Annotated in this window: 68 protein-coding genes and 1 tRNA gene (2 of these 69 only partly in view); 10 read left to right on the forward strand and 59 right to left on the reverse strand. The window is 51.4% G+C overall.

What is annotated here, in order from left to right; translation table 11 throughout:
- The 13 genes from ACR8BF_RS11885 to ACR8BF_RS11945 form a co-directional block, all read right to left on the reverse strand.
- Window positions 1–90, reverse strand: the 5' end (the start) of a protein-coding gene (locus ACR8BF_RS11885) for a glycosyltransferase family 2 protein (RefSeq protein WP_434744999.1). The gene continues 1,620 nt to the left of window position 1, outside the view; 90 of the gene's 1,710 nt are visible here — the first part of the coding sequence; its start codon is at window positions 88–90; its stop codon lies beyond the left edge, outside the window.
- Window positions 84–431 carry a 3-hydroxyacyl-ACP dehydratase FabZ family protein gene (locus ACR8BF_RS11890; RefSeq protein ID WP_434745000.1) on the reverse strand — a complete coding sequence of 116 codons (348 nt, stop codon included), beginning with the start codon at window positions 429–431 and terminating at the stop codon, window positions 84–86. Before ACR8BF_RS11890 ends, ACR8BF_RS11885 begins: the two co-directional genes overlap by 7 nt.
- Window positions 418–1,737, reverse strand: coding sequence for an AMP-binding protein (locus tag ACR8BF_RS11895; protein ID WP_434745940.1), 1,320 nt, complete (start codon window positions 1,735–1,737; stop codon window positions 418–420). Before ACR8BF_RS11895 ends, ACR8BF_RS11890 begins: the two co-directional genes overlap by 14 nt.
- On the reverse strand, window positions 1,734–2,297 hold the full coding sequence (locus tag ACR8BF_RS11900; protein ID WP_434745001.1) for a hypothetical protein: 564 nt from the start codon (window positions 2,295–2,297) through the stop codon (window positions 1,734–1,736). Before ACR8BF_RS11900 ends, ACR8BF_RS11895 begins: the two co-directional genes overlap by 4 nt.
- A 6-nt stretch (window positions 2,298–2,303) precedes the next feature.
- The gene (locus ACR8BF_RS11905) at window positions 2,304–2,558 is read right to left on the reverse strand and encodes an acyl carrier protein (RefSeq protein ID WP_136198985.1); all 255 of its coding nucleotides are present in this window, start codon (window positions 2,556–2,558) and stop codon (window positions 2,304–2,306) included.
- A 16-nt stretch (window positions 2,559–2,574) separates the two neighbouring features.
- Window positions 2,575–2,832 carry a phosphopantetheine-binding protein gene (locus ACR8BF_RS11910; protein ID WP_434745002.1) on the reverse strand — a complete coding sequence of 86 codons (258 nt, stop codon included), beginning with the start codon at window positions 2,830–2,832 and terminating at the stop codon, window positions 2,575–2,577.
- 13 nt (window positions 2,833–2,845) lie between these two features.
- On the reverse strand, window positions 2,846–3,646 hold the full coding sequence (locus ACR8BF_RS11915) for a lysophospholipid acyltransferase family protein (protein ID WP_434745003.1): 801 nt from the start codon (window positions 3,644–3,646) through the stop codon (window positions 2,846–2,848).
- Entirely contained in the window at window positions 3,639–4,370 is a 732-nt protein-coding gene (locus ACR8BF_RS11920) for a beta-ketoacyl synthase chain length factor (RefSeq protein WP_434745004.1), read from the reverse strand. Before ACR8BF_RS11920 ends, ACR8BF_RS11915 begins: the two co-directional genes overlap by 8 nt.
- A gap of 229 nt (window positions 4,371–4,599) precedes the next feature.
- Window positions 4,600–4,986, reverse strand: coding sequence for a hypothetical protein (locus ACR8BF_RS11925; RefSeq protein WP_292990818.1), 387 nt, complete (start codon window positions 4,984–4,986; stop codon window positions 4,600–4,602).
- A 269-nt stretch (window positions 4,987–5,255) separates the two neighbouring features.
- Window positions 5,256–6,638 carry an efflux transporter outer membrane subunit gene (locus tag ACR8BF_RS11930; RefSeq protein ID WP_434745941.1) on the reverse strand — a complete coding sequence of 461 codons (1,383 nt, stop codon included), beginning with the start codon at window positions 6,636–6,638 and terminating at the stop codon, window positions 5,256–5,258.
- Window positions 6,638–7,732, reverse strand: a complete 1,095-nt coding sequence (locus ACR8BF_RS11935) for an HlyD family secretion protein (RefSeq protein ID WP_292990815.1) — start codon at window positions 7,730–7,732, stop codon at window positions 6,638–6,640. The genes ACR8BF_RS11930 and ACR8BF_RS11935 overlap by 1 nt, the downstream gene beginning before the upstream one ends.
- The gene (locus tag ACR8BF_RS11940) at window positions 7,729–9,414 is read right to left on the reverse strand and encodes an MFS transporter (RefSeq protein WP_292990812.1); all 1,686 of its coding nucleotides are present in this window, start codon (window positions 9,412–9,414) and stop codon (window positions 7,729–7,731) included. The genes ACR8BF_RS11935 and ACR8BF_RS11940 overlap by 4 nt, the downstream gene beginning before the upstream one ends.
- Window positions 9,415–9,416: 2 nt before the next feature.
- The gene (locus ACR8BF_RS11945; RefSeq protein ID WP_179896122.1) at window positions 9,417–9,848 is read right to left on the reverse strand and encodes a MarR family winged helix-turn-helix transcriptional regulator; all 432 of its coding nucleotides are present in this window, start codon (window positions 9,846–9,848) and stop codon (window positions 9,417–9,419) included.
- A 145-nt stretch (window positions 9,849–9,993) separates the two neighbouring features.
- Here ACR8BF_RS11945 and ACR8BF_RS11950 point away from each other — a divergent pair, with 145 nt between their 5' ends.
- From ACR8BF_RS11950 to ACR8BF_RS11965, 4 genes are all read left to right on the forward strand, one after another.
- Entirely contained in the window at window positions 9,994–10,842 is an 849-nt protein-coding gene (locus ACR8BF_RS11950; protein WP_434745005.1) for an AraC family transcriptional regulator, read from the forward strand.
- A gap of 41 nt (window positions 10,843–10,883) precedes the next feature.
- The gene (locus ACR8BF_RS11955; RefSeq protein ID WP_434745006.1) at window positions 10,884–11,291 is read left to right on the forward strand and encodes a DUF2000 family protein; all 408 of its coding nucleotides are present in this window, start codon (window positions 10,884–10,886) and stop codon (window positions 11,289–11,291) included.
- 393 nt (window positions 11,292–11,684) lie between these two features.
- Window positions 11,685–11,945 carry a biofilm/acid-resistance regulator YmgB/AriR gene (locus ACR8BF_RS11960; RefSeq protein WP_179896126.1) on the forward strand — a complete coding sequence of 87 codons (261 nt, stop codon included), beginning with the start codon at window positions 11,685–11,687 and terminating at the stop codon, window positions 11,943–11,945.
- Window positions 11,946–12,080: 135 nt separating this feature from the next.
- On the forward strand, window positions 12,081–13,586 hold the full coding sequence (locus ACR8BF_RS11965; protein WP_179896127.1) for a SulP family inorganic anion transporter: 1,506 nt from the start codon (window positions 12,081–12,083) through the stop codon (window positions 13,584–13,586).
- A gap of 35 nt (window positions 13,587–13,621) precedes the next feature.
- Here ACR8BF_RS11965 and ACR8BF_RS11970 read toward each other — a convergent pair whose 3' ends face one another.
- The gene (locus ACR8BF_RS11970; protein ID WP_003849972.1) at window positions 13,622–13,822 is read right to left on the reverse strand and encodes a DUF6404 family protein; all 201 of its coding nucleotides are present in this window, start codon (window positions 13,820–13,822) and stop codon (window positions 13,622–13,624) included.
- A 193-nt stretch (window positions 13,823–14,015) separates the two neighbouring features.
- Between ACR8BF_RS11970 and ACR8BF_RS11975 the strand changes: the two genes are divergently transcribed.
- A complete protein-coding gene (locus ACR8BF_RS11975; protein ID WP_179896128.1) occupies window positions 14,016–14,207 on the forward strand; it encodes a hypothetical protein in 192 nt (63 codons plus the stop codon).
- A gap of 31 nt (window positions 14,208–14,238) precedes the next feature.
- Here the strand turns inward: ACR8BF_RS11975 and ACR8BF_RS11980 are convergent, their stop codons facing one another.
- Together ACR8BF_RS11980 and ACR8BF_RS11985 are read right to left on the reverse strand one after the other, a co-directional pair.
- A complete protein-coding gene (locus tag ACR8BF_RS11980) occupies window positions 14,239–15,084 on the reverse strand; it encodes a substrate-binding domain-containing protein (RefSeq protein WP_434745007.1) in 846 nt (281 codons plus the stop codon).
- Window positions 15,085–15,263: 179 nt separating this feature from the next.
- Window positions 15,264–15,339: transfer RNA gene (locus ACR8BF_RS11985), tRNA-OTHER, on the reverse strand.
- A 233-nt stretch (window positions 15,340–15,572) separates the two neighbouring features.
- On the opposite strand from ACR8BF_RS11985, the gene ACR8BF_RS11990 reads away from it, so the two are divergent.
- Window positions 15,573–15,809 carry a hypothetical protein gene (locus ACR8BF_RS11990; RefSeq protein ID WP_313701826.1) on the forward strand — a complete coding sequence of 79 codons (237 nt, stop codon included), beginning with the start codon at window positions 15,573–15,575 and terminating at the stop codon, window positions 15,807–15,809.
- Window positions 15,810–16,115: 306 nt separating this feature from the next.
- On the opposite strand, the gene ACR8BF_RS11995 is transcribed toward ACR8BF_RS11990, so the two are convergent.
- The 5 genes from ACR8BF_RS11995 to ACR8BF_RS12015 form a co-directional block, all read right to left on the reverse strand.
- Window positions 16,116–16,439, reverse strand: a complete 324-nt coding sequence (locus ACR8BF_RS11995) for a phage repressor protein (protein ID WP_434745008.1) — start codon at window positions 16,437–16,439, stop codon at window positions 16,116–16,118.
- A 1-nt stretch (window position 16,440) separates the two neighbouring features.
- Window positions 16,441–16,680: a DNA polymerase V gene (locus ACR8BF_RS12000; RefSeq protein WP_434745009.1), complete on the reverse strand. Its 240-nt coding sequence runs from the start codon at window positions 16,678–16,680 to the stop codon at window positions 16,441–16,443.
- Between the two features lie 944 nt (window positions 16,681–17,624).
- Complete coding sequence (locus ACR8BF_RS12005; RefSeq protein WP_434745010.1) at window positions 17,625–18,521, reverse strand: macro domain-containing protein; 897 nt, start codon at window positions 18,519–18,521, stop codon at window positions 17,625–17,627.
- Between the two features lie 82 nt (window positions 18,522–18,603).
- On the reverse strand, window positions 18,604–19,185 hold the full coding sequence (locus ACR8BF_RS12010; RefSeq protein ID WP_434745011.1) for a DarT ssDNA thymidine ADP-ribosyltransferase family protein: 582 nt from the start codon (window positions 19,183–19,185) through the stop codon (window positions 18,604–18,606).
- Between the two features lie 610 nt (window positions 19,186–19,795).
- On the reverse strand, window positions 19,796–19,939 hold the full coding sequence (locus ACR8BF_RS12015) for a hypothetical protein (protein ID WP_434745012.1): 144 nt from the start codon (window positions 19,937–19,939) through the stop codon (window positions 19,796–19,798).
- Window positions 19,940–20,125: 186 nt separating this feature from the next.
- Here ACR8BF_RS12015 and ACR8BF_RS12020 point away from each other — a divergent pair, with 186 nt between their 5' ends.
- Window positions 20,126–21,256 (forward strand): acyltransferase family protein, encoded by a 1,131-nt coding sequence (locus tag ACR8BF_RS12020; RefSeq protein ID WP_434745013.1) that lies wholly within the window; start codon window positions 20,126–20,128, stop codon window positions 21,254–21,256.
- A gap of 36 nt (window positions 21,257–21,292) precedes the next feature.
- Here ACR8BF_RS12020 and ACR8BF_RS12025 read toward each other — a convergent pair whose 3' ends face one another.
- From ACR8BF_RS12025 to ACR8BF_RS12170, 30 genes are all read right to left on the reverse strand, one after another.
- A complete protein-coding gene (locus ACR8BF_RS12025; protein ID WP_434745014.1) occupies window positions 21,293–21,730 on the reverse strand; it encodes a tail fiber assembly protein in 438 nt (145 codons plus the stop codon).
- A gap of 3 nt (window positions 21,731–21,733) precedes the next feature.
- Window positions 21,734–23,149 (reverse strand): phage tail protein, encoded by a 1,416-nt coding sequence (locus ACR8BF_RS12030; protein WP_434745015.1) that lies wholly within the window; start codon window positions 23,147–23,149, stop codon window positions 21,734–21,736.
- Between the two features lie 2 nt (window positions 23,150–23,151).
- Window positions 23,152–23,706, reverse strand: a complete 555-nt coding sequence (locus tag ACR8BF_RS12035; protein ID WP_434745016.1) for a phage tail protein I — start codon at window positions 23,704–23,706, stop codon at window positions 23,152–23,154.
- Window positions 23,699–24,613: a baseplate assembly protein gene (locus tag ACR8BF_RS12040; protein ID WP_434745017.1), complete on the reverse strand. Its 915-nt coding sequence runs from the start codon at window positions 24,611–24,613 to the stop codon at window positions 23,699–23,701. Before ACR8BF_RS12040 ends, ACR8BF_RS12035 begins: the two co-directional genes overlap by 8 nt.
- A complete protein-coding gene (locus ACR8BF_RS12045) occupies window positions 24,603–24,950 on the reverse strand; it encodes a GPW/gp25 family protein (RefSeq protein ID WP_434745018.1) in 348 nt (115 codons plus the stop codon). The genes ACR8BF_RS12040 and ACR8BF_RS12045 overlap by 11 nt, the downstream gene beginning before the upstream one ends.
- 34 nt (window positions 24,951–24,984) lie before the next feature.
- Complete coding sequence (locus tag ACR8BF_RS12050; RefSeq protein ID WP_434745019.1) at window positions 24,985–26,100, reverse strand: contractile injection system protein, VgrG/Pvc8 family; 1,116 nt, start codon at window positions 26,098–26,100, stop codon at window positions 24,985–24,987.
- Window position 26,101: 1 nt separating this feature from the next.
- Window positions 26,102–26,317 (reverse strand): tail protein X, encoded by a 216-nt coding sequence (locus tag ACR8BF_RS12055; RefSeq protein ID WP_163657268.1) that lies wholly within the window; start codon window positions 26,315–26,317, stop codon window positions 26,102–26,104.
- A complete protein-coding gene (locus ACR8BF_RS12060) occupies window positions 26,292–26,762 on the reverse strand; it encodes a phage tail protein (RefSeq protein WP_242634072.1) in 471 nt (156 codons plus the stop codon). The genes ACR8BF_RS12055 and ACR8BF_RS12060 overlap by 26 nt, the downstream gene beginning before the upstream one ends.
- Entirely contained in the window at window positions 26,759–28,435 is a 1,677-nt protein-coding gene (locus ACR8BF_RS12065) for a hypothetical protein (protein ID WP_434745020.1), read from the reverse strand. The genes ACR8BF_RS12060 and ACR8BF_RS12065 overlap by 4 nt, the downstream gene beginning before the upstream one ends.
- A 114-nt stretch (window positions 28,436–28,549) precedes the next feature.
- Window positions 28,550–28,837, reverse strand: coding sequence for a phage tail assembly protein (locus ACR8BF_RS12070; protein WP_083068442.1), 288 nt, complete (start codon window positions 28,835–28,837; stop codon window positions 28,550–28,552).
- A 64-nt stretch (window positions 28,838–28,901) separates the two neighbouring features.
- Complete coding sequence (locus tag ACR8BF_RS12075) at window positions 28,902–29,408, reverse strand: phage major tail tube protein (protein ID WP_083068444.1); 507 nt, start codon at window positions 29,406–29,408, stop codon at window positions 28,902–28,904.
- Window positions 29,405–30,874 carry a phage tail sheath C-terminal domain-containing protein gene (locus ACR8BF_RS12080; RefSeq protein ID WP_434745021.1) on the reverse strand — a complete coding sequence of 490 codons (1,470 nt, stop codon included), beginning with the start codon at window positions 30,872–30,874 and terminating at the stop codon, window positions 29,405–29,407. Before ACR8BF_RS12080 ends, ACR8BF_RS12075 begins: the two co-directional genes overlap by 4 nt.
- Before the next feature lie 38 nt (window positions 30,875–30,912).
- Window positions 30,913–31,512 carry a phage baseplate assembly protein V gene (locus ACR8BF_RS12085; RefSeq protein ID WP_083068448.1) on the reverse strand — a complete coding sequence of 200 codons (600 nt, stop codon included), beginning with the start codon at window positions 31,510–31,512 and terminating at the stop codon, window positions 30,913–30,915.
- Window positions 31,505–32,059 carry a hypothetical protein gene (locus tag ACR8BF_RS12090; protein ID WP_083068450.1) on the reverse strand — a complete coding sequence of 185 codons (555 nt, stop codon included), beginning with the start codon at window positions 32,057–32,059 and terminating at the stop codon, window positions 31,505–31,507. The genes ACR8BF_RS12085 and ACR8BF_RS12090 overlap by 8 nt, the downstream gene beginning before the upstream one ends.
- A gap of 8 nt (window positions 32,060–32,067) precedes the next feature.
- Window positions 32,068–32,730, reverse strand: coding sequence for a hypothetical protein (locus ACR8BF_RS12095; protein ID WP_434745022.1), 663 nt, complete (start codon window positions 32,728–32,730; stop codon window positions 32,068–32,070).
- A 1-nt stretch (window position 32,731) separates the two neighbouring features.
- Window positions 32,732–33,091 carry a head-tail joining protein gene (locus tag ACR8BF_RS12100; protein WP_187491675.1) on the reverse strand — a complete coding sequence of 120 codons (360 nt, stop codon included), beginning with the start codon at window positions 33,089–33,091 and terminating at the stop codon, window positions 32,732–32,734.
- On the reverse strand, window positions 33,091–33,426 hold the full coding sequence (locus ACR8BF_RS12105) for a capsid cement protein (RefSeq protein ID WP_136198157.1): 336 nt from the start codon (window positions 33,424–33,426) through the stop codon (window positions 33,091–33,093). The genes ACR8BF_RS12100 and ACR8BF_RS12105 overlap by 1 nt, the downstream gene beginning before the upstream one ends.
- Before the next feature lie 65 nt (window positions 33,427–33,491).
- Entirely contained in the window at window positions 33,492–35,579 is a 2,088-nt protein-coding gene (locus ACR8BF_RS12110; protein ID WP_434745023.1) for a ClpP-like prohead protease/major capsid protein fusion protein, read from the reverse strand.
- Window positions 35,539–37,047: a phage portal protein gene (locus tag ACR8BF_RS12115; protein WP_434745024.1), complete on the reverse strand. Its 1,509-nt coding sequence runs from the start codon at window positions 37,045–37,047 to the stop codon at window positions 35,539–35,541. The genes ACR8BF_RS12110 and ACR8BF_RS12115 overlap by 41 nt, the downstream gene beginning before the upstream one ends.
- A gap of 8 nt (window positions 37,048–37,055) precedes the next feature.
- Window positions 37,056–37,271, reverse strand: coding sequence for a hypothetical protein (locus ACR8BF_RS12120; RefSeq protein ID WP_191922088.1), 216 nt, complete (start codon window positions 37,269–37,271; stop codon window positions 37,056–37,058).
- Window positions 37,271–39,388, reverse strand: a complete 2,118-nt coding sequence (locus ACR8BF_RS12125) for a phage terminase large subunit family protein (protein ID WP_434745025.1) — start codon at window positions 39,386–39,388, stop codon at window positions 37,271–37,273. The genes ACR8BF_RS12120 and ACR8BF_RS12125 overlap by 1 nt, the downstream gene beginning before the upstream one ends.
- A 2-nt stretch (window positions 39,389–39,390) precedes the next feature.
- Window positions 39,391–39,894, reverse strand: coding sequence for a DUF1441 family protein (locus tag ACR8BF_RS12130; RefSeq protein WP_136198432.1), 504 nt, complete (start codon window positions 39,892–39,894; stop codon window positions 39,391–39,393).
- A 453-nt stretch (window positions 39,895–40,347) separates the two neighbouring features.
- Window positions 40,348–40,779 carry a hypothetical protein gene (locus ACR8BF_RS12135; protein WP_434745026.1) on the reverse strand — a complete coding sequence of 144 codons (432 nt, stop codon included), beginning with the start codon at window positions 40,777–40,779 and terminating at the stop codon, window positions 40,348–40,350.
- 33 nt (window positions 40,780–40,812) lie between these two features.
- A complete protein-coding gene (locus ACR8BF_RS12140; protein ID WP_434745027.1) occupies window positions 40,813–41,103 on the reverse strand; it encodes a hypothetical protein in 291 nt (96 codons plus the stop codon).
- Window positions 41,104–41,221: 118 nt separating this feature from the next.
- Window positions 41,222–41,416, reverse strand: coding sequence for a hypothetical protein (locus ACR8BF_RS12145; protein WP_434745028.1), 195 nt, complete (start codon window positions 41,414–41,416; stop codon window positions 41,222–41,224).
- A 176-nt stretch (window positions 41,417–41,592) separates the two neighbouring features.
- Window positions 41,593–41,847 carry a hypothetical protein gene (locus tag ACR8BF_RS12150; RefSeq protein WP_434745029.1) on the reverse strand — a complete coding sequence of 85 codons (255 nt, stop codon included), beginning with the start codon at window positions 41,845–41,847 and terminating at the stop codon, window positions 41,593–41,595.
- Complete coding sequence (locus tag ACR8BF_RS12155; RefSeq protein WP_434745030.1) at window positions 41,847–42,314, reverse strand: lysozyme; 468 nt, start codon at window positions 42,312–42,314, stop codon at window positions 41,847–41,849. Before ACR8BF_RS12155 ends, ACR8BF_RS12150 begins: the two co-directional genes overlap by 1 nt.
- On the reverse strand, window positions 42,307–42,606 hold the full coding sequence (locus tag ACR8BF_RS12160; RefSeq protein WP_434745031.1) for a phage holin family protein: 300 nt from the start codon (window positions 42,604–42,606) through the stop codon (window positions 42,307–42,309). Before ACR8BF_RS12160 ends, ACR8BF_RS12155 begins: the two co-directional genes overlap by 8 nt.
- Window positions 42,603–42,989 carry a putative holin gene (locus ACR8BF_RS12165; protein WP_434745032.1) on the reverse strand — a complete coding sequence of 129 codons (387 nt, stop codon included), beginning with the start codon at window positions 42,987–42,989 and terminating at the stop codon, window positions 42,603–42,605. Before ACR8BF_RS12165 ends, ACR8BF_RS12160 begins: the two co-directional genes overlap by 4 nt.
- A gap of 34 nt (window positions 42,990–43,023) precedes the next feature.
- Window positions 43,024–44,049: a DNA-methyltransferase gene (locus ACR8BF_RS12170; RefSeq protein ID WP_434745942.1), complete on the reverse strand. Its 1,026-nt coding sequence runs from the start codon at window positions 44,047–44,049 to the stop codon at window positions 43,024–43,026.
- A gap of 224 nt (window positions 44,050–44,273) precedes the next feature.
- On the opposite strand from ACR8BF_RS12170, the gene ACR8BF_RS12175 reads away from it, so the two are divergent.
- Both ACR8BF_RS12175 and ACR8BF_RS12180 read left to right on the forward strand, forming a co-directional pair.
- Entirely contained in the window at window positions 44,274–45,419 is a 1,146-nt protein-coding gene (locus tag ACR8BF_RS12175; RefSeq protein WP_434745033.1) for a nucleoid-associated protein, read from the forward strand.
- The gene (locus tag ACR8BF_RS12180) at window positions 45,397–46,632 is read left to right on the forward strand and encodes a hypothetical protein (RefSeq protein ID WP_434745034.1); all 1,236 of its coding nucleotides are present in this window, start codon (window positions 45,397–45,399) and stop codon (window positions 46,630–46,632) included. Before ACR8BF_RS12175 ends, ACR8BF_RS12180 begins: the two co-directional genes overlap by 23 nt.
- On the opposite strand, the gene ACR8BF_RS12185 is transcribed toward ACR8BF_RS12180, so the two are convergent.
- The 7 genes from ACR8BF_RS12185 to ACR8BF_RS12215 all read right to left on the reverse strand — a co-directional run bounded on the left by ACR8BF_RS12185 (window position 46,617) and on the right by ACR8BF_RS12215 (window position 51,633).
- Window positions 46,617–46,985, reverse strand: a complete 369-nt coding sequence (locus ACR8BF_RS12185; protein WP_434745035.1) for an antiterminator Q family protein — start codon at window positions 46,983–46,985, stop codon at window positions 46,617–46,619. The two genes, ACR8BF_RS12180 and ACR8BF_RS12185, sit on opposite strands and share 16 nt — an antisense overlap.
- Before the next feature lie 15 nt (window positions 46,986–47,000).
- The gene (locus ACR8BF_RS12190; protein WP_434745943.1) at window positions 47,001–48,017 is read right to left on the reverse strand and encodes a DUF968 domain-containing protein; all 1,017 of its coding nucleotides are present in this window, start codon (window positions 48,015–48,017) and stop codon (window positions 47,001–47,003) included.
- Between the two features lie 178 nt (window positions 48,018–48,195).
- Window positions 48,196–49,533: a ParB/RepB/Spo0J family partition protein gene (locus tag ACR8BF_RS12195; RefSeq protein WP_434745036.1), complete on the reverse strand. Its 1,338-nt coding sequence runs from the start codon at window positions 49,531–49,533 to the stop codon at window positions 48,196–48,198.
- A 12-nt stretch (window positions 49,534–49,545) separates the two neighbouring features.
- On the reverse strand, window positions 49,546–50,493 hold the full coding sequence (locus ACR8BF_RS12200) for a helix-turn-helix domain-containing protein (RefSeq protein ID WP_434745037.1): 948 nt from the start codon (window positions 50,491–50,493) through the stop codon (window positions 49,546–49,548).
- Window positions 50,490–50,678, reverse strand: a complete 189-nt coding sequence (locus ACR8BF_RS12205; RefSeq protein WP_083068488.1) for a DUF4222 domain-containing protein — start codon at window positions 50,676–50,678, stop codon at window positions 50,490–50,492. The genes ACR8BF_RS12200 and ACR8BF_RS12205 overlap by 4 nt, the downstream gene beginning before the upstream one ends.
- Before the next feature lie 249 nt (window positions 50,679–50,927).
- On the reverse strand, window positions 50,928–51,416 hold the full coding sequence (locus ACR8BF_RS12210; protein ID WP_434745038.1) for a YmfL family putative regulatory protein: 489 nt from the start codon (window positions 51,414–51,416) through the stop codon (window positions 50,928–50,930).
- A complete protein-coding gene (locus ACR8BF_RS12215; RefSeq protein ID WP_072044085.1) occupies window positions 51,409–51,633 on the reverse strand; it encodes a Cro/CI family transcriptional regulator in 225 nt (74 codons plus the stop codon). Before ACR8BF_RS12215 ends, ACR8BF_RS12210 begins: the two co-directional genes overlap by 8 nt.
- A gap of 86 nt (window positions 51,634–51,719) precedes the next feature.
- On the opposite strand from ACR8BF_RS12215, the gene ACR8BF_RS12220 reads away from it, so the two are divergent.
- Window positions 51,720–52,355, forward strand: coding sequence for a LexA family protein (locus ACR8BF_RS12220; RefSeq protein ID WP_434745039.1), 636 nt, complete (start codon window positions 51,720–51,722; stop codon window positions 52,353–52,355).
- A 380-nt stretch (window positions 52,356–52,735) separates the two neighbouring features.
- Here ACR8BF_RS12220 and ACR8BF_RS12225 read toward each other — a convergent pair whose 3' ends face one another.
- Window positions 52,736–52,882, reverse strand: partial view of a hypothetical protein gene (locus ACR8BF_RS12225; RefSeq protein ID WP_434745040.1) — the 3' portion only. Its footprint extends 108 nt past the window's final position; the window shows 147 of its 255 coding nt (coding positions 109–255); its start codon lies beyond the right edge, outside the window — the gene reads right to left on this strand; the stop codon is at window positions 52,736–52,738.

Below are 52,882 nucleotides of genomic sequence, written 5' to 3' on the forward strand. Positions count from 1 at the left end.
GGGTGCCAGCCGCGCCAGCACCGACGCCATCATCGCGCCGTGGTTGTAGCAGGGGATCACCACGCAGGGTGAGAACGCAGCATTTAACACAGCGTGATCTTCCCGCTGCTGGCATTCTGCTCGCCGTCGTCACTCAGCAGGCTATAGCGGAAATTCAGACGCGATTTTTCAGCGTCCCAGTCAATATGTAATTGTATTAGTGAGTCGGGTAACACCGGCTGCTGAAATTTGATGTTTTCAATGGCGACAAACTGTTTACCGGGCGCGAGCAGTGACACTCCGTAGTGCATCACCCAGTCGAGCTGCGCCACTCCGGGCAGAATCGGCAGCGCCGGAAAGTGCCCCTGGAACCAGAACAGTCCGGCCTCAACCTGCAGGATCAGCGTCACGCTGTCAGCCTGCCGTTCCCGGCTGTGTTCAATCGGCAACATGAAAAAGTTCCTCTATTAGCGGCCAGGCGCGTTTACTTTGAGTGGTGACCGGAATAGTGGCGACAATCCGCCAGTAGCGCGGCATCGCCAGCGGTTCGAGCCAGCGCTGTAGCTGGCGTTTCCACTGCTGCCTGCGCTGATGCAGAGCAGCCTCATCCAGTGTGCTGTTCAGTGATAGCACGACGCCAATCGCCTGACGATCATGACGCGTGACTATCAGCGCCACGGCATCTTCAATTTCTGGCAGATCGGTCAGACGGCGTTCAATCTCACTTAATGAGATGCGCTTATCACCGATTTTCACGATGCGGTCGTGACGTCCTGCCAGCTGAAATCCGCCGTCCGGTTGCATATTCAGCCGATCGTCCAGCGTCAGGCCATTGTTATCCCCAATCAGCGGTGACCAGACCTGCCAGCGATCGGGCGTCACCTGCTCCAGCCTGACTTCCGGGAAGCTGCGCCACGGCGCGTCGGGACGATCGCACCGACGCCAGGCCAGAATGCCGGTTTCGGTACTGCCATAAATTTCACTGACCTGACAGCCAAAGCGCTGCCTGACCTGTTCTGCATCTGACACGCGCAGTGTGCCACCGGCAGAGACAATCAGTTCACAGGCGGGCGCATCAAGCGTGCTGTCCAGCCGCGATAAAAAGGCCGGGCTGCTGATAAAAGCATAGTGACAGTCACGCGGAAGCTGAGCCAGTTGTTCACCGTAAAACAGTGGCTGGGCGGAAAACGGCAACCCGAGCGTCATCGGCAGGAAAAGTCGAAACGATAAACCATAAAGATGCTGATGGCTGACCGAGGCGATGACCCGGCATCCCCGCAGCGACTCACCCCACAGAGTGCTGAGCCAGCGGGTCTCCTGCTCCATCACCGCCAGCGGCTTTACCACCTGACGCGGCACGCCCGTCGATCCCGAGGTAAAGAGCACCAGCGCTGCACTCTCCGGCAGCGGCGGTAACTGCCCCTGCGCTTCTGCGTCGTCACACATCAGCAGCGGCAGACTGACCCCCAGCGGCATGTCGCACAGCACGCCATCCAGTTGCTCCTGCATCTCATCCAGCAGAGCTGCGCGGCTGTGACCCGGCATCACCGGCGTTTTACCGGCATACCAGCACGCCAGCAGCGCCACACAGAAACGGTAGCTGTCATCAAAACAGAGCGCCCAGTGTGTGCCAGGCTGCGCGGTTAAGCGATGCGTGAGCGCCAGCACCTGACGATGCATCCCGCTGAGCATCAGTGGTTGATCGCCTCGCCAGGCGACCTCGCGATCGTCTCCCGCCAGCCAGTCAGCGACCCTCATGCTTTTCGCCTCACGCGCTGGCGCACCAACCATTCTGCCCCCATCAGCACGCCGATGAGCAGGTAGCTGATGCCGCCGTTCCATAGCGTCCAGAGCCGCAGATCGCCATGCAGACAGGTATAGAGCGCCATGCTGCCGTTGCCGATAAAAAACAGGCACCAGATCTGGGTGACGCGTCGGGTGTAAGGCACAGCGGCGGCAGGGAGTTCCGGCTCACGTAGTCGGGCGATACGTTCCACCAGCGGCATCGCGCTCCAGAGTGAGGCACCAAACACCAGCAGCATCGCCAGATTGACCGCCACCGGATACCAGAGCAGCAGATGCTGAGCGCGAAGCAGCTGGCTGCTGATACAAAGCAGCGCGCCGAGCAGCGCCAGCCAGCCCATGACCGCACCCATGGCATTTTTCTGACGACGCAGTTGCAGCCAGCGCAGGCCAAATAGCAGCGCCAGCAGCCAGAAGAGTCCCTGCCAGTGCGGCTGGGTGAGTGCCAGCCAGACCAGCAGCGGCCAGACCAGCAGTGTCAGCAGATTGAGCAGGCGAAGAGTGGCAGCAGGCACGACAGATCAGGCGTCTTCGCGCATCAGTTGTTCCACGGCATCCACCACATCCTGCACGGTACGCACCGCGCGGAAAGTTTCCGGCTTAATTTTACGGCCGGTACGCTTTTGCAGATGAACCACCATATCAACGGCATCAATGCTGTCGAGCTCGAGATCTTCGTACAGACGTGCCTCGGGATGGATATCCTCAGGCGCAATTTCAAACAGGCTGGTGAGCAGCGAAGCCACTTCCTGATAAATCTCTTCTTTGTTCATCATAAGGTTGTCTCCGCTTTCAGCTGCGCTGTTGGTTGACGAACGCGGCCAGCGTCGCAACAGAAAAGAAGTGCGCTCGCAGGGTTTCACTCTCCGCAGAGAGCGCGACGCCGTAGCGATTTTTCACTGCCAGGCCCAGTTCCAGTGCATCAATTGAGTCCAGCCCCAGCCCGTCGCCAAACAGCGCAGCGTCGGTTTCAATATCATCGGGGCTAAGATCTTCAAGGTTCAGCGTGTCGATAATCATGTGTTTGATATCGTTAATTAATGAATCCATACCTGTTTTCGTCTTACCTGTTCTGGGGGACCAGCGCCTGCTCTAAATGGCGAGTCAGGCGACGCGCGGCCAGCGGCTGCGCATCGGGATTGCTTTCACAAAACGACTGACTGTCGATTCGCGCTTGTACTCGCACGGTAAATAGCGGTTTAACCGGCGGAATCTCATACCAGCGACTCTGTTTATCGAGCATACGCTGAGTGCAGGTGATGTGAACCACGCGCAGATCGCATCCGGCGCGCACCGCAATATTGGCGGCTCCACGCTGCAAAGTCAGCGGCTGACCGTAGCGGGTACGGGTGCCTTCCGGAAAGATCAATATATTGTCGCCGCGCGCCAGTCGCTGCTGACTGTCCGGCAGCAGCGTCTCCGCTTCACTGTTGATCAGATAGTCGGCGGCGCGGATCACTCCACGTATAAAAGGGTTCTTCTGCAGATCGGCTTTCACCAGGCAATCCATCTCCGGCAGTACCGAGGCGATCATCACGTAGTCGATCAGGGATGGATGATTGGCGACAATCAGGCATCCGCGATCCTGTTGCAGCAGCTCAGCGCCTTCAATACGGTAGTCATAGACGCCGAACATCCGGCAGAAACGCAGGAAGCAGCGGAAACTAAAGGCAATGGCACGTCGGGCCAGCAGGCGGCGACGCAGCGAATCGCGCTGTACCAGCAGCAGCATGTTGAAACCAACCAGTGATAACAGCAGCCCGCCAAGGCCAAACAGCGTAAAACTCACCGCCGTCATCACCAGCCGCCAGCAATAGTTAACGCGGCGCCCCGCGAACTGCGCTGGTTGCGAACAATCAGCCATGATTTCTCTCCCAGTGCCATGTCAGGCGTTCGCCTGCCAGGCTGAAGGTGGAGGACGCCGCCAGCCACTGCTGCAGAAAGCGCAAGCTCTGAGGCAGACGTGTTTCAGCCTTCTCCTCTCCGCCAGTGCGGCCAGTGCAGTGGAGCTGTTCACCCGCACGCAGCAGCAGCGCCACCGCATAGGAGAAATTCACGCGCTGTTCCGCCAGCCACGGTAAATAATAGTCAGGCACGATGCCGTCAAAATCGACCAGCAGCACCTGCTGATAGCCCGCCTGATGCAGGGCGCTGACTTCAATTAATCCCTGCTGAAAAGAATCAATGCCTGCCGCAATTGACGTGGAGACCAGCGGTGCTTTGGCCGCAATCGTCAGGCTGCCAACCGCCGAATTGTGAACCGACATGGCAAAATCTGTGGGTGACATCGACTGGTGATCCGCCAGCGTATGGAGAATTCGCAGATTACGCTCCAGCTCACCGTGACGGCTGGTAAAGACAATAGCGTCTGCCTGTTGCCGCGCCAGCAGCGCCAGCCCGCACTCAACCGCCGCACGACTGCCGCCGCTCAGACGACGCGCCGTCATCATCGGTAAAAATTGCGGCTTTGCCATCGCCTCTGTGGGGTCGATGGCAAAGCCCTTTTGCGCCCAGTCCTGCCAGGCCTCGCCGCCGTGTAATCCCGGAGCCAGAGCCTGCCAGTCGACCAGTGAGTAAGCGAGTTTCATCTCAACACTCTTTTCGTCATACGTGTGGAGCCGGCGTTCATCAGATCGTCACCCCTGCCCTCTGCAAAAAAAGTGCGTACCGGGAAACCTCTGCCGATCCGTATCGGGCGTTCACGGTAGTGGTTTCTTCAGTGATTCAGCAATAGCAGCTCATCTGATTTGTCGGCCGGATGCCGCAGATCTTTATGCTCAGATCGTCTGTCGGCAAATCATTGCGACAGCACACGCATTACTGAGCGGCAAGGGCCGACAGTCGTAACTGAATATCCTGGTCGAGATTGGTGATCCAGCGGTTGTAGTTATTATGAATCTCACCCTCTTCCGCTTTCAGGTTTTCACTGCTGACATAATCGATGCGGTAATTCTGGCTGGTATAGGTGATGCGGATATTCGCCACGAAATCACGCTGCGCAAGACGGCCATTGATTACACCAGGTGAAACGGGAGTCATTACCCATTTACGGCTGATACCTGCTTCAATGATTGCCAGTTTCATCTGGTTGTCGGTGTAGCGCTGGGTGAGGGTCTGATTCACGTTGTGAATCGGCGCAGTGCGCGCACAGCCGGTTAATAACGCCGCAACGATGGCCAGCGTGAAAATGGTCTTTTTATTCATGATGAATCCCTTCTTTTATGATTTATATCAGTGGATTAAGCGGATAACTCGCCTGGCAATTTTTTAACTTTATGTGCGCTTTTCCGTCTGACTGGTTTAAAACCCGCGCATGATACCATCGAATGTAAAGACAGGTAAGCAGAAGTATGAATGGGTTTTGAGGGGTTATTTGGGGAATTAAAGCGGGGCAATATGCGCAGTCGAAGCGACAGCGCAGAGGCCGATCCCGGCCGCAGAAACTCTGGTTGCGGCTGGATCGGCCCGGGCAATCAGGGTGCGGAAGCTGATGTCCAGCCACCGCCTAGCGCGCGGTAGAGATCGATCTGTGCCAGTAGCAGGTTATTTTTGACAGTCACCCGGTTCAGCTGGGTTGAAAACAGGGTTCGCTGCGCATCCAGTTCATCCAGATAGGAGGCGTAGCCGTTCTGATAGCGATTGCGGGCAATGCGCAGCGCTTCTTTCACATAATCTTCCTGCTTTTGCAGCTCCTGAAGCTGTGCCTCACGCTGCCGGATGGCGTCTATTGCATCGTTAACTTCCGAGAAAGCGTTGCGAACCACTTTTTCATAACCGTACAGCGCCTGATTGCGCGTTGCCATTGAGACATCAACCTGCGCCGTCAGCGCTTCACGGTTCAGCAGCGGCGCCAGGATGCTGCCACCCACGCTCCAGAGCCGGAACGGATCGTCCGCTAACTGGTGCAGCACCGAACTCTGCAGGGTGCCGGTGGCGGTGAGGTTCAGCCCCGGCAGCAGCTTAGCCCGCGATGAGGCCAGGCTGGCATCTGCAGCCAGTAATTGACGCTGAGCCTGCATAATATCCGGACGGCGATTAAGCAGTTCTGATGGCAACAGCGACGGCATCTGCTGCGGTAAAATCTGATCGAACTGCTGACGACGGGCAATGCTACGCGGGTTCATGCCCACCAGAATGCTCAGCGCATTTTCCTGCTGAGTGATCTGATGCTGCAACTGCGGCATCTGCGCTTTAGCCGATTGATATTCCGAGGCGGCCTGCATCCACTCCAGCCTCGAGGTGTAGCCCGTTTCGAACTGACGCTGTGCCAGCTTCAGAGAGTTGTTGCGGGTCGCCAGCGTCGCTTCCGTCACCCGCAGTTGCTCATCCAGTGCGCACAAATTGAGATAACCCGATGCTACTGAACTGGCGATGGTCAGCTCAGCGGCAGACGCGGCGGCCTGCTGTGCCGCTAAGCTCGCCTGCGATGCCGAGATGCTGCTGCTGCGCGCGCCCCAGAGATCAACCTCATAGTTCGCCTTTAATAAGCCCTGGAAAACATCGGTTTCATACGGCTGCCCGGTCACTGACGAGAGCGTACGTTCACGGGTCGCGGCAACGCCAGCGCTCAGCGCTGGAAAGTTATCGCCCTGTGCGGCGCGCAGCTGGGCGCGATACTGCTCAACCCGGGATCGCGCAGTGAGGATATCGGGATTATTACGCAGCGCCTGTGTTACCAGCCGATTGAGATATTCATCATGAAACGCGCGCCACCACTCCGCTTCCGGCGCAGCTGTTGGCCCGACACTCGTGCGCCAGGCCTCGGGGATCGGCAGAGAGGCCGGTGCCTTTTCAACCTGCGTGGCGCAGCCGGTCAGTGCCAGCGTGAGCGCGCTTACCAGTAAGCCGCGCCGCATCATCGCCCATCCTCACCATCCGGCTGGGCGGCGGTGTCGATATTGACTTCAACCGACATACCTGGACGCAGCTGATGCATATCCTGATCGTCGATGCGGATGCGAACAGGAATGCGCTGTGCAATTTTAACGAAGTTTCCGGTCGCGTTGTCGGGAGAGATGGCGCTGAACTCCGAGCCTGCAGCCGGAGAGATAAATTCCACCTGACCGTTAAAGCGTTTGCCATCCAGCGCATCAACCCGAATCGTCACCGGCAGGCCGGGACGGATGTGGGCCAGTTGGGTCTCTTTCAGGTTCGCGATGATCCATTTGTGATTCGGTACTACCGAGGTCAGGCGCGTACCGGCCGTGACATAGGCTCCGGTTCGAACCGACAGCTGACCGAGCTGACCATCGTCAGGCGCAGTGATCCGGGTATTAGCCAGATCGATCTCCGCCAGCTCCAGCGCGGCGCGGGCGCTCTCAACATCGCCCTCCAGCGCGTCACGGTTAACGATGACAGTCTGCAGATTCTGCTCGGCGACGGCGATTTGTGCGGCAGCCTGACGCACCTGCGCCTGCGCCTGTGCGTTGGCGGCACGGGCGGCATCACGCTCGCGCACAGACAGCGATCCGTCCGCGGTGAGATTTTCAACGCGTTTCAGATCGAAGCCACCTTTCAGCGCCTGGGCTTTGGCATTCTCCAGCGCCGCTTTATTGCTCTCGATGGTTGCCTGTGCGCTGCGCCGCTGCTGCAGGTTATTGTTCAGTGCCGCCTGCTTCATGGCCAGCTGCGCCTGCGCCTGATGGACCCGCTGGCGATAGATACGGTCGTCAATCGTCATCAGCAGCTGCCCTTTTTTCACCGGCTGCAGATCGATCACCTCTACCGAGGTGAGATAGCCATTGACCTGCGGGCTGATAAAGGTCACCTGGCCGCGCACATAGGCATTTTCGGTACTTTGTATTGCACTGGTAAACGGCCAGAGTTGCCAGGCATAGAGGATGACCAGTACGCCAATCACCACAATGCCGCTGCCTGCGGCGATAGAAAGAATACGGCGGCGATTTGCGCGTTCGCGTTCTGCCGCCTGAAGCTCATCCTGCTGACTCATTGTTTCTCCGTTGATTCCTGTAACGCGGCCAGCTGTTGCTGCTCACGCAGGTTAAATTGTGCCTGACGCCAGTCCAGGTAACGACGCCGGGTTAAACGCCACATCACCCACATCAATGTGACCAGTGCCAGCGCGGCGGTTAACAGATAGGTGTCGTTATAGGCGAGCACGTTGGCCTGCAGCGTGGCGACCGTCTGTAACTGGCTGGTGCTCTGCGCGCCGCGCAGAACGTCGTCACCGACCAGCGAATTAAACAGCGCATTGTACTGGCTGAGCCGTTCGGTGACGTTGGGATCGAGCAGGGAGAGTTGATCGCCCAGCAGACTGGAGTGATATTTTTCCCGCCAGACCTGAAACGTGCCAAGAATCGCCGAGCCGATCAGCCCGCCCAGGTTCTGACTCATGCCAAATAGCACCACAAAGCTCACCAGGTTTTTCGGCTGAGTCACCACGCTGCCAATGCCCATTAACATTGCAGGTGCCATGAAAAAGGCACTGCTGAAGCCCAGCAAAAACTGACTGAAATACATCTCGGGGCCGCGGGTCAGCGGACTGGATTGCGCATCCATCAGCGAGGCGATAATCATCACGACCAGCGAGGCGACAATCGGCCAGTTAAGGTGATTAGGCTTGATGGTCAGTGCACTGGCGGCGATGCCTGCGATAACCCCAGCCATGATCGCCAGCGCCAGGCCGCGCATTTGATCGTTCTGCAGGCCAATCTGCTGCAGAAAGCCAATTGCACCGGTATTCTGTTCCGCCAGTACGATACGGATCATGATCATCACAATGCCAAGCCGCAGCATCATGCCGCTGCTCAGCCAGCGAGTGTTGATCAGCGGATTGCGCCGGTTATGTTCGATGACGATCGCCGCGACAATCAGCGTCAGAGCAATCGCGGTACAAATACCCAACCACGGCGTGGTGAACCACCACTCAATACGGCCAAGCGTCAGCACGGCGCACAGCAATGCCATGCCGGGTGCCAGCAGGATAAAGGTAAGAAAATCCATTTTTTCAAAGGCTTTGAAGCGGTCGCCAGGCGGGAGTTTCAGCATCAGCACCCCACCGAGTGCAATCAGCGCCAGACCAAGTTCAAACAGATAGAGGCCACGCCACTCGTTGAGCTGCAACAATTCTGACGAGAATAAGCGCGCCAGTGGAATAGCCAGTTGCGACACTGTCAGGCCAATTACCAGCGCTTTCAGGCGATGTTTCGCAGGCCAGGCCTGAACCTGATAGAAGATACCCAGGGAGCTGAGTGCCGCAGCCACCATTCCGTGAGCGGTGCGCACAATGATCGCCGAACTGAGGTCGTTGGCGAACAGATGAAAGAACGCCACCAGTACATAGAGCACCAGAAAGGCCTCGGTAAAGACACGCAGGCCAAACTGCTGCCGAAACTTCACCAGCAGCAGGTTAATAGAGATGTTTCCCATCACGTAGACCGCAGGCAGCCACGCAATTTCATTCGACCAGGCCCCAAAGGTGCCCTGCAGGTTAACCAAATTCGCGGTGACCAGTGCGTTACTTAGCGCACCGGTTAGCGAAATAAGTAAACCGATCAGACCAAAGGCCACGCGTTTCGGCATCGAATGCAGCGGTGTCGAAGGCGAGCCCGGCATCATCGGTTTTTCGTGCGGCAACCACTCGCGTGCAGCGTAGGGATTTCGCTTTGCCACTGCTACATACTTCCCATGCGGCTCAGCAGTTGTTGCAGTACGCGCTCAGTTACGGCCAGATCCTGAGGATCAATATCGGCCAGCATTTCAGTACGAAGTGCATCAGCCTCGGTTTTTACTTTGGCGAACGCTTCGTTGCCTTTATCAGTCAATACCAGGTGACGTTTACGCCGATCTTCAGGCGGCTGTACCCGCGTAAGCAGTGACTGTTTCACCAGCCGATCCACCAGCGGCACCATGCTGGCATCTTCCAGCCCCAGCAGCTGCGCCAGCTCCGTCTGCGTCATGCGTTGCGGTTCACTGGCAATCAGCCCGATGGCCATCCAGCTGCTCATGCTTAAGCCGCTATCTTTAAGGTGGCGATCTACCGCCAGGCGCCAGGCATGTGCCGTCAGGTGCAGTAAGTGGGTAAAGGTACGCGTATGCTCAGACAAATGTTAGCAGCCTAATAGTAAGAGTTCTAATGGATTGGAAGCGTTATTATACGCAAAGCGAAACACGAATGAAAAGCGTCCGGCCTGTTAAAAATTAGTGGATCGCGGCAGAATGTCCAGAGGCCGCAACCGGGAGCCAGAGAACATGAAACAGGCAGCAACAAACTGGGTTGATCTGCGCCGTGATGCCGTCAGCGGTATCGAGGCCCTGCGCGCCCACTTTACCGGCCATGCTTATGATCCCCACTGGCACGACAGTTATCTGATTGGCGTAACCGAGCAAGGTGTACAGCAGTTTCATTCGCGGCGCAAACAGCATCAGAGCCGTCCCGGCACAGTTTTTATGCTGGAGCCGGAGGAGCTACATGATGGTGATGCTGTCAACGACAGCGGTTTCACCTACCGGATGCTCTATCTTTCACCGCAGCAGATTGCGCAGCACCTTGCCCCAGAACAGGCGAATGGACCCATACCACACGAGTTACGCTTTGCCGACACGCTGCGCGACGACCGCCCGCTGGCGTATGCCGTCTGGCACGCGTTTGATGCGCTGTGGCACAACCATCCTGCAATCATCAAAGAGGCGGCGATGGACCGGATGTTCGGTCAGCTTAATCCGCACCAGCAATGGTCACTGCCCGAGCAGCCTATGGATAAAGATGTCCGGCTGGCTTTGCAGGCGCGTGACTGGCTGATTGCCCATCATGCCGACAATCCCGGCCTGGTGCAGATGGCGCAGCAGCTGCAGGTGGATCGCTTCCGGTTATCACGCCTGTTCCAGACGCACTGGGGTTTACCGCCCCACGCCTGGCTGGTGCAATGGCGGCTGAGCCAGGCACGTCGTCAGCTGGCGCAGGGCCAGCCCGTCGCCGATGTCGCTGCCGCGCTGGGCTTCGCCGATCAGAGTCACCTTGGCCGCTGGTTTAAACGCGCCTGCCAGCTCTCTCCCGCACGTTATCAGCACGCCTGCACAAATCTTCCAGACCCGGATTAAGCCACTTGTCACAATGCGCTTTTCAAGTCAGGAGAAGCGCAATGCAAGACCCACGATGTGTGATGATACTGAATGCCACGCTGCCGCCAGGCAAAGCCACTAATGCCGCCGCCGTGATGGCCTTAACCCTGGGACAACGTCATCCCGCGCTGGTTGGCGACAACCTGGAGGATGCAGAGAGCCGCCCTTGTCCCGGTTTGATCACCACCGGTATTCCGGTGCTATCCGCAACCGACGAACAGCTCAGTGCATTGCGGGAACAGTGTGAACAGGCTGAATATGATCTGGTGCTGTTTCCGGAAGAGGGGCAGTCTACCACTGATTATCAGGCGCTTAGCGCCATGCTACGGCAACAGCCGCGTCAGCAGTGGCGCCTGCTGGGAATCGCCATCGTCGGTGATAAAAAAGCCCTGCGTAAGCTGACGGCAAAACTGGCGTTATTCAGCTGATTTGTTTGCTGGAAGCTGACCACGGCTTCCCGGCCTTCTCCACTCAGATCGCCCCCCGCGCAGCTTGTACAGGTTATTTGTACAATTTTTGCCTCGGAATAATCCTTATAACCTGCTGATAAGTGTAAAATAGCACAATTTGCCAATGATTCTGATTGTACAGATAGGCTTTCATTGTATAAGTTTACTGCCACGAGTTGTAATGCGACTCTGTAACGAATGATGCACTTGCGTCGCCTCTGAAGGTGTCAGTGGATTTCCACCTTCAGAGGTTATTTTTTGTTTGCTCAATTTGTGACACTGGTACCATCGCATCTGTCCATGCGGTGGTTTTTTTGATCGCTTTTGTCCTGACATCCGAACCGGAATCGGGCTGTTCTGAAGGGCTTACACATGCAATATATTCTTCCCCGGACCAATCAGGAAATTGCTGATTATTTTAACCCTGCGGCCAATAAGCCAGCCAGCGAGATGGAAATGCTGGGTATCCTTGTTGCAGAAATCCTGCAGTCAGGCATGCCAGTCAATAATAAAGCCATTATTTCTAAACTTATTCATCGTCTGGAACTGGAAAGTGACAGGGAGATGCTTGATAACTACCGACAGCTGCTCGAACTGGTGGTCCATAAAACCCCGGACGATTTCTCACTGTAAGTCGGACTCCATGGAGGGAGTCCCCCTTTTTCTGGCATCTTCGCCTGTCGCCCGGTACTATCTGCCCCTCACCATTATCAAAATCTACCCGCCCCTCGCGCGGGAGCAAAACAATCAAAGAGCCTGCAAACCTTTATGACCCAAACCAATGATGTTGCCGCAACCGACGTTGTGGCGGGCGATATCAGTGTGGGGCGCGTTCTGCGTTCACCTGCGCTATTGACCCGCGAATGCCTGGCCGGAGTAATTACCGCACTGGCATTAATCCCTGAAGTGATCTCCTTTTCCGTTATTGCCGGTGTCGACCCTAAAGTCAGTCTCGTCGCCTCGGTGGTGCTCTGCCTGACCCTGTCGATACTGGGCGGTCGTCCGGCGATGGTGACGGCGGCGGCGGGTTCCGTGGCACTGGTAATCGGGCCAATGGTTCATCTGCACGGCGTGGAATACATTCTGCCCGCGGTAGTAATGGGCGGGGTGATTCAGATTCTGTTTGGCGTGGCCGGTCTGGCTCGCATGATGCGCTACATCCCGCGCTCGGTAATGCTGGGATTTGTGAATGCGCTGGGCGTGCTGATTTTCTTTGCTCAGGTGCCGCACGTCTGGGGCCAGTCATCACTGGTGTGGATTTTCTTTGCCGTGACCCTGGCAATCGTGCTGCTGTTACCACGTCTGTTAAAAAGTGTTCCTTCCCCGCTGGTTGCCATTGTGGTGGTGACAGGCGTCGCGCTGTTAATGGGCTATCGCATGCCGAACGTGGGCGATGAGGGGCCGATGAGTCCCGGCCTGCCCGGTTTTAACAGTCTGCTGGTGCCGCTTAATCTGCAGACTCTGCAGATTATCTGGCCCACCGCGCTGAGTATCGCCTTTGTCGGGCTGATGGAGTCGCTGCTGACCGCCAAACTGGTCGATGATCTGACCGATACCCCTTCCAGTAAGCGTCGTGAATCCTGGGGCTTAGGCGTAGCAAATATTCTGGCGGGATTTTATGGTGGTATCGCCGGGTGCGCGATGATCGGTCAGACCATCGTGAATGTTGAGCTGGGCCGGGCACGCAGCCGCGTTTCAACCGTGGCCGCCGGTCTGGTACTGCTGTTACTGGTGACCGGACTGAGCCGGATTATGGCGCAAATCCCGATGGTGGTGCTGGCCGGGATCATGATGGTGGTGGCGGTTAAAACCGTTAACTGGCATAGCCTGCAGCCTGCGACACTGAAACGTATGCCGTGGTCAGAGACGCTGATTATGGTGCTGACGGTGGCAGTGACGGTCTGGACAGGAAATCTGGCACTGGGCGTGCTCGCTGGGGTGATCCTGGCGATGCTGCTGTTTGCCCGCCGTATTGCGCACGTGATACATGCGGAACGTCAGCTGAGTGAAGATGGTGAGTCGGTACGCTATGAGGTACGCGGTCCGCTGTTCTTTGCCAGCAGCAACGATCTGTTTGAGCATTTTGATTATGCTCACGATCCGAAAAAAGTGACTATCGACTTAACGCACGCGCAGATCTGGGATGCATCCAGCGTCGCAGCGCTGGATGGTATTGAATATCGCTATCAGCGTTATGGTACAGAAGTAACGATTGAGGGGCTGGATCCGCGCAGCACTGACTTCCATCAGCGCCTGACCGGTAATTTCGGCTAAACAACGCCGTTCTGCTGCCTCTCCGGCAGCAGACTTTACTCAGCCTGTTGCCGCCGCGCCCGATAGCGGCCAACCATAGTAATCAACGCCTGATAGATTAAACCGGCGTAGAGACTTGTCAGAATCGCCAGACCAGGCTCTTTGCCCTGCTGATGCCATGACATAAACCACATGAATACGCCCCACAGTACAGAGAACACCAGCCATCCGCGGACGAACTTCATAATGCCATTCATAACGACTCCTCTTAAATGAAGCGCTACTTTAGCCTGCTCCTGCCCTAAACGCATTGCCAGCATGCGCGAGTTGCGAGGCGTCTCATATAATCACCACTCATTTATTATTCTCACCGGGTGTTTAGCCTTATCCGGGCGATTTTGTGGTGATTCTCTATACTCAACCTTCCGCTTAACTGATCAGGGAATTACGATGAAACGTATTGCTTACCTGTTATCAACGCTGGCTGTCCTTGCCACACTTACCGCCTGTGCACCACCACCACCAGAAAGAGACGCCCCACCGCCGCCTCATCCAGGCAAAGCCGCTCCGCCGCCACCGAGTGGGCAGCAACCGGTTGGCGCACCGGGCGGGATGGGTCCGGCAGGACAACCACAAGCGTAACCTTATTCAGCCAGTCTGCGTGGCAGACTGGCTAATGCCGAAAGGCGCAGCCGCAGGCTGACATCTCACCGGGACGAATTTTACCAAAATGGGAGTGACGCCGCTGCAACTGCCCCTGCCCTCTGCTGATTTCTGCCGGTTGCCCCAGCCAGCGATTTATCGCATTGCTCAGAATCTGACTGATATCAGATGACCAGCTGGTAAGATGCCAGGTAGAGCTACGCGCCTCTTCACTGTCTCCAAATCCTGCCACCGCCAGATGGGCACCCTGACCAAAATCACGCATCGCCTGCATCGCGCCAAAGGCCAGCAAATCGCTTTCACAGAAAAGTGCCTGAATACGCTCCGCGGCTCGGGTCTTTTTCAGATAGTGCATCATCACCTGATAGGCGCCGTCACGATCGTCCCCCTCTGCAGTCAGCTCGACATTCAACGCCTTGCCCGCCGCCTGTAACGTGGTGCTGTAACCCTGCTTTTGCGCGCTTTCACCGGGCTGACTTTGCATAAAGCCAAACGTCTGGTGCCCCTGCGCGATCAGTAACTCTGCTGTCACCTCACCCGCTCGCAGCGCATCTGCCTGCAGTGCAGGCTCTGCCTTAATATCAAGTACCGGCAGATCACAGGCATCCGTTACCCTGTTACCGGGTAAGAGCAGTAAACCACGTAGCGCTAGCGGGGATGCCTGCCGGAGGAGTGCTGTCAGCGCCGTATCCGCTTCTGCATTCAGCAGAACAGTGATAACACCGTGCGCGTTAAGCTGGCGCGTGACCTCGTCCAGCACTTTCTGCTGATAGGGATTGAGCAACTGGCTGGCGACAACGCCGATAACCGGAGGAAGAGCCGATGGCGTTAAGTCAGGCGTAGAAGGTGTGAGCATGGGTGCGAAATTCTCTGCGACGACAAATAATGCCCACCACTTTACGGTAAACCGCCGTGTTTCAACAGGTTACAGTGTTCGACACAGGCCGCAAAAATGAGTGAAATCAGATGTAACTGGGCTTGTAGTGGCAGAACTGCAGGGATGAAACAGGCATTAACAGGACAGGAGACAGAAGATGGACCGGGCAGCAGGATTTGAACCCGCATCGTCAACCCATAAAGAGTCGCAGTAATACCTTTATACCATGCCCGAATAGCGTGCCTGGAAAAGTCACGCAGTGTGAACAAGAGTAGTCCCACACTCTAATCAGGCAAGCGCAAGCGGCAGCTATTTTTAGCAACCGTCGTATAAAACCAAAAAAGAGGTGCCTTCGCCTGTCGACATTGATTATTCAGCTAACCTTAAATTTCAGGTAGCCTGTTTTGGCCGGGACTTATGGCCAACATTACGCAGAGGTCAAGACTATGCCTTCAGGACAATTTTACGTGGTTGATCAACCCGAACTAAATTTTACCGCCAATTATCATATTGATACGGTCAGTGACAAACCCTATTCATCAAGGATGCTACTGGAGATTCGGAAGCAGTCACAGCCCACCGACGCCTTTGAAGCTATCAACATCGGACATGAAGTAACGTTTGTCTCCTCCAGTGGAGAGGCGCAGCGAATGGTTCTGGTCAGTGACACAGATGATGAACTGGTGTTCAGCTCTGTAGCGTGATGAAGGTAAAATGATTGAAGGGAGATCCAGTGCAGGTCATGCCGGATAGCAGGCACAAAAAAACCGCCTAGGGGCGGTTACGACATCACTGCATATTACTTTTTATTTTTTGTTTACGGCAGAAATATGGTGCCCGGGGCGGGACTTGAACCCGCACAGCCTTACAGCCGAGGGATTTTAAATCAGGCGCTACAATCATATAAATCAATCACATAAGATGATTTTTCATAATATAGTCCCAAAAATGGCCTCAATAGATTCAACAAGTTAGAGGCAGACATGGGACCATATTATGAAAAAATTTACTTAAATTATCGGTCTGACAGGCTCATACACGGATACTATTTCCGCCGTGACTTTACCCAGCACGATGATCCCTTCCATACCATCCCCGTCGATTGTTTCACCGTCCTGGGTGATTATGCCCGTTCTGAACAATTTCCCCAGTTGTGAATAATCTCCGAGCTGGAATGCCACTTTGTCGCCTGTCTGCCCCTGAATTGTCCTGTCGATGATAGCGAAGCCAACCGGCGTCTCAATCATCAGCATATGAGTCGGGTGAGGCATCAGGATTTTGTTCAGGTCAATGCGGCCCTCAACGTAGTCATTTGCCGGTGATGGAAATCCCATGTCATATTCCCCCGTTCGGGTTGAACTGCCGGTATGTCTTAGCCTCACCCTCCTGCGTCGATGCATCGCAGAACGTCACCGTGTTTGTCTTTATCCACTGGTTAGCCTCCCGCAGGCTGAAATGCCAGTTAAGCTTCTCCAACTGTTGGACAAACTCCTGAGTAGTGACGATGACTCCCAGTGACGGGTCTCTCTTAATAGCGTTCATGAATGCGTGTTTGATTTCATAGTCGCGCGGCATAATAAATCCTCCCCCGGCAAATACTGTATGGATAAACAGTAATATCAGACAGGGGGTTTAATCAAGGCGAGGCGGGTGACAAATTTGTAAAGAAATTGATGAGGCTGGGATTTTTAGTTGGTGTGGTCAGGCAGAGGTGACTAATCTCAAATCATACCCGCAGCCTGCACAGATCGGCGCAGTTTAAAAATCTGCCCCGTCGCCGGGGCTTTTTTTACAATGCTGCACAGGTCCGCTAAGAGCGAGGAGCGGAATTTGACTTAATTAAATTACAAGGGGGGTTAAAATGTTACTGGCGAGATTTTCTGGGATTCTTATAACTTGAGCCGCTTCACTTCATAGAATTACATGCCGCCAAACTTCTTGTGCCAGATGAAGAAAGTAGCGTCAAAGATAGAGTGTTTGCGGCAGAGTTACTAGTCACAAATTCAGGTGTTGGCCTAGCGAAGGAAGCTGATAATCTCTTAGTCGGAAAAATGCTTCTTTATGAGAAAGTCCTCACGTAGTTAAAGAAGGCATCATTAACATCGCGGTGTATTAAGGAACGTAGAGCAGGTCAAATCCAGTAATTCAGCATGATACCGTTTATAAAAGCCGCACCTGATAATTTGTTGCACCAGATTTAGGGTTGCCTTGTGCAATAACAGACGGTAAATAGGTCTTCAGCTAGCATAATGGCGCTTATGGAACGTGAATTTTCTTGTCGTCCAGCCAGAAAGTTATGGAGTCGGAACTGATAAGAGAATAGTTGTAAGAGTGCCAGCTGGCACTCTGAATTCTGATTAGCTAAGGGAGTACCTGCGTTGTCTGGAGCATGCGTGATCTGATCCTTCAATTCAGAGAAAGCTTGATTAATCAAACAATACTCCTGAAGGGATTTAAGCCGAAACTATAATACGTGAGGGAATTACCATGCTATTTTAGCAAAAAAATACAGAGTAGTACTACGCCCCCCCCTTTATTTTCAATTCGTTAAAGATATCTTCAATTATAAAGCCATTTTTAATTAAAATTTGTAAAATATTTTTATGTTCTTTGAAATCATCAATATATAAACCATGATCTTTTACTTTGGCAATTCTCGTAATCACATCTACGGTATCTGTATAATCGATCTTATTTTCAAGATCATTGAGCAAAATAATACTTGGATTTAGAGTTGAGATTAGCTTACCAAATTCTATTTGTAACTCTTTGGATTGATGAGTATTAATATAATCTTCAATAAAAGAATCAAAATCGCCCTGCAACTCCACTTTAAGGTTTGCAATATCCTTCATAACATTTTCTAACTCAGAAGAATATGGCCGCCCATGTTTAAATTCGAATAAGAAAAGATTTGCCTTCTCAATACACTCACAAATATAAAATACTGTATAAAGAGAGAATTTTTGCTTAACTTTTAATTTCTCATAGGCATAGTGCACCAGAAGATGTTTAGCATTAATAATATTTTTATTTTTTGAAAGTTGATTATTAGAAGCGGGCGGATAAATTACCACCTCAACATCTTCTAGAGTTTGAAAAGTTTTTAAAATAAGAGCCTCAACTTTATTCCAATCGAGACCCCCGTTACCACATCCTAAAGGTGGTATTGATATTGATGTGATTTTTTTTTCGACTATGCATTTTGCTAAAGATTCAAGACCTCGCGAGATAAAATCATATGTCGCTTTTTTTCTCCAGCTATCCTTAGTGGGAAAGTTGACGATTATCTTTCCCTTTTCCTCAACAAGTAAAACCTGTCCAATTTTCATTGCACCAGTGCCACAAGCTTTTTTATAAACTTTGAAATTATTAGGAAAACTTTCTTTGAAAGCTAAAGCAATACCCTTTCCCATAACTCCTTGGCAGTTTACAGCATTTACAAGAGCCTGCGATGTAGAAGTTAGAAGATTTCCGCTTGCATATTTAATCATAGATTTAAAACATATAAGAATTGGCTGTTACAAATATACTTAATCCTTGTTTTTTTATCAAGTCTTCAACGTGTTTTTTTTCGTCGTCATTTTTGACATAGATGCAGCAAAAATTCTCCGGTTCAACAGTTACACTTGATAAACATTCAGCCATACATACGGATTTGCATTCTGGATTTTTATAATCCCTTGTATTCATAAGCTCCCAGTTAATTTGTGCAATTCCTTGGTCATAATCTAAAAGGCTTACAACAGAACTGGAGGACAATGGGTGTTTAGGAATCACTTTCCAACCATTTTTATTGGCAAACGTTCTTCTAACTGCAATAATACAAAATGATTTTTTATCATGGTCTTTCAGGACTCTGCCATCAAAAGGATTTTTAGTAAAAAAATGGAAAGGAACCATTGTTTGCAAATTTAAAGCTTCGCGACCTGTTATTATCTCTCCGTCGGCAACATCAATAAACTTGCCTTTTACTGACGCACGAGATCTCAATCCTGTATCTAAAATATTAGGCAGATTATCCATACATGTTAAATGATAGAGAAGAGCCTGATCTTCGATTTTTTTCCTTTCACTCATTTCAGTTTATCCTTTTAAATTCGAAGATACATTTATAAATCTAATCATTATTGACAGTCAAGGAATTTAAGAATATTCGCATTGCAAATTTTCCAACAGCCTGATTTTTATCAATTTTACGTTGTATAACTTGGCATTATTGATGTATATGGTAGAACAATCGTAATGTGGTTTACTGACGCTGAGTGATTACGATAGCCAATTTGGGGAGGCAATGGTGCGTGCGCTGAACAAAATGAAAAGGCAGATATGTCTGGAAACCCGACCAGCTACAGAGATGTTCGCTAATAATTTGATTTAATTAATAAAGCTTCAGTCCAGTAGAAACGAGAATTTGGACAGCAAGGTTTTAATATCCTCAGTTCATACGGTCACACCTGCAAAGATTTTTGGGGTGATACGCGCTCTTAGCTGCTTTCATTGAACATCGTAAGGATATTCTAGTCTTCCCCATAAGTACGGATTTTCGTTGTATTGATGGGTGTAAACAATGTCCGCTTCTGGCACAAAGCGGACATTGATGGCTTTCAAGATTGAATCAGTATTGCCTGCCCCGCCTCCTTTTTACGCCTGTAAAAGCACCGACAATGCAATGCTGGTCGCCAGATCATCACGATGCTCTGAAAGAGCCAGAATTCTGCTGGCAATGTTCTCCGGCGTCACTGGCTCCCCCACCAGCAACCAGCTCCCAGACAGCCTCACCCATAGCCATACATGCTGCGTCGTGTGCCTGCGCCTCGAATCCCTTTTCCATAGAGCCTCCTGATTAAGTGAGGCTTCAGGATAGCTTTATTATTAATTAGCTGCATGCGGACATTGGATATTTGCGAGACGTGTTCCAGAGGTTTAACGGCTGGGTAGTTGGTAAAGAATTGCTCTTTAGTGAGATTATTTCCTTGTCGCAATGATCTAACTCAATTCTCGAGAATATCTGGAAGATATGATCAAAGACCTCATTGTGATTTCTAAAGGGATTTTATTCAGAATGCAGTGCAATCAGAAAAAGTTAAATTCAATCCAATCTCTGCGGGGTCTTGCTGCGATGTTGGTTGTGATGTTTCATTTTCGAACCGACCTCGCCACGGATTTTCCTGTAGCTAACTGGTTATTTGCTCAGGGTGCAATCGGGGTTGACCTATTTTTTATGATAAGCGGATTTATTGTTTACTATGTTACATTAAATGAAAAAAACGGAATAAAATCTTCAGAGGCCTTTTTAATAAAAAGAGTATGCCGTATTTTTCCGCCATACTTTATAGCCACACTTTTCATAGCCGGAAATTCATGGGATAAATGGTCTTCAACTTTGCGCTCTTTTTCGTTCCTTCCGGCTGATATTACTCAGGCCGCTCCTTACTTCGGCTATCCAAGACTGTTTGTAGGTTGGTCCCTAAATTATGAATTCGTTTTTTATACTATCTGTGGATTCGCTCTTCTTTTTCGAAAGCATAAACACATTATAATAACTGTTATTATATCCTCTTTCGTCGCACTACCACGCCTAGCCAATAATTATGACATCCCACTACCTAACATTAATTACGGATATCGCGGTTATTTAGCCCTAATGACCAACGCCATGATGTTAGAGTTTTTGGCAGGTATATTCATCGGCCACATTGCAATTAACAAGAGGTTATATCACTCTAGGTGTGCGGGCTGGGTGGTTATATTTTTATCCACTACATATTATATCTATATTCTGTTGGGATTCGGCAACGCGCCGGGGAACGGTAATTATGATTTTGCGGCAGCTTCATTTTTTCTCTTACTTTCGCTTTCATGTTATGAATATCAATATGGAATAAACGCTCCTAAATTTTTAACATCTATTGGCACAATATCATTTTCTATTTATTTAATGCATCCACATGGTCTATCTCTGGCTCGGAAGCTCATCTCCCGGCATTACCACGGTTCATTTACGGGAGTAACAACAACACTAATGGCATTAATTTTTACTGCGTTATTCTCGATGGCTTTTTATAAGTCATTCGAGGTTGGACTAAGTAATCATTTGAGAAGGAAACTGTTAAATAAACTCCACAAGCCAGTTATTGCAGTTAGCTAAAATCTAGCCGCCTGAGACGGCGGCATTTTTTTTAATTCATGGTTTGCTGGGCCATGTGACCAAGCTTAACCCTGACTCGTCGTGGATAGTGCTTAGATCTAATTCCTTAAGAGCTTTAATGTAGGCCATCCATTTAACAAGAATAGCCTTATCATCATCACTTATAACATCTAATTGAAGCTCTGTACGCCAATCAGCAATAGTCGTGTTTGCTTCACTAAGCAGGCTCTGCCGCTGCGTTTCTGCTATTTTATTCCATTCAATAATGGGATTTGTGAGAGTCGGCTTACCCTTACTGTCAGCTGTAATTATTTTCCCAACCGCTTGCCCCTCAAACAGAGATTTATATTCATCATCTGTTATAACTACCGCGTCTTCAGGCCAGCCGGAATTGGTGTTTTCATATAACTCCCTATCGGACTCCCGATAAAAACCACCTGTCTTGGCGCTATAGTAATATTTATCGCTTTCCATTAATTAAACTCCATAGGCTATATATCGAACGTATTGAGTTCGGTCCATATTTCGCGAGGCGTTAGTATCAACCATAACGTATGCCCCAGTAGTGCTCAGGTTAAGAAATGCAGCGCAGGCTACATACCCAGCTGATGACGCTTGATCCGCAGTGCTGCCAACAATCGATACCACGCCGTTGGGAAATGCCAGTGGAAACGAGAATGAGGCGCTACCAGCGCTGCCCGATACAGGAACAGCTACCGTACCAGCCTGAATAATCAAACCAGTTGCGCTGTCTCTCCACCAGCCTCCCCCTGGATTGCCGGTATTTCTAGGCTGAAAGTTATTGTTAACCCAATTGTTGTTGTTGCTTATCTGTCCGCCGATTTGTGCATCCACCCAAGTACTTAGGTAGCCGCCCCATGCGGGGCCATAAACATTGCCGTCCTCAGCCAGAAAACTGGCTCCGCTGCCGGTGTAAGCTTTACCATAAATTTGCGTGTTGCCGTTCTGATCAAACCTGAACTCATGTATGGTGCCGAACCCATCCCATTGGAGTTGCAAATAGGCCCGAGTCCCGACTTCCTCGACGATCCGCATGAATCCCGATGCGCCGTCTTTAAAATCCTGATCGCCTCCGCGCCCCTTTATTGCAACACGGTACATGGGCGAATAAATCACAGTGCCTGTAGTGGGATTTTTCGAGTTAGAAATCAGCGAAATACTTGCTTCTTCATCCAGATTCCCACCCGTGCGGGGATATGCGCCTGTTTGCGCTGCTGTGGGAGGATTTTGCGTTGAGAACAACTCGCCGACGTCCGTTTCATCAACGGTTATATATAATTTGCGGTCACCATCATTCCAATCCATGTAAATACGGTGTTTGCCGGACGAATGTTTACCGCCGTTAGCCTGCACGGCTTGCCAGTTACCGACGAGATTCAGCCCTAAATTTTCCAGTGCTTTAGCAATATTATTCAGGTCACTAAGATTTGCGTCCTGCCTCAAAAACAAGCCATCGCCTGTGGCCACCTTAAGTTCAATGCTGGCGGTTTCATTTACGGCCAGACGAAACTGCAGGCTGACGTTGATACCGCTGACCGGCTTTTCAATGGCAGCGCAATTCGCCACTGCATAGAGTTCTCCGGTATCAGTTAACAGTCCCACTTCACGAATAGTGAACCCGCCCACATCAGCCGGAACAACGAGATGAGCTACCCACTGGTTAGATTGCTCCTGAGATACGTCCAGCCCGGATATAGCATGGCGGTATACTTCACGAATCAGTGCAGTTTGCGACGGATTTGGCGTTGCGGCCTTCCCGTTACCATCACCGATTACAAAATCTTTGATAACGACCGGCGTGCCGTTTGCAGACGACGCCGCCTCCAGCTCTTTTCCCCGGTTCGTGAGGATGCTGTAATATTGCTCTGCCACGATTATTCTCCAGTCTGAATCACAGCGTCGATGTACGCAGTTACCGCACCGCCTGTGTAATAATTTCCTGCTGCGCCAACGTCAGCGATCACATCAATGCTGCTGAGATAGCTGCGTAAATTTTTAGCCTTATTCACCTGACGCCGTATGCGGCTATACAGGCTGTCATCTATGCCCTGCAGGCTGTAGACCTCAATCCGAAACGTGTACGGCGCTCTGCGCGGGTTTTCCTGCCACCACTCAATAACTGTAGTGGGCAGGCTCACCGCCCCCAGCGCACGCCTAACAGCGCCTGCAGTGCCACGATGCTGATGCACATAGGCAGCATCGCGGCAGACCTGGCGCTTATCTTCCTCAGTCCAGCTTTCATCCCAGAAATCGACCGATAGCTCCCATGCCAGCCAGGGCAGCAGATGGTAAGGGCAGTCATCTGCACTTTTAACGCTTCTGACCATGCCGGTTTTGATGGCGAGAATCTGTTCCCGTGATGCCTGCTCCAGCGCTCGCTCCTGATGAAGAGCGTTCTGTGGTAACAGCGAGCGAAATTTATCAGCCATTCCCAGACCCTCTTATCGTGACGCTGATTGCCTGACACCACGGCGCTTTCCCCATATCAGCCTCAATATCTGCTGCAGGGCTTGCCAGCCTCACCCTGACCACACCAGGCTGTTGCAGAGCGGCATAGATGGCGGACAAAGGTATGACCGTATTAATTCGGTGAGAGAGTGCTGCGTAACTCGTTGCAACGCTGATCGCATTATCCAGCACCGTCTGCGCATCCGGCCCATCGGGGATTTCCAGCTCTGCCGTGATGCTGTATCGCTGTATGATCGCGCTTTTAACGCTCACGAAATCCGTCAGCGGGCGAACCTCATCAGCGCTCAGATTGGCTGCCGTTTTATCCAGAAGTGTCTGAGGGGCTGTGCCGTCACCCGTTCTCGACAGCACGTATACGTCGACCTCTCCCGGACGACTGTGATCCTCTGGCCCGTATGCATCTGCATCCAGCACGTCAGCATCAGCCGACCGCGCATGAAAGCGATATGCGTTACGCGCTCCTGCGGTATTAAGCTGCGCCCATGACAGCTGGATACGCTCCCGGTAGGCATCATCGTCCTCCAGTTCCGCATCCACAGGCGGAACAGCATCAGGGTCAGCAGGAGTAATGACATAGCGTTTAACATTGAAATTTGCACCAATCTGATCCAGGTCTGCACCTCTGGCGCTTGCCAGAAATACGGCACGCACGGCGTCATTGACGCGCTGAAATGCCAGCGTCAGCTGATACGCATTTACCTCGCCCTGTTTATAGGCCGGGTCCGACTCCACCAGCGCATCAAACTCCGGGTCCAGTTCGCGCAGACGCGCCAGCCACCGGGCAAAAATGTTTGACGCGTCAGGCACGATAATGGCGTTCGGAACCTCCAGCTCAGACAGATTAATAACATCAGAACTAATTGCCATTGATAGCTATGTCTCCGGTAGTTGTTGGGGTGCCGCTTTCTTTATTGATTCCCTCAACATCCACAATGAACGTGGATTCATCGTCGGGAAGTGAAACAACAACCCGCGTCACCTGCAGTCGCGGTTCCCAGCGCGCCAGGGCTTTTGCAGTGGACGCAATAATCCGTAACCGGGTCAGATCGTCACGAGGCGCATCTGCCAAATCCGGCAGCTCACTACCGTAATCGCGAACTAAAACCCTGCTGCCTATCGGCGTGGTCAGAATGTCGCTGCACGACTGGCGCAGATGCGCCGAACCCGACAGGCGTTTGCCCGTCCGGATATTTACACCGTTCATGAGAGTTATCCGTTGAAAGAGGCTGTCTGGAGGGTTAACCGAAATAGGCCGGCCCGGTTTTATCCGTGCTGCCCTTTTTGCCTTTCTTGCCTTTAGCGTTGATGTTAACCACCAGGTTATAAGTGAAACTCAGGCCTGATGAGGTCAGTGAGAAAACAAGCGATTCCACCAGCCAGGAGCGATCCTCGCTGGAACCAAATCCGGACGTCGTAACACCAGACTCAGCCGTTAAAGCAATGTGTCTGGGACGGCATGGGCCAGTGAGCGTCATTTTTTGCTCGTTACGCTGTGCCTGCGTTTTGCGGGCTTTGGCCTGCTGGTCTGCAATGGATTTTCCAGATTGGGTATAGGGATTGGTGATTGACGGTCCATCATGATCAACTGTGGTGGTTTTCGTCCTGCCATCAGCTTCATCGTAATAGCGCACCCCAACTTTACCACTTGCTTTGCCATCACTGCCTGTAGCCTTACCAGTTGTGCTACCGCGCTGGCCCTCATTATAAGTCCAGCTGGATAGTTCATCGGGGGTGATGGTGATACCTCCTGTCTCCTTACCGACAGCAGTTTTCATCGCCCCCTGCACCAGAAACAGCCAGTACCCACCAGCGGGTTTACTGATGGCATTGTAGGTTCTCGCCAGCCGCGACATCAGATTGGCGTCTGACTCTGCAACCTGGTCGATGTGATCGATATGAATTTCTGCGAGTTCTGCGGCCACTTTCGGTTTTAGTCCGTTGTCTGTGGCAACGGTTTTAACGAGATCGGCCAGCCGGATATCATCCCAACTACGCGTTTTGTGGTTCAGCACGTTACCGGGATGTTTCTGGGCGTTCATTGGTGCGGCAGTGGCATAGATTTCAACGCGGCGAGGTGGCCCACTACTACCCACCCCCGAAACAACAAACCACCCCTTATCGACCAGCTGATCATTAAAGCCCATCGCCACCCTCAAACGTGCTCCCTTAGATGGCAGTGGCAGAGTTTGAGAAAGCAGCGTGATTTTAAGTTCATCCGCTTTGGCTGTTGCCCCGCCATTATCCGTCAGGGTGAGTTCGCTCAGACACTCCTGCAGAGCGCGGGTAATGTCCTTGCCCTCTGCGCTTACACTGAATGCTGGCGCATACTCTGGATTTACAATCTGTTCAGCCATGTTAATCCCATAAACTAAATGCCGAATCAGTAACCGGCGTGGTCAGGTCCGGGAGCGTAATAGCGACTCCTGCAGTAAGAATGGCATCCCTGTCTGCCAGCCCCCGATTTGCCTCCAGTACCGCTGAAACGTTGGATGAGAGATTTGCAGTGCCATAATGATCTGCGCAAATAGCGTCCAGCACATCGCCATCACGGGTTTGATATATCGTCGGCATAATGTTTTAACGTCATCGTCCAGTTTTTATTACGGTGTCCGCCTCCCGGCAGGAACCGATCAGTTGTATCGCTGAATTGAGTTACCGCCCACCAGCCCAGCACATCGCCCTCACCACTCACCAGCAACTGGGGCTGAGCCAAATCAGCCAGGTCGTAAAGGTCATTAACCGCATCCACGCCGTTACGAAAGAACGCATGTGCCTCGCCATCAAGCCGCACCGTCCGCCCGGGTTTTCCTGTGTACTGCAGCAGACTCTGTTTGCCTATCCTCTCCTGTTCACTCCAGTTCCAGCTAGCCTCACGTGAAAGTGATTTAAACGCTGTGGTATCAATGGAGAAGGCAAAATCGCCCAGCATCATCATGACGCGGTCAGCCTGACTACCACGAATGGCGGACTGCTGTGCCTGTCCGGATGCCTCAATTAAAGGGATTATTTCACTCACCAGATAGCACCTCCATCCAGCATGCTGTTATCTCCCGTGAATGCCGGGTTGGTTTTGGTAATGGACTCCAGCTCGTCGGCAATCCCACGCTCGCTCTGTCCCTGTGCACCGTTGATTTCGAACCGGTATTCAAATTTCCGGTTATCGGTCATCTGATACGCTTTCTGCTGACTGTCAGCTGCAGCAAGACCACTGTTTAAGTCATCCCACCTCCTGCCTGACTGAGTATCCGACGTTGCAGAATTGTTTTTCAGGGCATCCGTGAAATCCGGCAATCCCTCTTTCTTCGCAGTCAGAAAAGGATCGAGCGATTTATCAAACGTCTCATCGTCATCGTTGAAAAACCCACGGGTAGCGGTAAAAGATTTTTTAACCTGTTCCGGCAATTCCGGGTGCTGCTTCAACTGCTGATCAAACCACTCTTCCTGACCGTTGCGTTTTGCCGTCAGTCTGGCGATATCGACCGATCCCGTCATTGCCAGCGATTTCAAAACATTTTTTTGATCCCCCCGCTCATCTGGTAGCAGCCAGGAGAGTTTTTTAGCCAGGGCATAAATAATTTTCCCGACATACACCACGCCCTGGCCGAACGTCAGTACGCCGGGATAAAGATCATCGCGCAGAAATTTTACTACCCTGCTGATGCCGCCGCCTTTAAACCACTCAGCCAAATCATCAGTCAGTTCCCTGATGCGGGGAGCAAGCTGATTGCCCAGTTGTCCCGATATCTCCGCACCCGCGCTGAAGAGAACGGTTTTAAGGTTCTCAACCGCTTTATTGCCCTCCACCGCGCCGTCAGCACCCGCTTTGGTGACGAGGTTATAGCGATGCTGCTCATCCATTAAGTCGCGATAGCTCCTGCCAGACTGTTTCACCAGCATCAGCAGCTTGCTGGCTTCGCCGCCGAAAAGAGAATCCAGAGCGAACGAGGCTTTTGACTCATCTTTCAGGCTCAGCGCACGCTCAATGATTTTACTGAACTGCGCCATGTCGCTCAGGCCAGCCATGTCACCCGCTTTGAACCCCAGCGTTTCAAAGGCGTCCTGCAGCGCACCCTGCTTGCCGTTCTGCTTATACTCCCCGGACTTGTGCAAGTACTCCTCAAAGAGATCGCCAAAATTCTCGCCGGTCATGTCGTACTGTTTTGCCAGCGAGTCCCACGCATTGTAGGTCTCCACATCAACGCCATAGCTGCGCGCTACACCCGTCTGCCGCGCTGTTTCGGCATTGGTGGCAGCTGGCGCAATGAGTGACGCCAGCGCGGTGGCAACCACACCGCCGCCGCCAATCCCAAGACCAGGTGCCACCATGCCCCCGAGGTGGCCACCGACGTTTAAGCCGCGCCTGAAAAGCCCACCCGCCTTGCCTATAAAGGCATTAATCCGCTCACCACGCTGAATCTGGCGGTTCAATTTTTGCTGTTCGGCCTCGGTTTTGCGTATCTCACGCGTCACCGAACTGTACTGACGTTTCAAATCGCTGATGCTGTTTCCAGCCAACTTGGCTTTTTTGATCTCGGTGGCGAGTTTTGTCTGGTCCTTAGTAAGACGCTCGGATTCTTTTCCCACCGCTTTCAGGTTCTTTTGCAGGTCGGTCGATGAGCGTTTCCATGAACTGTCGATATTGCCGCCAAACGTTATGGTGGCTTTAAGGTTTTGACTTATTCCGGCCACGGTTTAATGCCTCCATTTCGTCAAACAGAAAATCGGAAAACGTGCTGAATGGCATATTCAGATAGTCCCCCATGGGGAAATGCAGCCGCCTGCCCAGAAAGCGTATAGCCCGGATCAACTCTCCTTCGGTCGCTCTCCGGGCGGGAGCATAAAAACGTTGAAGGCATCCGTCAGCTGCGCATAATCCGCTGCTGTCAGCTGCCAGATATCCTGTTCGCTGAGGTTACATAGCTGCGCAATCATCCGCGCTTCCTTCTCCTCTTCATTACCGCGATCTTTTGCATGCGCGATGCGGTCGCGCACCAGCGGTTCGCGCATATGCACAACGTTTAACTCTGCGCCACCCTCCAGCGTGACGGGGGTAAAAAGTTTGATGGTTCGTGTTGAAGCGGGAAAACTCATAATTAGCACCTGAAATAAAAAACGGCCCGGAGGCCGTTATGAGTGAAGGATTAAGGGAGACAGATTACAGACGAACTTTTGATGCCAGCCCGGCCAGCACGTCAACGCCGTTAACGCGCCGGGCAAATCGCTCTGTGTCGATCTCAAACAGCTCCTGACCGTCTTTAGTCTGTTTGTAATAGCTGACCGCAATGTCAACCGTGATGGCGTTCTCTGAAAGAGCGTCTTTACCCCGCGCATCGGGAGTGACCGTATGAACAAAACCCTCAATCTCCTCAACCGTTCCCAGGGCGGTGCCGTTAGCCAGATAACCCTGATAGGCAGTGAAGCGTGGGCGACTGCCACTGACGAAACCGAACGCCGTCAGCATGTCGGTATCGATGCCGTAAAATTTAATCTGACAGGTCATTGCCTCCATGCCGTCATCAACGGGTGTCGGTGCGTCCTGCGCGCCGGTACGCAAATCGGTTTTGACGATCGCCAGTGTCGGCGGCGTGAATTCGTGCGCGCCCTGAATGCGCACCCCCTGCCTGAAAAACGTCCAGACGCGTAATGTATTTTTATCACTCATGCCGCCAGCATCTCCTCAAGCGCATAGTTGTTATTAACCCGGACACGCAGGCTGATCAGCTCGGTTGGTGACTTAGGACCAAAATCGTAATTGATATAAAGTTCACCCGCTGCCAGCGTTTCTTTTGTGTTCAGCTCCTTATCCAGCCAGGCTTCGCCACCGAAAATGGCTTTCAGCCTGACCAGTTTCCGCATATATGAGTTAATGGTGCCAATGATGTCATCAGCATTTTCCCAGTCCAGAGGACGGTCCACGTACGGCAGCATGGCCTCCTGAATGCTGTCCTCAATGACGTCCGCCGTTCGGCGCACCGATTCAAAATGCCACTGCGGCTCGTCTGCGCACAGACGGTTTCCCCAGTGTTTAAATCCCGAACGACGCACGATGGTTGAGACGTTCTGCATATTCAGCAGGTTGGCATCGCAATTTCTTTCACCGAGGATAAATTCATCAATCTGTTCAACGCCGAGGATATTGTTGATGTCCTGATTGGATTTGCTCCACCACCATCCCTTTTCGAAATCGATCCGGGCACGCAGCCCGGCAGCAAACGCGGAATAGGCCCGGTATACCAACTGGCCGTCACTGTTGCTCGTCTGAACACGCGGACGCAAAAGCTCGGTACGTGCGCCATATGACTGGCGGCGCTGGACCACCTCCTGCAGTGTTGCGCCTGACGCACAGTCAACATAAGCCACAGCTCGCAATTTACCGGCAACCGTCTCCAGTGCTTTGCCTACCGCGTCGTCCTCACTGAAACCGGGTGCAATAACAATGCGCGGTTGATAGGTGGTCGCGGATTTAGCAGATGAAAGTTTACCGATACCAGCAAGAACGGCGGCACGCTGCTTCTCTTTAGTTGTTTCCTCACTGACGCGCACAATTACGGTCAGAGCGTTGCGCTGGTCATTAATGTCAGCAATGGCCTGCTTAAGCGTTCCGGTGTCACCCAGGCGGGACATCATCGTTGTGCCAACAATCGCCACGGGCGTATTGAGCGGGAACGGTTCATCCTCTCCACCAGTCAGCTGAAGCGTAAATGGCGTGACAAAGCCCGCTCCACTGCCTGAAACCAGTATTTTCGCGCCATCCTGTGCAGGTACGACGGCAACAACATCAGCGGGAGTTGCATTCAGCACCCCATCCTCATCGCAGCCCAGCGTGATGCTGAGTTTGAGTGCGGCGGCATCCCATGATGCTGATGTGGGAACAGCTGCCTTTACAGTCGAGTCGGGTACACCTGCAACAGCCTCCACGCTGATAACATTTCCCGCTCTGCCGATGATGGTTGTTTTGAAGTTCAGCACGTTATCGAGTATCGGGGTTCCGGTCGTAGCACTGGCTGGCGTACCGGCTGATGCATCAGGAGCGGTTCCCACCAGCCCAATAATTGCCGTCTGAATCGTTGTTACTGCAACGGTGCCAGAGGTTAACTCTATCGTTTCAACACCATGTAAATCACCCATCTGTTTTCTCCAGGCATAAAAAAACCTGCCGAAGCAGGTTACATTTTCTGATTAGGTTTACCGGTTATTCCACCACTGTCTCCGGGGTGGTCGTGGTCGTTATGCACCTCCCGGATTTTACTCATAGTGCCGGTGCCGTCACTGATATCGCCGGTCGCTTCAATGTCGCTGTTAACCTGCGTTTTCCCCTGCACCGTTAGCGTTTCAGTGATTTCAACAGGACCATCCAGCGTGCCGATTCCAACAATTTTGTATGATCCCCCTGCCGCGATTTTGATTGTCAGTGCATGGGCCTCCCGGTCATACCTGATTTCGGTACCATCGCTATAGCGGGTGATGTGCTCGCTATCGCTACCCTCCGGAACAGGCATTGCTCCCGTATTCCAGCCCGGAAACACACGGCCATTGTTCAGCTCTCCGGCCTCTGACAGCACGGTTACAGCATCACCCACTGCGCAGGGGTTTGAGTCGGAACGGTTAGCCCCAGAAAAACCCTGACAAAGTGGCAGCCAGGTGGTGACGATATCCCCGAGATCGACACGGCATTTTGGCTGCTTATCATGGCGGACTGAGTGAATCACGCCACGGCGGATGAGATTAGCCAGCCGCCGCTGCAGGTCTCCACTGATATCACTCATCGGCTTTTGACTCCCAGATCAGCCGATAGTCATCGACATGCGCACGCCCTACATCGGGTGATTTACCCAGCCACACCTTACGCAACGGCACCCCTGATGGCGCAAACGGATCAGCACCAAATGCGGCTGATTGCGTGTATGAAACCCGCCAGACCAGGTAATCATCCATACGGGGATCAAACTCATCACGTTCAGCCGATATGAATTCAGCTGGCTCTATGTGGCTGATACCAAATTGCTGACCATCAATCCACTGAGTGATATCTGCTGCTGCAGTTCGCAAAAAAATTTCAGGTTTACTGGCGCTGGCTCCCTCAGAATCCACCACGACAAACAGATCACAGCTGAGCGAGACCTGCAGCTGGCCCTCATTACCGCCACCCTGCTCCCAGCTGTTAATTGTGAAATACACTGCGGGCGTGGTTAATCCAGTGAATCGGGGAATGTTTTTTTCGGGATAGGCATCAGCATCCTGCACCCACGCTATATTTTTCAGCGCCGAAATCACGGCGTCATGGTACTGCCCCATCATTAACGGTTCAGCCATTACAAACCTCACACAGAAATTCTGGCCTTAACCCGGCCACGCAGATCACTCTCGAAATGGTGCATGAAAATATCCATGACCTCTGCAAACGCGTTGTCCTCAACGTAGTTCAGCATCGGTTCATAGATATCAATTTCAGCATCACGGGTGCGGCGCGTTTCCGGGTCACGGATCACTATCGTGCGTCGGTTGTCGCGGCGACTACGTGCCACCTCCCCATTCTCAAACGTGCGGGCTGATAGCAGGTTTCCTTTAGGGGTAAATCCCACGGTACTGGCCCGTCGCCGCGATTTAATAAACCGGCCCGTATTTTTATCGCGCCGATCATGATGTGGCCGCACGCGGCCAGAGATTTTCCCTTTCAGGTCTTTCACCTTTATCGCGTTCAGGCCAAACCACAGTCGGAAATTATCCAGCGTGGAATTAGAGGCTGGCTGAACACGAAACGACAGGAGGCGACGGCGCACCATATTCATGCTGCGCGGTGCCAGGCCATCTTTAAGATCGGCCATTGCCCGCTTTCTCAGCGTTGCCCCTGTTCGCTGTAATGCCCGTGAATACGCGGCACGAAACTGTTTTTGTGTGGCTCCGATTTTTTCCGCTATCCGCCAGATAGCGGTAACGTCAATATCCACGGGTAAATCCCGCCTTAGCCGCGATTCACGTGCCATTTCATTTACTCCAGTTATTTATCTCAGGCTGGGGTTTTCCCGGCTCACCGAACGCCAGCGAAACGCGGGTGCGGCCTTGTTCATCGGTTCCCACATGAGTGACGCGATAATTGACGCCATTCACCACCGCGCCGTCACCCTTGGAAAGATCGGCAATATCAGCCGTCATGGCGCTGAATGCTGGCGAGTAGTCCTGCAACTCACCGCCGCCAGGCACACTCACAGGTGAATCGGGCGATTCAAATATCACCACCACCGGGCGCGCCTCACCTCCCATTAGCAGGGTGGCCGGAGATTCCTCAGCAAACGCCCGGTTAATCCGGGCATCCGCCTTTGCCAGCCGCGAACGGAAGCGGTTCATCAGAAGCCCAGCCGCACGGCAACAGACTCGTCACCGGCTTCAGCATCCGCCCAGGCAGTACCGGCAAGAGGATTTGGCGTAGCATCTTCACCTGCTTCCGCCGTCACCTTGCCGTCTGCAAGATAGAGTTTCTGGCCCGTCCCGACAGACTCTGCCGCTTTTGGCAGTACAAACACCCCAGCCGTATGAAGCACACCCCATAAACCCGCCAGAATATCGTCATGCGCTACACCCACCAGCGCCCCCACAACCACTGCCTCGCCGGAGGCAATTTCAGTAGCGCCGGTGTTCAGATAATCAATCGTTCTGCCGTCCTGCTGATAATTCGTTGCCATCGTTACTCTCCAATGAAAAAGGCGGCCTGCGCCGCCCGGATATAAGAAAGCCGCCCGGAGGCGGCTTATTTGTTGGTGACTTTAACCAGGCCCCGATGATCCAGAGGGGCAACACCTGCATCAATGCGAACCTTGAACGCCGCACCATCAATGGTGAACCCCTGCTGCTGCTCCAGATACGGGGTATCAATGCCGTCCAGATAGGCGACCTCGATAGTGTCGCGGCCCTGCGCTGCAGCCAGGTAATAATCAGTCGCGCTGCTGTCATCCAGACGCGCCTCCGACATGACCTCCACGAAGTTCTGAATCGGGTTATTGATGCCACTGTTAACATCAGCACCCGGCACGCTGGCAGATTTGATCAGCTGGTTGGCGCGTGACTCGATAGCGACGGGTGCCAGCATAAACGCAGGGCGAATATTCAGGTTACGCTCACCTGATTTCTGCAACTTCATCGCCTTGCGTGCCGTGTCCAGACCTTCAATGCTCAGACCGGCTTTAATCAGGTTGCCGTGGTCGGCATGGAACAGCGGCTTACCGTCTGACATTTTCGGGTTGCTGGTCAGGACGGCCCAGACTAGATCGCCTACTGTTGCTCGGGCTGCGCTTCCCATCGCCTGCGGAATCCCGGTCAGCATGGACAGATCGTCATTGATGATGGCCTGACGGTCAATACTGAACAGGTTGCCGTAGGTTGCCAGCGCAATCGGCTCGCCACGATCTTTCAACGTGACATATTTATATTCAGCGCCCGGACGCACCTTGCTCAGTGTCGGGAACGTCTCAAGGCCAACGCGATGCGCCGTTTTGAAATCAGTCAGAATCCCTTTCCGCGTCCATTTATCAAAAATTTCTTCGGCCTCATTCCAGCCCATCAGCGCCGCTTTATTAGCCACGTCCATCAGGATATTGCCAAAATCACTGTTACTGTGGGTGAATGCCAGACCCACCATTGCCATCGGAGTCTGATGACCGGCAATACCGATCCCGCGATCAACCAGAGAAGCACGTGCCAGCTCACGCAGCGTATAGCCTGCATACGCATTATCTTTTTCTGCTTCCGCATAGCCCACGCGTGACATGATTGCAGCGCGAACTGAGTCGCCCACCAGATTGCCGTTACCCGCATGCAGATGAATGGCACCCGGACCGGCGAGCGGCGTTGTACCGGCAGCCAGCGCGGTGAGCAGTTTGCCGCGCGCAACTTCCGCTGAGCATGACATATCACTGATACATTCGGTGCGCAGAGAGGCAAATGCCGGAAATGACTCAAACACTGCGCTAACAGCATTAACGCGCTCAGCGTTCGCCGTCTGCATCTGCTGCTGCAACTGAACAGCCAGTGCACTGATATCGATGTTGCCTGCCTGAACCGGCGCGGGCGGCGTGACTGCTGCCTGCGGGGCAGGAACCTGCGGCGCTGGCGTCTGAGTGTTTGTGTTTCCTTCCGCGCGTGGCGTAAACAGTGATTGGAGTTGTTGAGGCATGTTGGTGTAATCCTTCAGTTTGTTTTCATTCATACAGGCTGCTGCCTGCAGTTCAGGTTCCAGGGTATCGGCAAAACCTTTTTCAACGGCTTCCGCACCACTCAGCCAGGTTTCGGCTTTCAGCATTGCCTCAAGCTCTTCGCGCCCCAGACCGGTTTTATTCATGTAGGCGTTGAGCATCAGCGCCTCATTACGATCTAGGAAATCAGCGTAATCGCGCATCTCATCGGAATCGCCAGCAATGCCGCCCCACGGTTTATGAATCATGATCCAAGCGTTTTCCGGCATATGCACGTTGGCACCCGGCAGGCAGACAATCATGGACGCCATACTGGCGGCCACGCCGTCTACCCAGATATCCATCGTGGCTTTAAGGCGTGACAGCGTGTTGTAAATGGCAAAGCCCTGCATCACATCACCACCGGGGCTGTGAATATGCAGGTCGATGGCGCTGGCCTCAAACACGCCAGCCTCTCGGCACTCATTCACAAACTGCTGGGCTGTGATGCCCCAGCCGCCGATCACGTCGTAGAGATAAATCTCTACCCGCCCGGCTGCCTGCGCACGAATCTCATACCAGCACTGACCGTTTGCCGCATCGACACCGGCCAGCGAGGCTTGAGGATTAATCAGTTTTTGAGTCGTCTGACTCTTTTGATGTTGCATCTAACACCACTCCTTTATCGTTGGCGGCGTCGGAATCGAACACCAGCCCATGTTCCCGGTTGAATTCGGTTTCACGCAGGCGCTGGCGCTTAACCTCCTGCGGATTTTTGCCACGCGCACGCGCCCACTCCGCCTCAGTACTGGCACCGCCACGCACGTTGGCTTTCCACGCCTGCGCCTCTTTAACCGGGTCAATCCACGGCATCACCGGCCCAAGATAGAGCGCGTTATAAAGAGATTTTCGGTCTACATCGGGAGGGATTTCGATACCGCTCAGGAGTGCCATTGCCAGCCATGCACGGTAAACGGGACGACTGTGCTGTCCCACAAACCACTGCTGGAGAACGTTATATCCCTCGAAACTTTCCACCAGCTCCTGACGTTGTGAGCTGTATGTACCGTTGTAGTCGCGTGCAATGCTGGAATAGCTGCCGCGTGTACCGGCAGCAACGGCCCGCATCTGCCCGTTCCTGAACTCGTATAGGTGAACGTTGGGGCGGTTTGATTCCACCATGCCCAGGTCTTCACCCGGCTTTAATTCGTCATAAATCATGCCGGGCGCGATGTTGTAGAACCGCTCCCCGCCAGGCTCCGAAAATTCCCCGCTGTCATCCAGGGACTGCGCATCACCGCGCCGGATGTAGAACCCCAGCGCTGCAGCGATACGCGCCGCGACCCGTTCTGATTCTTCGTAGTCTTTGATATCCGACAGGCGAGTGATAACGCCATGTATCAGGCTGATTCCCCGCAGCTGATGCAGTCGTTTGCGCTGCGCCAGATGCAGCATGCTGCCTGCGGAAACAGTTTTGAATTCAGTGTTAAAGCCGGTAAATGAGGCCGGATGGTTTTTATAGACCTTGTAAGCAGTGGGTCTCCCCCATGCGTTAACGACGATGCCCTGCCTTATTTGCTGCCCTGTCGTGCTGTTCAGGGTGTAGGGAACGAAATCAGCCTCCAGCATTTCCAGCGAGAACGGCACTGATGTGGCATGCTGTAACCCGGCTACATTGCCGCGCACCAGCTGAGTGAAGACCTCACCGTCACGCAGTGCCGAACGCAACAGCAGCCGTTCTGCCTCGGGGCGGGTAAGCATCCCGGTCACTTCCGGGCGCACTGACCATTCAGCCCATAATGCTGATAGCTGGCTGGCAAAATCGCCGTGCAGATTGCCATCAAGGTCGAGCGGCTGTGGTTCAACGTGGATGCCATGCGCTCCGATTACCCGGTCCTCCATTTTGTCGAACAGACCGATGACCAGATCGTGGTTTTCATCCAGCCAGCGCGCTTGCTCACGCAGAGAGGTTCCTGCTGCAAACACAGCGGTGTCAGCTGATCGGGATTCGCGTTTACTTTTATGCAACCGGGACGGGTGAGCGGCCTCATACGCCTGCAGCCGGAGGCGGTTTTGCGCACGTGCAGCGGCCCACCCTGGCGAAATAACGCCGAGTGTTTTTTCAATAAATCCCATATTGGCCCTTAATTAAATCTGGCGAGTTTGTAAGAACCGCCGCGACCGCGTGCAGCGCGCCAGCGTCTTTCCCAGTAATCCAGCTCGGTACGTAATGCCACCGGATCATGGTTGGTAATGGCCCGACCGTTTACGCCGGTAAACGATACCGATTTTCCATCCAGCGAATCGGCGTACGCCTGACGCACCGTAAGGAGCATCTGGTAAATCTCATTTCTCGTCACTAAAGCCACCCTCCATTGCCTGACGATCCTGACCAGCCTTCTGCCGCGAGGCTTTTTTGCGGAGCAGGTCTGGGCGTGTTTTGTTGTCTGGGTTTGGGTTTTGATTCAGTTTTCTGTCGGGGCTGATCGCCCGTCACAATGCCAGGGTTAGCGTCCTGCTCCCGCGCCCATGCCGGCGGGGTTTCCCAGTCACGGATTTTTTCGTATCCGCGCAGAACGGCAACAGCCTGCGCATAACAGAACAGGTCAAACGCTTCGTTATCGCTTTTTCCCGGTTTGCGCCATTTGCCATCAGCGCCACGTTCCTCATAGGTCAATTCGTCGTAAAACCATTCGCCCAGCCAGTCCGGAAAATGGATGTAGCCTGCGCCGGGCGTTTCGCGTGACAGGTTATTACTCAGCTGGTCTTTGAGCATATCGGTCTGTAACAGATAAACAGGGATTTCCCCTCGAACCTCAGCACGCCGATCTGCCCTGCCGCTGTTATCCGGAAATGTTTTGGTAATTGTTTTCTGGCGTTTTGTGCTGTCGCCCTTGATGAGATAAACGCGTCTGGCCAGCCCGTCCCGACGACACTGCCGCCAGAATTTATAAGCATTACCGGTCACGCCCTCCTCGCCGCCGCTGTCCACCGCCATCGCCAGAACCGTCATCCGCTGCTCCTCGTTGCTCTGCAGCCGGTAAGTTTTATCCAGCACGTCAGAAACCAGCAGTTGCCAGTCCTCCGGATAGGCATCAGGCCGAATTGGCATAGCCTCGCCGTTTTCATCGTGTCGAAGCGAATGACGGATGTTGTAGCGGTCGATTAGCCAGCGCTCACCGTTTTCTCCGTAGCCGATGATCTGCACCACAAACCGCCGCCGTTTACCGCCCTGAACATCCACAGCTGCCAGCAGGAACCGCACTTTAGGCGGCACCAGCCGTTTGCCATAATCTTCGGCTCGTTTCATCAGGACATCTGACTGGCGCTGTTCGACAGATGCACGCGGCAGATACGGACGCCCCCAGTCGGTGTTAATAACCGCCCTTAGCGCCTCTTCACTCTGCGTTGCCTCATACTCCTGCTCAGCGGTCAGTAATTTGTAAACCAGCTGCGCCCACGTCTGATAAGCCGCAGCTGGTCCCTCCATCCAGAACGAAGCGATGCGAGAGCGGCGTGGTTCACCTGAACGATTCCCGGCTACATCAATTTTTTCACCCTCACGCAGCCAGACACCGGATTTATTCAGTTCGCGTTTCAGGTCAGCCGTAATGACGTTGTTGCAGTGAGGGCAGCAGATATGAGCGGCCTCACTCGCTTTAACCGGGTCGGTGTCGTCCCGATAACCAGTCATCACCTCCATCTCTGGCTGGAAATACTCTTCACAATGTGGACATTGCCAGTACCAGCGGCGTCTGTCTCCACGGTTATAGAGGGAAAGAGAGCCGGTTGTTGGCGGTGCTTCGTGAGGTGACTGTCGACGCCATTTGGTATTGGTTATCTCTCTGCCTGGTGAACCCTCCACCAGCGTCATACCCGCCGACATGAAAGTCGTGGTTCGTTTTGAGGCCAGAGAAAATCCATCACCTTCTCCGTCTATGTTCTCCGGAAACCGGTCATAGTCGGTCAGCGCAACATATTTAAAATCGGATGAAGACATGATGTTGATGGATGGCCAGCCTATTTTTAGATAGTTACCAGCCAAAAATGTTTTGTCGTGAACATTGTTATCATTGCGCAGCGGGCTGAGGCGTTTAGCCACTTCAGGGCTGACACGGAACGTACGCGCCAAACGTTTCTTGGAGTGCTCCCTCGCCTTCTCCTCCGTCATCTGAACGATCAGCATGTCGGACGGATCGCAGACCACGTTATAGACCACCCATCCATCTATCAGGCCGATTGTCTTGCCTGTTCTAGCAGGGCCAACAAACACCACGGCATCATACTCACGCGATGCCAGACAGTTCATCGGCTCGATAATATAGGGTGCTAAATCGGGGTCCCATTCCACTGAGTTTCCTACACCCACGGGGACGCGCATGTATCTATGCACTGCCTCCGCTACCGGCAACCTGCGTGGCGCACGGATGATCGAGGCAGTGTTTTTTCTGATCTCTGCCGCCGTGGCCTGATGCATGGTTACTCCTCGTCTGGCAATTCCTCCTCTGGCGGTGCGTCAGCCATTTCAACTTTCAGGGCTATCTGATCGCGCAGGTCATCTATAACTTTTTGAACACGAACTACTGCTACAGGTGTCATAGCGCAGTCACGCTCCAGAATGTCTGGCAAAGTTTCGAGCACCTGAACCACCGCTTTAGCCATTGATGAAAATTCCCGTACTACCTCTGATGCTGGGATCAATTCCCCGGTTTCCTGCTGAAACTTGAGTCGCTCGCGTTCGGATTGAAACCACGCTTTGCGATCAGGCGGCAGCATTTTATCGACGTTCACCAGCTCTTCAGATGTTGTGCGGCTCAGGAGTTCTTTGAGGATATCCACCACTGAAAACAGTTTTAATTTTGGGTTGCTTCCAGGTGCAGGCAGAAGTCCGCTCAACTTGCTGGAGACCGTCTGTCGATGCATATCTGTAAGCGCAGCCAGCTGATTAATATTGAGTCGGAGGTTTTTAAATTCTTTATCCATGATGATGAACAAAATTTAATCATTTCGACATCGTGAAAAATTTCACGACTGAAATATCAGAAGGTTAAGGGGATGATGATGATGTCGATGAAATGCAAAAAACTAGCCGTTTTCCGCGTGTCGCCGCCCCCTCGGTAGTCGTTCTCGCTGGGAGTACCTTTTCAAATGAGAATCATTTTCAATTGATTAAGTTTTCGGGGTGGCGTACGACGAGACGGAAATATATGACCCAGCCAGCGTGGTTTTAAACCACACCCTTAGATCAGTGAATTTCAGCCATCGTCCCGGCCTGACGGTTTGGCCTGTCTGAGACGCGTCTGGCGCATCCTGAGAAAGACAAAATAATGCCGACCCAAACTCCACCTGAACATCATAAGTTTGGTCGGTATCGGCAACGAGCTGCCACTCCTCGGTTAAATCCAGGTTAATAGTCTTCACTATTGCTCCCGATAGTTATTTAGCAGTTATGACTAGCGTTGAAACCATGTCACGCAGCATCACCGTCAGCGTGCAGGTTCCAGCTGTGAGTATGCTCACGGCAGCCTGACCACCAGCGGATGTGCTTATATGCTGCACCATGCTGGGGTTTGATATCGTCCAGACAGCACCATCTGCGCGCCCGATTTGAGCGCCAGTTTGACCGCTGACGAGGAATGCCCCCAGATATTGCCAACCTTTAGGAGCGGTTGCGTTCAGCATCGTGTAATGCGTGCTATCTATCTGCGTTACGAACCACGGCGACGTGGGTGTTTTGTTGCTATCGTTCTGGATGAATATCGTGTCAGCTGGCGGTTCATTCTGGCCGCCAATAACGATAGCGTCTGGTTCTGATATTCCATGCATGCTGATGCCACCAATGACAGTGGCTTCGGTTATATCAATCATTGGTTGGTCCAATAAAAAACCGCCCGTAGGCGGTTAAAGTTTTTTAATTAAGTATTCTATAAGCATATTGATGTCTACTCGGTGTGGTCCGTCAGAGTACCAAGCATTAGGTTCTGGTTGATTTGCATCAAACAACGGCTGCACGTCAACATTGTCATCTATAAGGTGAGATAGTCCACCTTCTAATTTATAAGCCATTATTCGGCACGAACCTTCAGGCACCTTGTTAAAGGCATCTAATTTCATAGTTTTTAAATAAATCTCGTACTTGAGCTGCTCACCATTTGCTGAGTCAGCAAGGAAAGTCTGAATAAGATATCGCATCAAAGCCTCGACGATTGTTTTGTGAGAACTCACATTAGCGCTAAGTTTAGCTTGAGGGAATCTTATTTGATTAGTTCGAACTATCATCAGGCGCACTCGAAAATGCGCCTTGTGATAATCACTCTTCTAAAGAATCTGCGGGTATAATCTCACCCTCTTCAAACCACGCATCCACCGCACGACCATCAGCGGCGCAATAATGGATTAAGTATTGGTTGCAGCTATTAGCATATTCGGCGCGTCCCTTCACATGGCCTTCTTCTCCACTGACAGCGACCTGAACCACCTGACCTAACTCATGCTTAAATCCCATGACACTTTCCTTTTGCTGTGAAATAACCGCCTGCGCGGACCTGTTAATTCTTTTGCTCAAAACAATTTTTTTCCCACGTTTCGTTGTGCGCCAGAATCGCCCGCTGTGTTGGAGCGCTCATAATGTCGATATCGTGGTTACTGACGTAGATCGGGCGAACCCAATCACAACCAGTGTCAATCACCCTCACGCCGCCACCGTTCCCGCAGCCGCTCAGAGACAGCAGCATCAGGCTGGCCGTTAATATTCTGCTGAACCTCGACAGCATTTTTCAGCACCTCAACGTGTTTTTCTGATTCCTCAGCCTGAACAGACGCCCGCTCAGCTGATGCTGTGGTTTCAGCTGCTTTTTTGCCTCTGCTACGACCCAGTCCGAACGCGGCCACTACCAGACCGGCAATGACGGCCAGCACGGTTAATAGTGTTTGCATCAGATCAAACCTCTGTAGGCGTCATAAGTGCCGGTGCGCATAACCTCAGCGTGGCGGAGAGCACGGTCAGGCGTCTGGCGCGCCCAAAGGCTATTCAGCATTCCACCAGCTGCACCGGCAAAATCACCACTTGTAATCATGCCCAGCGTATTAGTGAAATCAGCCAGACCAGCCACCCCCATCTGATAAGCCATGCTGTAGAGGATGTCCCGACGTGCGTCGTTGCACTGCGCCAGCGCGGCAACAATTACGGGATAGCAATTCATATCAGCGGTTTTCGCATCTACCAGACATTTCTTCCATAGATCGCCAACAGGACGGGGAACAGTAAATTGATACTGTTTGATTGGCGCGTTTTGAGGACCGATTCTGATACCACCAGCAACAGTTGGAAAATTGCGTGTGTCCCAGTAGGGAACCTCTTTATAACCCTCCTCAAAATTGAGGATTTCAATGATTCTACTCATCGCCTTTACTCCGTGACGGATAATTAATAATGCGTGCCAGATTTCCCCGTGCGGCAAATACCACAGTGCAAATCAGCGCGTTTGCAATCACGACAGGCCAGCCGCTGGCGTGGTAATGCCCATACAGCCAGAGCAAAACAAAATTGACGTAAAACAGAATCAGGCCTGCTGCAATCCATGAGATGCCGCGTTTATGCGTTCGACCCGATTTACTGAACAACATCAGACGCAGTGCAATTGCCGCACATATGGCGACATCAATTACCGACAGCAGATCTTTACTGATAATCATGATTTATCCCCCAGCCACCTTTTTACGAATGGCAGTTTTGAAACGCCGCCGTTTTTCAGCCAGAAATAGCCCTGCACAGCCGCCGCTGAGATGATCACCGCCGCCAGTGCGTCCAAAGGCTTTTCGCGGTAGTTGAGATAGTCCTCTACTTTGTCCGCAACAAATCCGGCTCCAAATACGCCAGCTGCATAGCCAAACAGGAAATAACCAAATATCTGTCGTCGCGTTAGGTTGCTGGCGGTGACGATAAAACACATCGAACCGGCAAACGCTCCAAACGCGATTGAGTAATCTACAGAAGTGATAAATCCCACCAGCGCAGACGTGACAATGCCCCACCCAGCTACGGTTGCCGTAGCGCCGGTGCTTAATGGCTCAGCCATTAGCGGTCCCTCTTAATGATTAATAAATTCTGATTTACTCGATTAGCTTATTCAGTTCGCTAACCGTCTGCCGGAAACGTTCCTCTTCCAGCTCTACACCAATTGCAGAGCGACCAAGCTTTATGGCTGCCTTTATCGTTGAACCTGACCCCATGAAGAAGTCAGCAACTACATCGCCCGGCCTGCTGCTGGCATTGATAATCTGTTCCAGCATGTCGGCAGGTTTTTCGCATGGGTGTTTGCCGGGGTAAAACTGAACCGACCTATGTGTCCATACGTCTGTATAGGGAACCGCAACTGAGACGCCGAAATATCTGCGGAGTGATTTGTACTCCTCTTGCAGCTCCAGATATTTGCGGTTCAGTGAGTGATACGTGTCCACCAGCTGGTGGTGCGGTGTTGCTAACGTTCCTGATTGATGGCGCGCAATGGCTATCTCAGTAAACAGCGCCTGCAACTTCAGGTAGTCAGCCTCGCTGGGTGGTTGCCACTGACTGGTGCCGAACCAGTGCGAGACCATGTTCTTCTTACCGGTTGCCGCAACAATTTGGGCAGCTGTTACACCAAGTTCTGAGCGGGCACTACGGAAATAATCAATCAGAGGTGTTAGTACCTGCTGTTTCAGCTCATAGCATTTTTGCGCGTAGGCGTCTGGTTTGTACGGCCCCTGATAATGCTCTGCAAATAGTATCCGTTCGGTTGAGGGAAAGTACGATCTCAGACTTTCTTTGTTGCAGCCCTTCCAGCGTCCATCAGGCTTAGCCCATATGATGTGGTTAAGAATGTTGAAGCGGTCACGCATCATGATTTCAATATCAGACGCGAGTCGATGACCTGAGAACAGGTAGATGCTGCCATTGGGTTTCAGCACTCGCCAGAACTCCGCCAGGCAGCAATCCAGCCACCGTAAATAATCTTCATCCCCTTTCCACTGATTATCCCAACCTAGCGGCTTTACTTTGAAATACGGAGGGTCAGTAACAATCAGGTCAACTGAATCGTCTGGCATGGTTTTCAGCACGCGCAAACAATCGGCATTGTATAAATCAATGCCGGGCATGGTTTTTACACTTTTCACACACAAGTCGCTCAGTACTAAAGCCAAAAACAAAAAAGCCTCAAGGCTGATAAGACTTAAGACGTTTAGACATACATATCTGAAACTAAAGTGACGATGATAAGTAATGCCGCGTAGAAACTACTCTTATCACATTATAATAATCTTTGCGTACGCGTTAGCATTTTTGTAATCTTTGATCTCAAACATCCAAGGACGACGATAAAATGACAGCGATAACTTTAAATAACGTTATTATTCATGAGCTTGTAAAGGTAGCAAAAGAGCCCATTAGTCCCATTGAAGAAGACAGATTCCGTTTTAGGGACACAGCTCTTGACTGTAACAATAGTACTGTTCAAAAAATGATTGGTGAGATTAATTCTCTTTACGGTAAAAATGGTAACTCAGCTCAATATGGTGTTTTTAAAGAAGAGGAAACAGAAAGAGGCCCTGTACCTGATGCCATCATAGAGTATATTGGTAATACCACTCGCTCTACTCAGCAGTTTATAGATCTTAGTGTTGAGATAATGCATAAGCTAGGAAAAGAAGCGGAAAAGCAAAGACTTTCTTCTGGAGGCGTGATTGTATTTGCAGATTATTTAAGAGACGGAGTTCACTTTTTCTTGGTAACGATGATCAAATCAAAAGAAGGTATAAGGCTGAGTGCCAAAATGGAGCCTGAGCTATTAGAACAGTTAGAACTATCAAAAATCAACCAAGCGGCCAGGATAAATTTCGAAAGATTTTTTCACTTCCAGAATTCATCTGACATTGAAAAAAATGATTTGAGCTACTTAAGTTTTATTGGTGGGAACTCGTCGAGCAACGCCTCTGGATATTTTGTTTCTGCGCTAGGTTGTGATAAAGGAGTATCATCGAATAAAGCCACTAAAGATTTACCAAAAGAAATAAAAAACTTTTTCAACAGGCATCAAGAAATCAAAGTTCACGCAAAAAAATTCCGTGAAGATGTAATATCTTATTTAAGCCGCCAAGCAGACAGTCAAAAACCTGCTCTTCTTTCTGATATAAAATTGATGTCATTGAAATATATGTTGGATCTAGATGAAGAGACGAGGAATAATTTAAGTGAAGACCTTATTTCATATCTAAACAGCGAAAACATCAGAATTCCTAATGAATTTTCCGTTAGTGCTTCTGGATTAAAAGCCATCATGAATGTAAGGGTCAAAGGAAATGGCTTTAATTTTGATTTTGAAAAATCCTTATTGGGAACCAGCATGGATGCTGATATATGCTACAATACTGAAAGTGGATCTCTGACTTTTAGTCGCTTGTCAGATTCCGCTAAGGAGTTGATTGAGGCGGCAATTAAGGAAAAAAATGAGCAACCTTCAGATGGCTAATAAGTCATTTTTAGAAACAATCGTTGAGCTATATCGGTTGGCTGGCAGGCCAGCTCTTCCATTGCGTCCAATAGATATTGAATTAAAAATTTGCCACTCTGAAACGGCCACAAACCTTATCAATTTTTTATTGGCTAACTCTATTTTTTCCAAGCAGATAAGAGAACTTGAAATTGATGATGAAGAGTATGAGGAATCTAAACTACCAGTCTCATGGAATAAACTGCACATAAGTTTAGCTCTTCCTAATGATGGTATTTCAAGGTTTCACGACAGCATTGAACAGTTAATTAAATACAATTCTTTATCTGAGGGTGTGTTTCCATGCGACTTCTACATCATAGATATTGATTATTATTCGAAGGATCAGTATCGTCCTCTACTCATTGAAAAATTAGAAAAAATATGTAATTTAATAAGCTCTCTTTCTAAGCTTGCTCAATATCATGACCGCAAGTCAATTGACGGTTCTTCACGGCTTGTTTTCATACAAAGCCTTGAAGGAAAATCTTCCACAGCAATAATAACACCTTCTATTAGCCTTGAAATCCTTGATTGCGAAGGCAATGATTACTCTATTGCTGACTTACTGCAGGATGGTGCCTTGCAGTCTGACATTGTTCATATTGATGAGCGGAGAGGCATATTCCGAAACACATTAGTCGAATTTTTTAACGAAAACTCATATGAATTCCCAGACTTAATAAAGAAATGGAATACATTTCATTCAGCTTACGATAGTAATTTATCGGTCTATCTTAGCGGCTTCCACTTCCATAAAGCACGAAAGGATGTTGCATCGGCTGAAATTGAATTTTCAGAAAAGGTCTCTAAATCACTTTCTGACTTGACGTCGAAAGTTTTAGCTATACCTGTATCCGTTATTGCATCCCTCGGCATGTGGAAATTAAAGGAATTTAGCGATCAATCTCTTGTTTTTATCGGCCTTGTTTTAACTTCTTTAATGCTCCACATTCTCATCATGAGTCAAAGAAAACAGTTGAAAAGGATCTCTCATGCGAGAAAACTCGTGTTTTCTCCTTTTGAGAAAAAAATAACAAGGTATCCACAAATATTAAGATCAGAAATAGAACTGGCAATAGAAAGCCTAACTAATAACGAAAGATTCACCTCTCGCATCTTGGTAGGCTTTTATTTCCTTAGCTGGCTACCAGTGTTTATTGGTCTAATTATTTTTTACCTTAAGATATAACCCTCTCCTTCGGATATCATACATAACAATCCATCAACAAAACCCATGGCAGCTTGTAACTCTTTTCTAATTGTGCCATCTGAACACTTCCTTTTTTTGGCTATTGATCTTAACGATACACCAATAACAAAATGGGCTATTAATAAATCACACTCATCAGGTTTATATTTCTTTAGACGAGCCACGCACGCATCTATCTTAATCCCCTCATCATCGCAACACTGCAACCTAGATTTTTTACCATGGGGTATAAGTCCTTTAAATCCAGCAGCGATAGGCTGCCAGTCAACACCACTATTATCGCTGGCTGCCCAAGCACCCCATAAATCCAAAACTTGTGACATGTCACGCATAATTTCTCCACACATTTAATTATTTGATGAACCAATGACACCGACCGCTATTGCGTAATCAAGGAACCGAAACAGCAGCACAATCTGGCTTCCATATTTTTCCTCAAATGCCCTTACATCCCGGTGCAACTCATCGTGATGCGCTCTGCAAAGCGGTATCACAAAGAGATCGTGAGATTTAGTGCCCATTCCCCCCTGTCCATATCCAATGATGTGATGCGGGTCGTCTGCCTGCTGATTGCAGCACGCGCACGGCTGTGACTTCACCCATCGCGTGTATTTGGTGCTCTCCCAGCGGCGGCGCTTTGGCCGCAGCATGAATGACTCTGGTGATTCAGGAGCGGCTTGCAGGGTGATAACTCTCTTCACCTCCTGCGCGGCCTCCTGAATAATTTCGGTGGCCTGCCTCACTGGTGCGATCAGCGACTCTTTCAGCTCACCCTGCGGGATGGTGTCTTTAGGCATACGCAGAACGCGCCGTGCCGGTGCCTCTGGAATCAGATCAACAACGTCATTCAGTGACGCCCACCAGCACAGTTCTGGCAGTGTGAGTAGATGATCGCCATGTAGTGCCATCTGTCTGCAGGCGACTCTGATGATCCACAGTGCAGTGTTCCGTTTCGCAATGGCATCCATACGGCCCGGCATGCCGTTTTTCATGAACTCAGTATCGTGGCTGCAGCATATCGATACCGGGCCACTTTCAGTCTCTGCCATCGTGAATTCGTGATAGTGCCAGGTTCCCCGTTGTTCCCACTGACAGTAACCCAGCGACTGAACATATGACGCAAGCGCATTAAGCCCACCAGCAGCCGTAATAACACGCTCATGACCGAAGAAAGCTGCCAGTGAGGGTTCATCCAGTAACGGCTGCGTACTGTCGTTTAGTAGCCCTGACGGTTTGTCTGTCAGGTCCATTGTTGGCGTGCTGATCACTACACGCCCCTTAAAAAGTTTTAGTAGGTCCGGCCCCGGCTTAAACAGCACAATCCCTGTGCGTGGTGCAACCTCGGGAGTGAGCAGCGCTCTCATGCCGCCCTCCCTATCAGACGTTTGAGCAGGTGGTGCGTCGCAACCAACGCAGCTGCCAGCGATATCAGAATTGCGCATGCGTATCTGTATGCTGGGCAACTGATTGCCAGCCAACTGAGGCATCCACTCAGCACCCAGGCTAAAGCGCATATCACCAGCACCGCTAAAAGGTCATTTTTCACTGCGACTCTCCCATGTCCGGGATAGTCAGTTGACCTGCGACCTCGCGCACGGCCTGACGCAGCATGCGATAATTTGACCAGCAATCGCGATTAGTCTGTTCCACCAGCTCGATAAACTCCTGAACCGTGCATGGCTGGTCCTGCCGCAAACCAATCAGAACGCTGGAAAACCGCTGCAACTGCTCTTCCACTACCTCTGGATCATCATGCTGCTCAGATAACCACTGCTTGATCGCCTGATCGTCCTGGTGCTGTTGGATGAATCGCAGGGCTGACTGGATGCTTTCCTCTGGGACAACTACGTGCTCAGGGTGCTCAACTGAGTCTGCCGCCCATGTGTGTGCATATTTGGACTGAGCGTAGGTGTATTGGGATTTGATTTTGAAAGCCGCCTGTATACAGGCCCAGACCTCGACGCCGCTCTGCTCAAGAATTTCATGTTTCAGCAACGGCAGGTCATCACCCTCGTCGTTCTCTGGCTCAGCCGGTGCCGGTTGTTCACTGACGGACGCTGTGACGCCGTAATGCTCTCTGGCGGCCTGAATAATATCCATCAACTCAGCCACCTGCAGGTCAGTCTCAAGCGTCAGAGTAACGCGTGCGCCCTCCTCATCCTGCTCTGCCTGGCAATGTTTGGCTAACAGCTCTACAAGCTGGCGAGACTGTTTGGCACTGAATTGCGTCATGGCGGCGGCTTTGGTGAGCTTTTTCTTGCCCGCTGCTTTGACCTTTTCCAATTCTGTTTTTGCCACCCTACCCGCTGACGCACCATGCTCACGAACCAGCGCGACGGCTGTAGTGGCAGCAACCTCTTTGTTTTTAACCAGTGCGATCAACTCATCGCCAGACGTCAGCAGCGACAGGTGGTTTTCAACGTCAGTAATTGAGCGCTTAACTTTTTTGGCAATCTGAGTCGGTTCCCAGCCCTGATTAATCAGGCGTTGATATGCAGCTGCTCGTTCCAGTGGTTCAAGTGCGCGCCCCTGACTGGATGTGACCATGAACGCGATGCGGTCAGCCTCACTGCCCACGAAATCTTTGCATTCCAGACGGATGTCATAACCGGCTTCCTGCGCCAGTTTCGCGCCGTAGTAACGGTGATGGCCATCGATGATTTTTATTCCCTGTTCCGTTACCTGCACAGCCAGCGCAGGCACCTGCTCACCAGCCATGTATGCATCACGGAATTCTTCTACGTGGGCCTGATCGATTTCCCTGACGTTATACCCTGGCTCGACATATAGCCTGTCGACGCTCATCAGGTAGGTTTTGCGGGTTGTAAAATCTGTATCTTTTTTGGTTTTCTTGTCGTAAAGCTTGGATAAAGTAGTCATTTTTGAAATCCCTTAATAACCGCGAAACCCTTCCGGGATGGCGTAATCGACTGGTGAAATGTCTGTGACTGACCGCTGAACCGGACCGAGCCTGACCACCAACTCATCCCATTTTTCGCGGAGTTTTGCAGGGCTGAGGATGTTCCGGCACCAGAACGGATCGCTCTGAACGCGTTTGAACATCTTGCAAATCTGGAAGTGTGTGCGCTGGTCCTGCGAGCACATCAGGCGCACGTCATTCGCCCACGCAGCCCAGTTCGGCTCTTTGGGCCTTGCCAGTTCGCTGTCAGCTTCTGCCGCCTTCTCGTAGAGTTGAGTGATCTGCCCCCATATCCATTCCGCGCACTTCAAGTCCTCATGGCTACCCCACAGGCGTTTTTTCTCGCTGTAAACCACCGCGTCGGGAAAGCGAGCCAGGAATTGGTCGGGATTATCCACAGGCGTGTCGTCTGGTCGCGAAGCGTCCGGACAAGAGAGGTTTTTATCTAATGGATCATGTTTTGAATTTACTGACGGATCGTCGCCAGATTCTGGGGGGTGAAAACCCGTTTTCTGGCCGGATTTTGACAGGTGAAAATTTGACGCATCAAAATTTGGTGCATCAGATTTTGACGTGTCAGATTTTGATGTGTCCGATTCTGACGCATCAGATTCTGGCTGGTGAAGAGCAGCGGCTTCGCGCAGTTTCCTGACGTTTAGCTGATACATGTTCGAGGTGTTGCGGTTGCCCTTACGCCGTGGCGTACTGTTCAGCCAGCCATCAGCCTCCAGCTTACGTATTGAGGTGCGTACAGTGCTGGGACCAGCCCCAATTTGCCGGGCGATTGTGGCAATTGACGGCCAGCAAACCCCCTCATCACTTGAGAAATCAGCCAGGCGCGCCATGATGGCCACGCTGGTGATTTTCATGCCTGACGCCGCGCAACCGTCCCAGACGTATGCAGACAATTTCACGCTCATCCAACTCTCCTGAACTTCTGACCCCACAGGTTGCGGGGCTGGACGCAGACATGCGGATAGCCTGGACGCCTGAACAGCACCCTGTTATTCGCTACATCAACGCCAATGGTTTCAACAATCACACCGCGTGGGTCGGCATAGCGCGCAACCCACGGCTGAATAATTTCGTTTGTCTGCTGGGGCATTTAGCCCCCTGATTTGCTTAATTTCTGAAGGTGGTCGCCCACAGCCCACTCGACGAAACTGTGGTTAACTGCGTGATGACCATCAGGTAAATTGAGCGCATAACGGAATGGCTGCTGACTGCGCCCGCCAGTCATGGGCAGGCAGCGGAATTGCGGATAGATTCGGGATCTGTTTAAATTGTTCACGCGATTATTTCTCCACACAAATTGATGTAGTCGCCGAAGGCGCTGGGCTGCAACCCGGCGCTTTCACTTTTCTGAAGCACAGAAAACTTTGTAAACCAGGGTTGTATGCTCCTGTAATTTCGTAATGGCACGGTGTAGTTCCTCGTCAATAACTTCGCGCTCATGCGGTTCAACCACTCCATCCTCAATAGCTGCCCTGACCTGCTGTGAATAACGAGTGATCTGCTCAATAGCCTCCAGCAGTCGCTGATTGATATCGCCGTAATCCACCAGCTCAACATCAGGCAACGGCACAAACACCCCGCCGGACTCTTTCGCAACCGCGTTCGCTACGTCGTGATTACCACTGGCGCGCTGTAACAGCATTGACCAGCCGAACGGGAATATCTGATCACCACCTGAGCGCAACCGGTTATGAATGGCGTCCTCAGTTACATCCAGAATTTCAGCAGCTTCGCTATATCCACCAGCCAGCCCTGCAATAGTTTTGCGGACTGCCTTCACCAGCCACGCAGGTTGCCTTTCAACTTTCCATTCCGGTTCGTTACCCACGCTTTGAAGCCTTCTGCAGTGGTTTGAATACAGGCGAAAGCTCTGGATAATCCCTCCAGTTAAAAGGCAGGGAACCTGCCGTAGCTGCCGCGATCAGTAATGCGTATTTCCAAGGGATTACATCGCCCCACAAACTTACCGTTGATTTTGATATGTTTAGAGCAGTAGCTGTCGCTACTGTCCCCCTGAAATGTTCTATCACTGTACTTTTACGCATAGCTCCTCCTTAAACCAATTCAGTTTAAACAACAAAACTCAAAAGCGTCAATAATAAAAAACTTTCCAGTTTAAGAAACCAAACATATGATTGAATCAGTAAGTGACCGCATAAATAAGCGAATGCAAGATTTGAACCTGCGAAGTAAGGATTTAGTTTCAGCAACCGGCGTATCAAAGGGGACTGTTAGCCAATGGGTTAACGGTAACAACAACCCTTCTGCAACACATATTCCCAAACTAGCCAAAATTTTAAACGTCACGGAGAGTTGGTTAATAAATGGCGGAAGTCGTTCACAAAGAGATAAGCCAAATGAGGTAGATCAAAGGCCACTACATAAAATCCCTCTAATCTCGCTGGCGCAGGCCGGGGACTGGAGAAAACTCATGAGCCTTGATAATGATTTTCCTAATTGGACTAATGTTACAGATGATGTGTCCCCCCATGCTTTTTCAGTAAAAATGGATAATGACTCCATGACTGGAGATGGCCCCATCAGCATCCCTGAAGGCTCCATAATTATTTTTGACCCAGATGTTAAACCGCAATCGGGCAAGATAGTTTTAGCAAGGGTTGGTGAATCAACAGTAATTAAGAAATTGGTTATTGATGGACCCAGTGCTTACTTAGTACCTATAAAACCCAGCTATAAAACGATTGAGCTGGAATCGCTTGATCATATTATTGCTACAGGTGTTTCCGTTCAGACCAAACTGCCCTAAATCCAAATCATAAACTCCCCTCAGCAAACCAAACGCCCGCTACATCGGGCCTTTTGTCCTCCCCTGCACTCTTAAGTTTTGCAATCAAAACTATTTCTATTGACTTGAATGTTTTGATGAGTAAACTCAAACTCATCATGTAAACGCAACCAGCTTTAAAGAGTTCGGTAGTTGACGCTCATAAAAATATTACTTAGGAGAAAGGGCGGTGGAGAAGGATGTTGAAGCACTGTTAGAAAATGTCGCACGCCTTGAACTGGCAGCCAGAAGGGGCTTGCAGCTCATTGAAGAGGTCAAGCCTCACTTAATGCAAGGCCATATGATCTCTGTTGAGCACTGCAACGCAACGATCCAAAACTGTGATTTGTTTCGTAAATGGATTAGCGAGTTTTTTGGAGCATGAGGATAGATTGTTGTTCAGTCATGCCGTAACCCTGAACAAAAACTTCAATTTCTTCTTCCTTACTCTCGTTCATGAAGGTTTCGCCACCGAGGTTATGGAGTTCACCGGATATGGCATGTCCCTT

Source organism: Candidatus Pantoea rara (assembly GCF_051136265.1).
GTDB classification, from domain to species: Bacteria; Pseudomonadota; Gammaproteobacteria; order Enterobacterales; family Enterobacteriaceae; genus Pantoea; species Pantoea rara.

What these genes read in the sequence shown, in the direction of transcription:
- ACR8BF_RS12190 (WP_434745943.1), bottom strand. Translation starts at nt 48,017, where the DNA reads ATGAGAGCGCTGCTCACTCCCGAGGTTGCACCACGCACAGGGATTGTG.
- ACR8BF_RS12205 (WP_083068488.1), bottom strand. Translation starts at nt 50,678, where the DNA reads ATGCCCCAGCAGACAAACGAAATTATTCAGCCGTGGGTTGCGCGCTAT.
- ACR8BF_RS12050 (WP_434745019.1), bottom strand. Translation starts at nt 26,100, where the DNA reads ATGGCTGAACAGATTGTAAATCCAGAGTATGCGCCAGCATTCAGTGTA.
- ACR8BF_RS12130 (WP_136198432.1), bottom strand. Translation starts at nt 39,894, where the DNA reads ATGGATAAAGAATTTAAAAACCTCCGACTCAATATTAATCAGCTGGCT.
- ACR8BF_RS11920 (WP_434745004.1), bottom strand. Translation starts at nt 4,370, where the DNA reads ATGAAACTCGCTTACTCACTGGTCGACTGGCAGGCTCTGGCTCCGGGA.
- ACR8BF_RS12010 (WP_434745011.1), bottom strand. Translation starts at nt 19,185, where the DNA reads ATGAGTGAAAGGAAAAAAATCGAAGATCAGGCTCTTCTCTATCATTTA.
- ACR8BF_RS12140 (WP_434745027.1), bottom strand. Translation starts at nt 41,103, where the DNA reads ATGCGATATCTTATTCAGACTTTCCTTGCTGACTCAGCAAATGGTGAG.
- ACR8BF_RS11980 (WP_434745007.1), bottom strand. Translation starts at nt 15,084, where the DNA reads ATGCTCACACCTTCTACGCCTGACTTAACGCCATCGGCTCTTCCTCCG.
- ACR8BF_RS11895 (WP_434745940.1), bottom strand. Translation starts at nt 1,737, where the DNA reads ATGAGGGTCGCTGACTGGCTGGCGGGAGACGATCGCGAGGTCGCCTGG.
- ACR8BF_RS12080 (WP_434745021.1), bottom strand. Translation starts at nt 30,874, where the DNA reads ATGGGTGATTTACATGGTGTTGAAACGATAGAGTTAACCTCTGGCACC.
- ACR8BF_RS11935 (WP_292990815.1), bottom strand. Translation starts at nt 7,732, where the DNA reads ATGAGTCAGCAGGATGAGCTTCAGGCGGCAGAACGCGAACGCGCAAAT.
- ACR8BF_RS11960 (WP_179896126.1), top strand. Translation starts at nt 11,685, where the DNA reads ATGCAATATATTCTTCCCCGGACCAATCAGGAAATTGCTGATTATTTT.
- ACR8BF_RS11995 (WP_434745008.1), bottom strand. Translation starts at nt 16,439, where the DNA reads ATGGGATTTCCATCACCGGCAAATGACTACGTTGAGGGCCGCATTGAC.
- ACR8BF_RS11915 (WP_434745003.1), bottom strand. Translation starts at nt 3,646, where the DNA reads ATGGCTGATTGTTCGCAACCAGCGCAGTTCGCGGGGCGCCGCGTTAAC.
- ACR8BF_RS12110 (WP_434745023.1), bottom strand. Translation starts at nt 35,579, where the DNA reads ATGCAACATCAAAAGAGTCAGACGACTCAAAAACTGATTAATCCTCAA.
- ACR8BF_RS12185 (WP_434745035.1), bottom strand. Translation starts at nt 46,985, where the DNA reads ATGCGTGACATGTCACAAGTTTTGGATTTATGGGGTGCTTGGGCAGCC.
- ACR8BF_RS12170 (WP_434745942.1), bottom strand. Translation starts at nt 44,049, where the DNA reads ATGCCCGGCATTGATTTATACAATGCCGATTGTTTGCGCGTGCTGAAA.
- ACR8BF_RS12135 (WP_434745026.1), bottom strand. Translation starts at nt 40,779, where the DNA reads ATGATTGATATAACCGAAGCCACTGTCATTGGTGGCATCAGCATGCAT.
- ACR8BF_RS12195 (WP_434745036.1), bottom strand. Translation starts at nt 49,533, where the DNA reads ATGACTACTTTATCCAAGCTTTACGACAAGAAAACCAAAAAAGATACA.
- ACR8BF_RS12015 (WP_434745012.1), bottom strand. Translation starts at nt 19,939, where the DNA reads ATGGAAAAGGGATTCGAGGCGCAGGCACACGACGCAGCATGTATGGCT.
- ACR8BF_RS12095 (WP_434745022.1), bottom strand. Translation starts at nt 32,730, where the DNA reads ATGGCACGTGAATCGCGGCTAAGGCGGGATTTACCCGTGGATATTGAC.
- ACR8BF_RS12000 (WP_434745009.1), bottom strand. Translation starts at nt 16,680, where the DNA reads ATGCCGCGCGACTATGAAATCAAACACGCATTCATGAACGCTATTAAG.
- ACR8BF_RS11890 (WP_434745000.1), bottom strand. Translation starts at nt 431, where the DNA reads ATGTTGCCGATTGAACACAGCCGGGAACGGCAGGCTGACAGCGTGACG.
- ACR8BF_RS12155 (WP_434745030.1), bottom strand. Translation starts at nt 42,314, where the DNA reads ATGAGTAGAATCATTGAAATCCTCAATTTTGAGGAGGGTTATAAAGAG.
- ACR8BF_RS12220 (WP_434745039.1), top strand. Translation starts at nt 51,720, where the DNA reads ATGATTGAATCAGTAAGTGACCGCATAAATAAGCGAATGCAAGATTTG.
- ACR8BF_RS12175 (WP_434745033.1), top strand. Translation starts at nt 44,274, where the DNA reads ATGACAGCGATAACTTTAAATAACGTTATTATTCATGAGCTTGTAAAG.
- ACR8BF_RS12035 (WP_434745016.1), bottom strand. Translation starts at nt 23,706, where the DNA reads ATGGCTGATAAATTTCGCTCGCTGTTACCACAGAACGCTCTTCATCAG.
- ACR8BF_RS11925 (WP_292990818.1), bottom strand. Translation starts at nt 4,986, where the DNA reads ATGAATAAAAAGACCATTTTCACGCTGGCCATCGTTGCGGCGTTATTA.
- ACR8BF_RS12115 (WP_434745024.1), bottom strand. Translation starts at nt 37,047, where the DNA reads ATGGGATTTATTGAAAAAACACTCGGCGTTATTTCGCCAGGGTGGGCC.
- ACR8BF_RS12100 (WP_187491675.1), bottom strand. Translation starts at nt 33,091, where the DNA reads ATGAACCGCTTCCGTTCGCGGCTGGCAAAGGCGGATGCCCGGATTAAC.
- ACR8BF_RS12165 (WP_434745032.1), bottom strand. Translation starts at nt 42,989, where the DNA reads ATGGCTGAGCCATTAAGCACCGGCGCTACGGCAACCGTAGCTGGGTGG.
- ACR8BF_RS12085 (WP_083068448.1), bottom strand. Translation starts at nt 31,512, where the DNA reads ATGAGTGATATCAGTGGAGACCTGCAGCGGCGGCTGGCTAATCTCATC.
- ACR8BF_RS11970 (WP_003849972.1), bottom strand. Translation starts at nt 13,822, where the DNA reads ATGAATGGCATTATGAAGTTCGTCCGCGGATGGCTGGTGTTCTCTGTA.
- ACR8BF_RS12090 (WP_083068450.1), bottom strand. Translation starts at nt 32,059, where the DNA reads ATGGCTGAACCGTTAATGATGGGGCAGTACCATGACGCCGTGATTTCG.
- ACR8BF_RS11975 (WP_179896128.1), top strand. Translation starts at nt 14,016, where the DNA reads ATGAAACGTATTGCTTACCTGTTATCAACGCTGGCTGTCCTTGCCACA.
- ACR8BF_RS12125 (WP_434745025.1), bottom strand. Translation starts at nt 39,388, where the DNA reads ATGCATCAGGCCACGGCGGCAGAGATCAGAAAAAACACTGCCTCGATC.
- ACR8BF_RS11965 (WP_179896127.1), top strand. Translation starts at nt 12,081, where the DNA reads ATGACCCAAACCAATGATGTTGCCGCAACCGACGTTGTGGCGGGCGAT.
- ACR8BF_RS12055 (WP_163657268.1), bottom strand. Translation starts at nt 26,317, where the DNA reads ATGCCGACGATATATCAAACCCGTGATGGCGATGTGCTGGACGCTATT.
- ACR8BF_RS12070 (WP_083068442.1), bottom strand. Translation starts at nt 28,837, where the DNA reads ATGAGTTTTCCCGCTTCAACACGAACCATCAAACTTTTTACCCCCGTC.
- ACR8BF_RS12105 (WP_136198157.1), bottom strand. Translation starts at nt 33,426, where the DNA reads ATGGCAACGAATTATCAGCAGGACGGCAGAACGATTGATTATCTGAAC.
- ACR8BF_RS12075 (WP_083068444.1), bottom strand. Translation starts at nt 29,408, where the DNA reads ATGAGTGATAAAAATACATTACGCGTCTGGACGTTTTTCAGGCAGGGG.
- ACR8BF_RS12145 (WP_434745028.1), bottom strand. Translation starts at nt 41,416, where the DNA reads ATGGGATTTAAGCATGAGTTAGGTCAGGTGGTTCAGGTCGCTGTCAGT.
- ACR8BF_RS12200 (WP_434745037.1), bottom strand. Translation starts at nt 50,493, where the DNA reads ATGAGCGTGAAATTGTCTGCATACGTCTGGGACGGTTGCGCGGCGTCA.
- ACR8BF_RS11910 (WP_434745002.1), bottom strand. Translation starts at nt 2,832, where the DNA reads ATGGATTCATTAATTAACGATATCAAACACATGATTATCGACACGCTG.
- ACR8BF_RS12020 (WP_434745013.1), top strand. Translation starts at nt 20,126, where the DNA reads ATGATCAAAGACCTCATTGTGATTTCTAAAGGGATTTTATTCAGAATG.
- ACR8BF_RS11950 (WP_434745005.1), top strand. Translation starts at nt 9,994, where the DNA reads ATGAAACAGGCAGCAACAAACTGGGTTGATCTGCGCCGTGATGCCGTC.
- ACR8BF_RS11930 (WP_434745941.1), bottom strand. Translation starts at nt 6,638, where the DNA reads ATGCGGCGCGGCTTACTGGTAAGCGCGCTCACGCTGGCACTGACCGGC.
- ACR8BF_RS11905 (WP_136198985.1), bottom strand. Translation starts at nt 2,558, where the DNA reads ATGATGAACAAAGAAGAGATTTATCAGGAAGTGGCTTCGCTGCTCACC.
- ACR8BF_RS12040 (WP_434745017.1), bottom strand. Translation starts at nt 24,613, where the DNA reads ATGGCAATTAGTTCTGATGTTATTAATCTGTCTGAGCTGGAGGTTCCG.
- ACR8BF_RS12160 (WP_434745031.1), bottom strand. Translation starts at nt 42,606, where the DNA reads ATGATTATCAGTAAAGATCTGCTGTCGGTAATTGATGTCGCCATATGT.
- ACR8BF_RS12150 (WP_434745029.1), bottom strand. Translation starts at nt 41,847, where the DNA reads ATGCAAACACTATTAACCGTGCTGGCCGTCATTGCCGGTCTGGTAGTG.
- ACR8BF_RS12025 (WP_434745014.1), bottom strand. Translation starts at nt 21,730, where the DNA reads ATGGAAAGCGATAAATATTACTATAGCGCCAAGACAGGTGGTTTTTAT.
- ACR8BF_RS12045 (WP_434745018.1), bottom strand. Translation starts at nt 24,950, where the DNA reads ATGAACGGTGTAAATATCCGGACGGGCAAACGCCTGTCGGGTTCGGCG.
- ACR8BF_RS12005 (WP_434745010.1), bottom strand. Translation starts at nt 18,521, where the DNA reads ATGGGAAAGGGTATTGCTTTAGCTTTCAAAGAAAGTTTTCCTAATAAT.
- ACR8BF_RS12180 (WP_434745034.1), top strand. Translation starts at nt 45,397, where the DNA reads ATGAGCAACCTTCAGATGGCTAATAAGTCATTTTTAGAAACAATCGTT.
- ACR8BF_RS11955 (WP_434745006.1), top strand. Translation starts at nt 10,884, where the DNA reads ATGCAAGACCCACGATGTGTGATGATACTGAATGCCACGCTGCCGCCA.
- ACR8BF_RS12215 (WP_072044085.1), bottom strand. Translation starts at nt 51,633, where the DNA reads ATGCGTAAAAGTACAGTGATAGAACATTTCAGGGGGACAGTAGCGACA.